Below are 57,671 nucleotides of genomic sequence, written 5' to 3'. Positions count from 1 at the left end.
GGATCTTCAAAAAAAGTAAACCTTTTCCCCGTATATTCGTCTACACGAATTGGTTCTACCACAATATTTTTAGATTGTAAGAATTGTACATTTTCTACTAAATTATAAACCGAAAAAGCTAAATGTCTCAAACCTCTTGCTTCAGGACGTGAAACTCTTTCTGGCGTATTTGGAAAAGAAAATAATTCTATACAATATTTATTCTGCAAAGCTAAATCTAATTTATAAGAATCCCTTGCTTCACGATAAACTTCTTGAATAATCGTAAAACCTAATATTTCAGTATAAAACTCTTTCGATTTATGATAATCTGAACATATAATAGCTATATGATGAATATCGTTTAATGCTAACATTACTTTTTTGGTTTTGATCTTTCGTACTGATTTGGCCATTTTACATCTGCACCAATCTCTTGAGATGCAAACATTGGAAAATAAGGATTTCGTAATAATTCGCGTCCGATAAAGATTAAATCCGCTTTTTCTTCTTGTAAAATATTTTCCGCTTCAGTACCAGTTTCTATCAAACCAACTGCTCCAACCAACATCGTAGTCTTTTCTTTTATTGCCTTTGCGAAAGGAACTTGATATTGTTTCTCTACTTTAATTTGTTGGTGAGCTACAGCAGCTCCTGTTGAAACATCAATTACGTCTACTCCTTTTTCTTGAAGTATTAAAGCTAATTTTTTTGAATCTTCAAGATTCCAACCACCTTCTGCCCAATCTGTCGCTGAAATTCTAATCCATAATGATTCAGTTTTCATTTCAGATTTTATCGCATCAACAATTTCTAAGACTAAACGAATTCTATTTTCAAAAGAACCACCGTATTCATCTGTTCTATTGTTAATTAATGGTGAAAAGAATTGATGAATTAAGTAACCATGTGCAGCATGTATTTCTAAAATTTGGAACCCAGCATTGATTGCTCTTTTAGCTGCTTTCCTAAAATCATTTACGACTTTATCAATTCCATCTTGTGTTAATACACTTGGTGGAACATCATCTTCATAAAATGGAAGTTCAGAAGATGAAACTGTTTGCCAACCATGAACTTCATTTGGTTTAATTTGATGATAATTAATCCAAGGTTTTCCGCAACTTGCTTTACGACCAGCATGCGCTAACTGTATTCCTGGTGCAGTATTATATTTTTTTATTTCCTCTACAATATCACAATAAGCATCCATCTGGTCGTCGTTCCAAATTCCTAAATCTCCATAAGAAATTCTTCCTTCGGGGCTAACCGCTGTTGCTTCTACTATAATTGCACCAACCCCGCCTATCGCACGAGTTACATAATGCGTATAATGCCAACTGTTTGGAAAACCATCTATAGCCGAGTATTGACACATCGGAGACATAATAATTCTATTCTTTAAAATCAAGCTTTCATTGATTTCAATAGGTTCAAAAAGTAATGACATATTTAAATTATTTATGAAACTAAAATAGAAATAATAATTTATCAAAAAAACAGGAAAATAAGGCTTTCTACAACTTATTATCAATCAAAGAGGTAGTAAAAGTGAATTAAAATATTTATAAAAAAACACCTAATTTGTTGCATTATACTTGATAAACTTCGTAATTTTACAAAAAAGTGAATTTTGGAAAAGAAAAAAATTGTCATCGTAGGTGCTGGATTTGCAGGCCTTAGATTAGCGAGAAAATTAAAGAACAACCCAAACTTTTCTATTACACTTATAGACCGTTATAACTTTCATCAATTTCAACCTTTATTTTATCAGGTTGCCACTGCAAGAATTGAACCTAGTAACATTTCTTTCCCATTACGTAAAGTATTTCAAGGAAGTAACAATGTTCAAGTTCGTTTAGCTGATGTAACAGGAATTAATAAAGATAAAAACGAAATTGAAACAACAATCGGAGATTTCTCTTACGATTACCTTGTTTTAGCCAATGGATGTACCACAAATTTCTTTGGTAACAAACAGATCGAGGAATTAGCTTTCCCAATGAAATCTACAGACGAAGCAATTACGCTTAAGAATAGATTAATCACAAACTTTGAGAGTGCTTATTCTGCAACACCAGAAGAATTAGAAGAGATCATGAACATTGTAGTTGTAGGTGGAGGACCAACAGGAGTTGAGCTTTCAGGTGCAATTGCGGAGATGAAAACGAAAATTCTTCCAAAAGACTATCCTGATTTTGATTTTTCAGGATTAAACATCATCTTAATTGAAGGTGGACCAAATTTATTAGGACCAATGTCTTCTGCATCTCACCAAAAATCTCGTCAATATTTAGAGGATTTAGGTGTACAAGTATGGACAGAAGGACGTGTAACTGGTTACGATGGTAAAGTGATTTCTTTAGCTGATGGACGTAACATCAAAACTAAAACTGTAATCTGGGGAGCTGGAGTTACAGGTAACGTTTTAGATGGTATTGAAAAAGAATCTATCCAAAGAGGAAATCGTATTACTGTAAACAGACACAACAAAGTTGTTGGAACTGATAATATTTTTGCTATTGGAGACATCTCTTACATGGAGACTCCTAAGTACCCACACGGGCACCCACAATTAGCAAATGTAGCAATTAACCAAGGTTTAAATTTAGCTAAAAACTTTATTGCCTTAGGACATGGAACTGAAGAAAAGAACTGGGTAGATTTTGAATATGCCGATCCAGGATCTATGGCTACTGTAGGAAAATTCAGAGCTGTAGTAGATTTACCTCAATTCTCATTCCAAGGACGTTTAGCTTGGTTTACTTGGATGTTCTTACACTTAATGTTAATCTTAAGCGTTCGTAACAAGTTATTTATTTTTATGAACTGGATGCAATCATTCTTTACAGACGATACTTCTTTAAGAATTATCACTCGTCCAACGAAGAAAGATTACAAACACAACATTAAGGATTACAGAAAATTCCCTAAGAATCGTAAAAAACAAGAAGAAGCCTAAAGCTTCTTCTTTTTTTGTTTTTACTTATAAGTAATCTATCCAATTTATAAAGAACATAAAAAAAACGTGATCAATAATTTGATCACGTTTTTTTTATATTTTAGATTCAAAAAGAAATATTATCCTTTGATAATTAATTCCATTTTTGCTCTTTCTTCTTCAGCTAATTCTAAGTCAACTAAAATACGTCCTGAATGTTCGTCAGTAATAATTTTTTTACGTTGAGCGATATCCATTTGACGTTGTGGTGGAATAGTAAAGAATGAACCTGCAGATGCTCCACGCTCTACTGGTACAACAGCTAAACCATTTTTAACAGAACCACGGATTCTGTTGTAAGCTTGAATTAAACGAGCTTCAATTTTTTCAGAATACTCAGTAGATAATTTAATTAATAAATTCTCTTCTTTCTCAGTATCCTTAACGATAGTTTCTAATTCAGCCTGTTTGTGAGCTAAATGCTCTCTTTTTTCAGCTAATTTAGTTTCTGATTCACTGATTTGGTGATTCTTTTGTTCAATTTTAATAGTGAACTCACGAATTCTTTTTTCAGATAATTCAATTTCTAATCCTTGGTACTCAACCTCTTTAGCTAAGGCATCGTACTCACGATTGTTACGTACGTTGTCTTGTTGCTTAGTATATTTTTTAATTAAAGCTTCAGCATTTTTGATTGCTTCTTTCTTTAATTTAATTTCTTCTTCCAAACCTTTAGCTTCCTCAACGACTTTTTGAATTCTCGTTTCCATTTGAATCACGTCATCTTTTAAATCTTCAACTTCTAAAGGTAATTCACCTCTTGTGTTTCTGATTTCATCTAAACGTGAGTCAATTAATTGTAAATCAAATAATGCGCGTAGTTTTTCTTCTACACTCATTTCCTTAATATTTTTTGTTTCAGACATAGTTAACTATAATTAACAGGATTGGTAATAATTCCAGAATTAAAGATGACAAAATTACTAAATTTTTCTTTAAGATACGAAGAAATTAAATTAATTGTAAATTGTTCTGACTCATAATGTCCAACATCCATCAAAACTATCTGATCCTCAGCCGAGAAAAATTCATGATATTTTAAATCAGATGTGATATAAGCATCTGCACCTGCCGCTAAAGCATTCTTTATTGCGAAAGCTCCAGACCCACCAAGTACTGCAATTTTCTTGATTGGTTTATCTAATAAACGAGAATGGCGAACTATTGGCGTATTCATTTTATCTTTTAAATATGTAATAAAAGATTTTTCGTCCATTTCTGTTTCTAATTCTCCAATCATACCTAATCCAATGTATTGATTTTTATTCACCAGATTAATTAGACTATACGCAACTTCTTCGTATGGATGATTAGCAAATAATGCATTCAAAATTTTTCCTTCGCAATGTTGCGGAACAATAATTTCAATTCTAGTTTCAGCAACTTCTTCTAAATCTCCAACTTTCCCTATTGTTGGATTAGCACCTTCTAAAGGTCTAAAATTTCCTTTACCTTCTACTAAAAAACCGCAAGAATCATAATTTCCTATTTTTCCTGCTCCAGCTTCGTATAATGCTAATTTTAATTTTTCAGCAGCTTCTGTCGGAACATAAGTTACCAATTGCTTTAAGATATCATTTTTAGGTATTAAGACTTTAGCATTTATTAACCCTAATTGATTAACAATACCTCTATTTACACCATCAAAAGAATTATCTAACGCAGTATGCGTTGCGTATATATTAATTCCGTATTTAATTGCTTTAATAACTGCACGTTCTACGTAAGTTTTTCCGTTCAGTTTCTTTAAACCAGAAAAAACAATCGGATGAAAACTAATAATTAAGTTCGCACCTTCTTTAATTGCTTCATCAACAACTTCTGGAGTTGTATCTAAACAAACTAAAACTTTTGTAACCTCATCATTATAATCACCGACTAACAAACCTACATTATCAAATCCTTCCGCGTAATTAAGCGGAGCTATTTCTTCTAATGCAGATGTAAAATCTTTTACTTTCATAACTACGAAATTATAATTTTAATCTTAATTTTTCGGTAGGAAGATTGTTTTCTTCACCAATAAAAAAACTTTCTAAGCCTGCATTCATAAGGATCTTTTTAGACGCAATATTATCAGGATCAATAATTCCGATAATAAATTTGGCCAATTCATTTTGACGAGCAAATAAAACTAAATCTTGACAAATAGTTGTTCCATAGCCTAAACCCCAAAAATCTTCCATCAAAATATATCCAACTTCTATTGTATCATCTTCTTTCGAATAATTTTCAAGTTTTGCTAAACCAATAATTTGGCTACGATCATAAACTTTAAAATATCCTCCCAATTGATGTGAAACATTCGCTTCCATAATTGATTTAAAACGAGCTTCACTTCGCTCTAAAGTTGAAGCTAAACCCGTAATATATTTCATAACGATATCTGAATTCACAATTTTATGATAGATATCGAAATCCTCTTCTTCAAATTTGATGTAACTTAATTTATACATATATGATTTTGAATCGATTTTAAAAGATTAATTTGATTAATAGTTCGGTCTAAATTCTGATTTTCTCTTTCTGTATGATAATAAATATCGTCATTTATAAAATCTGTCAGAAAACGAATTACCTGAATTAACACAACCACAAAAGCAGTTAAATCTATGGCTTTTAATTCTTCCTCAGTTAAAATATCTTTCAATTCAGACATAAAACCTTCTTTTACTGCTTGATAATTCTCTAATGAAAAATTATTAACTGGATTTGGATCATCTTCTACTTTTAGATTTGAATAAGTACGAATCATATCTCCAAAATCGCACAATATATTTCCTGGAACCATTGTGTCCCAATCTATAAGTGCAGCTACATTGGTTTCGTTTTCAGAATCAAATAAAAAGTTACTAATCTTAGCATCGGCATGAACCACTCTTTTTGGAAAGTCTATTGATAAATACTGATTTATTAAGTGCAAATGTTTATTGATAAAATCAATTTCATCTTTTGCTAGATCAATTCTAACTTTATTCCCTTTACTTAAAACTTTTTCAAAATCTTTTACACGTTTTTTATAATCTAAAAAACCTTCAATACTTTCTGAAATTCGATTGATTGATAAATCATTCAATTCTTTATGAAACTCACTAATTGCACTTGCTGCAGCAAAAGCTTGTTCTTTTGAAAGTACTTTGTCGTAACATACTGAATTTGGTACAAAAGATGTCATTCGCCACGTTTCACCATTCAGAAATGTTAAGTAATTTCTATTTTTATTCGGAATAACTTCAATGATTGCTTTTGAATAATTTTTCGATTTTAAATGATTTGCAACCGACAACATATTTGAAATAATAATTTCTGGTTGTTTAAAAATCGAAGTATTTATCTTTTGTAAAATGTAATTATTAACGCCAATTGTTAGTTTATATGTTGAATTTATATATCCTTGATTAATTGGAGTAACGATAACATCATCTGGTCTTTCGAAATAATTTGCTAAAACATTTTCCATTAGTACCACAAACTTCTAGGATAAAATCCGTGTTGAATTTTAGCGTAAATTTCTTCTTTTACTACATCTTTATCTCCGGGATAAGTCATACCGAACCATTGATCACTTGAAATTGAAGCAGAAACCTCAACTTTATTATCATGAATTAGTTCATTAATCACTTGTGGTAAAAAGAATTCTGATTTTAAATCATTCGAATGCGATTTCATAAATAATTCAAATTTATCTTCAATAAATCTGAAAATTGAAGGATTTAAAATCCAAAAATTCATAGAAACTGGTGCATTATTATCAATTACACCTGAAATCAATTCATCTTCAAAAATGATTTTGTCTTCGTATCTAAAAATATTTGTATGTTCTATAACGTCATGTAAAATCCCTTTTTCTATTTTACAAATCCCTCGTGATACACTACCATTTTCACTCAACGTATTTTCTAATAAATACGCCACTATCCCGTATTGATTTGCAGCAATTTTATCTTCACTATGTAAAGAAACAGCTTTTAAAAAAGAATTCTTACCATAAAAATCATCTGCATTAACCACTATAAAATTATTTAATAAGTGATTTTTTGCCACTAATAATGCATGAGCAGTTCCCCAAGGTTTTTTACGATTTATAATATTATCAAAATAATTTCTTGGTACTGAAGTATACGTCGTTTGCAAAACAAATTCAGAGCTACCTCCTTTTGCTTCAATTATTTTTTGAAAATATTTACGTGTTTCGTTTTCAAATTGTTGATTAATAACAAAAACGAAATGCATAATCCCTACAGCCATTGCGTCGTAAATAGAATATTCCATTAAACTTTCGCCATTAGGACCGATAGGATCAATTTGTTTCTGGCCTTTGTATCGACTTCCCATTCCGCCAGCTAGAATTACTAATGAAAGTTGATTAGATGTTGTTTTCAAATCCAAAAATTGGTTTTCTTGTTTTATATTTTCCTTTTGTAAAATCAGGCATTTCTTGTGAGGAACCATTTTCTGCAATCGATTTTTCGCTTAAAGGTGTTACTGCATACCAAGTAGCTAAATCATATACATCAAACGGAAATTCGCGGTTATTTTTAATACATTCAATAAAATCATTGATTAAGAAATAATCCATTCCTCCGTGCCCTGCTCCTACAGCTTTCTCCTCATTTTTTTGCCAAAGCGGATGATCGTATGTTTTTAAATAATCTTCCGAATTGGTCCATTTATGGTTCTTTTGCATTTCATCTTCAAAGTATAAAAACCCTTGATTGAAACCACCTGAACCTATATCTTGCCAAATTCCGTTTGTTCCTTGTACTCTAAAACCAAGGTTATACGGACGTTGTAAAGATGTATCGTGTGTTAATAGAATTGTTTCTCCATTTTCACATTTTAAAATTGTCTGAACGATATCACCTTGTTTAAAATTTACTTTTGCATTTGGATGATCTTTACCTGCTTGTTTCACAATATAATCCGTTAAACCAGCTTGTTTAGAAGCCATAGACGTAAGATGTGTAATTCTGTTTCCACGATTAACATCCATCATTGTAGCAACAGGTCCTAAGCCATGCGTTGGATACAATTCAGCATTTCGTTTTACATAATGATTCGTACGCCAAGCCGCTTCAGAAAAACCTTTTTCACCAAATTCTACTCCACCACCATAAGGTTGTTTTCCGTCATTAAATAAAACATTACGTAAATCATGCTGATAACCTCCTTGCCCATGAACAATTTCACCAAATTTACCTTTACGAGCCATATTAAAAACAGCCATTATATCACGGCGATAACAAACATTTTCCATCATAAAAATTGGAACTTTTGTTTCCTCATAGGTTTTTACATAATTCCAACATTCATCAACTGTCATCGCACCACAAACTTCTAAACCTACAATTTTACCTGCTTTCATAGCTTCAATTGCTTGTTTTTCGTGCCATTCCCATGGAGTTGAAATAATTACTGCATCAATATTTTTTAACTTTAACAAATTACGATAATCATAATCTCCATTACTATAATATTGAACTGGTTTTTTATTATGTTTTGCAAAAATCTTGTTCGCACGTTCAATCATTCTTTGATCTGGTTCGGCAATTGCGACAACTTCTACATCCTCACGTTTTAGTAATTCGTCTAAATGAACCAATCCTCTCATTCCGACAGCGATTAAACCAACTCTAACTTTTTTTGATGAAGCATCAAAAGCGAATAAAGATTGAGGTAGAATTAATGCACCGAATGTAGCAATAGATGCATTTTGTAAGAAAGATCTTCTATTCATATCGTATAGTGTTTAATTTTTAGTATGTTTTTATAGTATCTTCTGGTAAAACTAGCGTAAAATCAGTTAAAATGAAATTTTCATCTTGAGGTATTTCAAGATTTAACGTAATATTTTTTGATTCTAAAATCTGTATAACCGCAACTTTTAGTTTTGGTTGATGATGTTTTAAATACCAATAAATTCCGCCGAATTGTTTTGAGTGATAGTCTCCATTATAATGCAGAAACAATTGATTAGATTTTAAATTAGATAAAATAGACTCTGCCATCGTAACATCTTTGATTGCTTGCGCTGCTACAAATTGTTTTGCTTTACTTCCTGCGTGATCTCCCATCATTTGTAACATTTCTGGATAACCTGGCGCATTATAATCTATAACATAAGGCAATTTTGCAATCCAAACCTTTTCGTTATTTGGTAAATCATTCAATGCTTCTACACCATTTTTAGAAACTATTGAAGCATATCTACGTGGAACATTTGTAGCAATAAACTGTAGTTGATTGGCTTTCGCAAAGTCTAACAAAGGTTTATAATCAGTCGTGAAATTATTCCACAGTCTTACGTTATCTTTTAAATCCTTATCCTGAATTTTACCAGATAAATAATCATTTAAACCTTGCTGATTATCACGTTCAAACATTTCAGCACCAAGAACTAATTGATTTCCTTTCGCTTTAAACAATGCTTCAGTCAACTTCAATTGTAACCAATGATTTGTAGAATTGTTATGATGTTCTCCAAACAAAACGACATTATAATTTTGTAAATCCTTCACCATTTTATCAAAAGTTACACCTTTTCCTTTTTGATTGTAAAATTGAAAGGCTTTTAAATCTTGAGCGGACACTGAAATAATAGTAAAAAGTAAAATAAATAGGCTATATAATTTATTTGTCATAATTATGTAGGATTAATGGTGTAACAAATTAAAGAAAACATCTACTAAATTGATAAAGAATCTGAATCTATTATGCAAAAAGTACTTGAAATTAACAATCTTACTAAAAAATTCGGTGCGTTTACAGCCGTAAATGATGTAAGTTTTTCGGTAGAAAAAGGAAATGTTTATGGATTATTAGGTCCTAATGGAAGTGGAAAATCTACTACTTTAGGAATGATCTTGAATGTATTAAACCCAACAAACGGAAGTTGGAAGTGGTTTGGACAAGCGCCAGATAACAATTCGTTAAAGAAAATTGGTGCGATTATCGAAAGTCCAAAATTCTATCCGTATTTAACTGCCGAAAAAAATCTTCAAATTGTAGCTGACATCAAAGAAGTACCTTACGCAAAGATTGATGAAAAATTAGAATTAGTTGGATTAATAGCTCGTAAGAATAATAAATTTGAACAATATTCTTTAGGTATGAAACAGCGTTTAGCTATCGCTGGAGCATTGTTAAACGATCCTGAAGTCTTGATTTTAGATGAACCTACAAATGGTTTAGATCCGCAAGGAATTATTCAGATTCGTGAATTGATTCAGAAAATTGCTGAAATGGGAACGACGATTATTTTAGCATCTCACCTATTAGACGAAGTGCAAAAAGTATGTTCGCACGTTGTTGTTTTAAAGCAAGGAAAAATGCTTTATGCAGGAGAAATTGATAATTTGAATAACAGTTTTGGATTATTCGAATTACAAGCTGAAAATCAACAATTATTGATTAATGCATTGAATCAATTACCGTATTTCTCATCTATAACAGAGAAAAACAAACACATCGAAGCTAAATTGAATCAAGAAATTTCTTCAGCAGAATTAAATAAAATCTTATTCGAAAAAGGAGTTATATTATCTCATTTAGTACAAAGAAAAGAAAGTTTAGAAAATCAATTCTTCCAATTAATACAAGAAAACAAATAGTTATGACAAGATTATTACGCATTGAATGGAACAAAATGTTCTATAATAAAGGAACACGAATTTTCTTGATTTTATACTTTATTTTAATCGCCTTAATGGGCGCTGTTTTACCAAACATTAAACCAAATTTAAATGGATTAGAGGTAGATTTCATCAAACTTGGTGCTTTAGATTTCCCTGTGATTTGGCATAACATTGCTTGGTTAGTTGGTTTTGGAAAATTCTTTTTAGCAGTAATCGTTATCAATAATATATCAAACGAATATTCATTCGGAACTTTCAAACAAAATACGATTGATGGTTTAACTAAGTTAGAATTCTTTAATAGTAAATTATTTATGAATTTATTATTTGCAATAACTTCAACTTTATTAGTTGCAGCTATTGTATTAGGATTAGGAAGTAGTTTTGCTGAAAAGTTTGATTTATTGAATGGAATTGAATTTTTAGCGGGATATTTTGTAGAAATTTTCGCGTTTATTGCATTTGCAATGTTTTTAGCTTTCTTATTAAAGAAAAGTACATTCGCTACACTATCAATTTTCGTATTATTTATTATTGAATCAATTTTTAGAGGAATAGAAGCATTTATTAGACTAAAAAGCAATCAGATAAACGAAGAAGAACTTTCTTTCATTACTTCGTACTTACCTTTTACATCTAATGGTAAAATAGTTGGATTCCCTCCAGGAAGTATTACACAATATATGATGTCTGGAAAATTCTTCACAGAATCTCATGTACAATGGGATCACTTCGGTATCAATATCTTTTATATTGTATTATTTTTAGGATTATCATTTTTAATCATAAAGAAAAGAGATTTATAAAAAATTCAACTTCAGAATAATCATAAAAAGCATGCTAAAAATTCGTTCTTAGCATGCTTTTTTATTCAATAAAACAACAGATGTATTTAATTCGTTTTATTATCTTTGCTCAATGCATATGACAAATTTTGACGCGTTAAAAGAATTGTTATCTACTCCAAAGAAGATTGCAATTTTACCACATAAAAATCCAGATGGAGATGCTATTGGTTCAACCTTAGCTATGTACCATTTTTTAAAAAAATTTAATCATACGTGTAACGTTGTAGCTCCTAACGATTTTCCAAAATTTTTAAAATGGATGCCAGCTGCAAAGGAAATTGTAATTGCAGATTATCAAGCCAAACGTGCTGAAGCAATTATTCACCAAGCAGATATTATTTTCATTTTAGATTTTAATACAGTAACTCGTATTGATGATTTAGGAGATTGGGTAAAAAAATCGAAAGCACCTAAAGTATTAATCGATCACCACAGAGAGCCAGATACATTTGATTTTATGTATTCTGATATCGAAATGCCTGCAACTTGCCAAATGGTTTACAATTTTATTGATGCAATGGGCGAAGTTGATAAAATTGATAAAGAAATAGCAGATTGTATTTATACAGGTATGATGACAGATACAGGTGGATTTAGATTTAGAAATACTTCTGCATCTACACACCGTATTGTAGCAGATTTAATTGATCGCGGAGTTGAAGTTGATAAAGTAACTTCGTTCGTGAACGATTCTCAAACAGAGGCTCGATTAAAATTATTATCATTAACCCTTAATAATCTAACTTTTATCCCAGAATCTCGTACAGCATTTATGTTTTTAAAACGTGAAGACTTATTAGAAAATGGATTTCAAAAAGGAGATACAGAAGGTTTTGTGAACTATGGTTTAAGTGTAGAAAATTATATTTTCTCTGTTATTTTTATTGAAGATACAGTTCATAATTTTATTAAAATCTCATTACGTTCTAAAGGTGATTTTGATGTAAATGAATTTTCTCGTAAACACTTTAACGGAGGTGGGCACATGAATGCTGCTGGCGGAAGAAGCGATATGACTATGGAAGAAACTATAGAATATTTTAAATCATTATTACCAGATTATCAAGAAAAACTTAGTAAAGTTACTATCTAATGAAAAAAACCGCACTACTACTATTAGGAAGCATTTGTTTTGTAAGTTGTGATAACCAAATTGTACAATATCCTGTAAGTTATAGTAATGATGATTTTATGCAACGATCTCAAGAGCGTGGTAAAATGTTATTACAAGAAGAAATTGAATGGTTTGATGAATACAAAAAATTTTCTGATTTAACCTTTAATAAAACAGAAAGTGGATTATGGATTTCTAACAATGGCCAAAAATCAGAAAACATGGCTAAAGTTGGAGATTATGTTAATTTCACTTATCAAGTTTACGATGTAAAAGGAAATGTAATTTATACTTACAACGAAATTGGTACTCAAAAAATAATTTTAGGTAAAGCAGATATAGCACGTGGATTACATGCTGCATTACAAATAATTGAACCTGGTCAGGAAGCCCGCGTACTTTTACCTTCATTTTTAGGATATGCTGGTTATGGTGATGATAATAAAATCGATCCAAACCAACCATTAATAATGGATATAAAGGTAAATGAAGTAAAAAAACACTAAACGAATAACATTAAAACACCTGTGAATAATTTAAATGAAAAAATTATTATTAATCTTAACAGTCATCACTACACTTGTTAGTTGTGGCGTTAAAATACCAAAGACGATGAGTAAAGAAGAATTTAAGAATTTAGAAGATGGATTGTACGCAAAAATGACTACTAGTCGTGGTGCAATGACAATCAAATTTTATGAAGAGCAAGCTCCTATGACAGTTGCTAATTTTATTGGTTTAGCTGAAGGGACAATCGAAAATAACGCAAAAGCGAAAGGTGTTCCATTTTATGATGGAATCGTTTTTCACCGTGTAATTAAAGATTTCATGATTCAAGGTGGTGATCCAGACGGAAGAGGTACTGGAGGACCAGGTTACGATTTTGAAGACGAATTTGATGCTGATTTAAAACACGACGGAAAAGGAGTTTTATCTATGGCAAACTCTGGACCAGCTACAAACGGTTCTCAGTTTTTCATTACAGAAGTTCCAACACCTTGGTTAGATGGTAAACACACTATTTTTGGTCAAGTTATCGAAGGTTTAGAAGTTATCGATACTATCGCTAATGTAGAAAAAACAAGAGATGATAAACCAGTTGTTCCTGTAACTATCGAAAAAGTAGAAATCGCTCGTAAAGGTGATAAGTACGCAAAATACGATGGTGCTGAAGCATTTGTTGCTGCTAAAGAAAATCACGCTAAAAGACAAGCTGAAGCTAAAGCAAAAGCTCAAGCAGAATTAGATGCTGAAATTACACGTCAAAAAGATTTAGAAGCTAAAGCAATTGCAACAGAATCTGGATTAAAATATGTAATCTTAGAAGATGGTACAGGTGAAGTTCCTGCACACGGTGAAGCTATTAGAACTCACTACACTCTACGTTTAAACAATGGTGAAAAATTAGATTCTTCTTACGATCGTAATCAACCATTAGACGTTACAGTTGGTGTTACAGGATTAATCCAAGGATGGATGGAAGCTTTAACTTTATTCAAAAAAGGAACTAAAGTATTCTTAATTATCCCAGGAGAATTAGGTTATGGAGCAAGAGGTGCTGCTGGAATTATTCCTCCAAACGCAACTTTATACTTTGATATGGAAGTATTAAACTAAAAATATACTTTTCTAAAAGATTTAAAAGCTACAGTTATACTGTAGCTTTTTTTTAATTTCTATATATCATATATTCTAAACAAAATGTTAATACTGTTAAATGTATAAAAATCATTAAACTATAATTAAGAAATAACATCCTTTATAACACTGATAAACAAAGAGTTTTCTTAAAACATGACGAATATTATAAATTAAATCTATTTGTTAATAAATAAATTTCCTTAACTTTATTCATTTCGGATAAAAATTTTACCCCATCTTTGCAATAGAAAATTAAGATTTTCGACATTTAAAGGGGTAATCAAAATGAAGTTGATTATTGAAATTGAAAAATTATCCCTTTGTCTTCATAGTGTTTTTTTATAGTAGTTTAGGTTGGTTAAAAAGGTTTTGTTTTGCAAAACCTTTTTCTTTTTTTTAGATCCTAGTAACTAATTCCATTAACAATTCTCAAAATACATTTATAATCTCTTATTTAGTTAAATAATGTTAAATCAAACATTATTAATTAAATTTCACATTAACCCAGATATAGGATAAACAGTAGGATTAAACGTTATTTTTAGAATTTTATAAATAATATCTATACCTTAATAAATAAATTTTCTATAATCTATTTAAATCAGCAATATTTTTTCAAGAACTTTGTAAAAGAAAATTAAAGGAAATCAATGAAGTTGATTTTGAGGAATGAAGATATTTCCTTTAGTATTCAAATCATAGTGTTTTTTTATAGTAGTTTAGGTTGGTTAAAAAGGTTTTGTTTCGCAAAACCTTTTTGCATTTTATATAACTACATAAAGCAGAATTTTAATCATTAAAATTTCATTCACTTGATTAACTAATTTCTACACGCTACAACTCCATTTCATCAATATATAGTATTATTTGAATTAATTGAGATTTAAAATCTTAGTAAATCTTTTATTTAGCTTTTTCATTAAAAATTAATAATCGACAAACTTAGACCAACACTAACTTTCTAATAATCATATAAGTCTAATCTATTTCACAATAAATAAAACATTTGATATTTATTTATATAAGCAATAATTTTTAAAGAACTTTGTATAAGAAAATTAAAGGGATATTAATGTAGATTGATATCATGAAGAAATGAAAAATCCCTTTGGTATTCTATTTATAAGTGTTTTTCATAGTAGTTTAGGTTGTTAAAAGGTTTTGTTTCGCAAAACCTTTTTTTATTCAACATAAACAGTCAATACATTTAATATCTGCATATTACAAAATAAATATTTGTTAAAAAATAATAAAATTAAGTTACAATTAACTAATATTTACATTTTGTATAACTCAGCCGGAGAGTTATATTTAACATATTAATTATGAATAACATAAATCCAATCTATTTCTTAATAGAATAATTATTATATATTTTTATCACAACAACACAAAATCCTTTGCATCTTTGCATCAGAAAATTAATTTTTTCATATTCATACAAAACGAAATTCTAAAGAAGATTGAACTTTAGAAAACTAGTTTTATATTCATAGTGTTTTTTTATAGTAGTTTAGGTTAGTAAAAGGTTTTGTTTCACAAGACCTTTTATTTTTTTATAAACTCTACAATATTTTCAACTGGGCGACCTATTACTCCTTCCCCATTTTGCAGGACAATTGGACGCTGAATTAACTTAGGATTTTCAACCATAATTGTGATTAATTCATCATCCGAATAATCTTTACCTTTAAATTGCTCTTTCCAAATTACTTCATTTGTTCTAACAATTTCCATTGGTGAAACATTTAACTGAGCAATCACATCTTTCAACTCATCAAAAGATAATTCATCCTTTAAATACTCTCTCACTTCATATTCTACAGCAGCTTCTTCCATTACTTTAATGGCATCTCTACTTTTTCCACATCTTGAATTATGTAAAACGGTGTACATTTTGCTATTTTTTTTGATAAATTTAATAAAAATACAACCAATGAGAAGATTCATTTTATTAATTATACTATTTACTTCATTTACAGCGTGTACAACAAATCAAGTATCTAACGATAAACCATCTACTGAAAACAAATTAACTTTTGAACCAAACGAAGATGGCGAATACGATATTATTGTTTTTGATCCACAATACGATGTATTTTTAAAATCCATTGCTCGTCCAAAAACTTACAATACTTACGATTATTATAAATCAAGAAACAGATTTTACACAACCATTTGGAACCAAAGACATATGATGCCTTCTGTTTACGATCCAAATTTATATGCAGTTAGTATTGATTTAGACCCAAGTATTGATTACGGCTTAGACTTTGAGTATAAACTATTTAACTTTTTCCAATTTATAGAATGGAAATATAAAGTCCGATTAATGTAAAATTGATTAAAATGCAATACATTTGCCACCTTATTTTAAGAATTTATGAATCCATATTCTACAGAAGTTTACAACGAAATAATTGCTTTATTCCCTCAACTTGAAGGTTTAAATAAACAAGACACAGATTTATTAGAATTTAAGTTTGAGAATGATCACGAAACTCAAATGGGAAGCATCTATGTTCAGACATCAGAAGACGATGCCATCTGGATTCGTGCCGACCATTTCTACACAACTTACGCTGTTGATTCTGTAGAGGAATTAATTTATATTTTGGGTGGACTTATCTCGAACGAAATGTTTTGGGTTGTAGCATATGAAGAAGAAGAATGGGACGATTCTTTCTTTGCTTTAAAAGGTCATGAAATTGAAATGGAACAAGGTATAGATTACAAAATTTTATCTTGGGACGGAAAGGAAGACCAATTCATTAAAGGAGAATAATAAAACTACACTATGTTTAATACAGAGTTACTAAAAAATTTACAACAGCGCACTGCTGATTTACATACTTACTTAGAAATCGAACAAAAAGAAATCGAGATTCAAAACGAAGAAGAAACTGCTGCTTCGCCAGAATTTTGGAACAACCCGAAAGAGGCTGAAGCTTTTATGAGAACTCTTCGTGGAAAGAAAAAATGGGTTGACGAATATACAACTATCGAAACTGCTGTAAACGATTTAGAAGTTTTAACTGAATTTAATCGTGAAGGTGATGTTACTGATGATGAAGTTGAAGAACAATACCAAGTAACTTTAAAATTAATTGAAGATACCGAGTTCAAAAACATGCTTTCTGAAGAAGGTGATAATCTTGGTGCTGTTTTACAAATTACAGCGGGTGCTGGTGGAACTGAATCCTGTGACTGGGCAAGCATGTTAATGCGTATGTATTTAATGTGGGCAGATAAGCACGGCTACAAAGTAAAAGAATTAAACTACCAAGATGGTGATGTAGCTGGTGTAAAAACTGTAACTTTAGAAATCGACGGCGAATTTGCTTTTGGTTATTTAAAAGGTGAAAATGGTGTACACCGTTTGGTTCGTATTTCTCCTTTCGATTCAAACGCAAAACGTCATACATCATTCGTTTCTGTATACGTATCTCCTATCGTTGATGATACAATTGACATCCAAATTAACCCTGCTGATATTGAGTTACAAACTTCTCGTTCTGGTGGTGCTGGTGGTCAAAATGTAAATAAAGTAGAAACCAAAGTACAATTAACTCACAAACCAACAGGTATTGTTGTTGTTTGTCAGGTTGAACGTTCTCAGTTAGCTAACCGCGAACGCGCAATGGAGATGTTAAAATCTGAGTTATATAAAATTGAGTTAGAAAAGAAAATGGCTGCTCGTAACGAAATTGAAGCTAATAAGATGAAAATCGAATGGGGTTCTCAGATTCGTAACTACGTAATGCACCCATATAAATTAGTAAAGGATGTTCGTACAGGTACAGAAACAGGAAATGTTGATGCTGTAATGAACGGTGATATTGATGAATTCTTAAAGTCCTTCTTAATGTTAATGGGACAAAAGGAAACAACAAATTAATAGTGTAATTTTTTCACTGTTGTTATGAAAATTATTATTGGTGGCGCTGGGGAAGTTGGTTTCCATCTGGCTAAATTATTATCCAATGAATTAAACGATATCATTATCGTTGATATGGATAAAGATAAACTTGCTTTTATCGAAAACAACTTAGATGTAATGGCTTTTAGAGGTGATATTACATCATTTAAAGCTTTACGCGAGATAAAAGCTGATGAAGCCGACATGTTTATTACAGTTACTCATCTTCAGAACACAAACTTAACAAGTGCGATGATTGCGAAGAAAATGGGTGCTAAAAAAACTATTGCTCGTATTTCAAATCCTGAATTTTTACATCCAGATAATCAACTTTGGGTAAAAAGTTTAGGAATTGATATCATTATTTCGCCAGAACAATTAGCAGCCAGTGAAATTTATTCATTAATTCAGCAATCTGCATTTAATACAATGCACTCGTTTGCGAATGGACAATTATTCTTAGCAGGTACGGTTTTAGACAAAGACGCTAAAATACTTGATAAGAAGTTTAAAGATATGTATTTAACATCCAAAGGTGGTGTTGAAAATCTTTTTATGCCGATTGCAATTATTCGTAGCAACGATCGTGGTGAATATTATACGATTATTCCTGAAAGTGAAACAGAATTCCAAATCGGAGATCAAATTTATTTCATTGTCAAAAAATCTGGTATAATTGAAATTTATAAAATTCTTGGTAAGAAACAAGAGTACTTCAAAAACATTATTATTCTTGGAGGAGGAAGTATTGGAATTAAAACTTCTAAAATTCTTTCAGAAAATAAACATAATGTAAAATTAATCGAGATTAATCGTCACAAAGCTTTTGATTTAGCTGATGAAATGAGTAGCACACTTATCATTAACGGTGATGGTCGTGATGGTGAACTTTTAGTTGAGGAAGGCATCTCAGATTCAGACGCGTTTATTGCTGTTACCGGAAGTTCAGAAACTAACATTATGTCTTGTCTTTTAGCAAAATCTAAAGGAGTTAAAAAGACAATCGCTTTAGTAGAAAATATTGATTATATTCATTTAGCTCAAGAAGTTGGTATTAATGCTTTTATCAACAAAAAATTATTAACTGCCGATAGTATCTTTAGATACATTCGTCCAGGTGAAGTTATGGATGTTACAGGAATTTCTGATTTAGATGCTGAAGTTTTAGAATTCAAAATTCAAGAAAATTCTACAGCAGCATTCAAAAAAATCAGTAATTTCCCATATCAACATGATGCTATTATTGCAGGTATTGTTCGTAGAAACGAAGGTTGGATACCTACTAAAGATTTTATTTTAGAACCTTTAGACCGTGTGGTAGTTTTTAGCCAAGCGAATTTTATTTCTAAAGTGACGAAATATTTTAAATAATGAAATCCTTAAACTATAAAGTAATATTAAACCTCTCTGGCGTTTTATTACTCTTAAATGCTTTATTCATGTTCGTCAGCATGTTTGTAAGTATTTATTTTGGAGATGCCCTTACCTACGCATTCCTATTTTCAGGTTCTGTTATTGGTTTAATAGGAGGCTTAATGGTTTACTTTACAAATGATAGCAGAAAACATGTATCTAAACGGGAAGGATATCTCGTCGTTTTTATTGGATGGTTATTTCTGATATTAACAGGTTGTATCCCATACTTCTTAGCATTTTTTTACCTCCAAGAGGATGATCTGATCCATAATCAATTCTATGTCATCAATATATTCTACGAAACAGTTTCTGGTTATACCGCAACTGGATCTACTATTTTTAACGATCCACAAAATCTTCCAAAAAGTATCTTATTTTGGAGATCTACAACCAATTGGATTGGCGGTATGGGTATTATCGTACTTACTATTGCTATTTTACCTTTTTTAGGAATTGGTGGACGACAACTTTTTTTAGCAGAAGCTCCTGGTATTTATACCGATAAAATTCACCCAAGAATTACAGATACTGCTAAAAATCTTTGGATTCTATACATAGCTTTAACACTAATTTTTTCCATCTTTTTATATTTCTCTGGAATGAATTTGTTTGATGCTACTAATCACGCAATGAGCGCAATTTCAACTGGTGGATTTTCTACAAAAAATAGTGGAGTCGCCTTTTGGAATGATAATATTCCTGTACAATATTTATTAATGATTTTAATGTTTATTGGCGGAACTAACTTTTCATTGATTTATTTAATGACCAAGGGTCAATTTAAAAAAATCTGGAAAAATGAAGAATTTAGATGGTACCTTGCTTTAATCGGAATTACTACTTTAGTTGTTTTTGCTGGGTTATTTTTTGTTGTTTTTCCAAACATTGGAACCGAATTTAATTCATTAGCTAGTTTCGAACATTCTTTAAGAACAGCTTTATTTCATGTAATATCTATTGTATCAACAACAGCCTTTTTTATCGAAGATTATACCAGTTGGTTAAGTATTATCACTTTAATATTTTTCGCATTATTCTTTATCGGAGGTTCAGCTGGCTCAACATCAGGTGGTGTTACAGTAATTAGACAAGTAATTTTATTAAAAAACTGTTTTGTCGAATTTAAACGAATTTTACACCCAAATGCAATTGTTCCTGTGCGCTACAACAGTAAAGCATTGCCAGAGGCTGTGGTTTTCCACGTCATGGCATTTTTTGTTATGTTTATGTTTACTTGGATTGTTAGTGCAATTCTTTTTGGCTTACTAAATTTCGGCATTACGATGAATCTTGAAGATGTATTATCTTCCTTAACCATTACAGCTTCTACTCTTGGTAATGTTGGACCAGGTATTGGAGATTTTGGACCAGGTAAATCGATGAATAATTTATCTGATTCAGCTAAGTTATTATGCTCTGCATTAATGGTATTAGGCCGATTAGAACTTTTTACAATATTAATTTTATTTACTCCAGCTTTCTGGAAAAATAACTAAATAAAAAAGGCGAAAGTAGTTCTTATATTAATTAAGTCCTTCTTTCGCCTACGGTTGGTTTGGTTGGTTTTTTATTTTTGATTTAGATTGGTTAATAATATATTATCAATGATTATGCCAATTATATCTTAAAATATTAATTTACTTTAACTTATTATTAAATTTTGTTCTGAATTTTTGAATTTTTGGCCCCACAACTGCAGAACAATAAGGCTGTGTAGGATTTTCATTATAATATCCTTGATGATAATCTTCTGCACTATAAAACACATCAAAAGGCTCAATTAAAGTCACAATCGGATTTTCATAATAACCAGAAGCATCTAATCTTGTCTTAGCATTTTCTGCTTTGATTTTTTGCTCTTCATTTAAATAGAAAATTACAGAACGATATTGTGTACCTACATCTTCACCTTGTTTATTTAAACTTGTCGGATCGTGTACCGTCCAAAAAGCTTCTAATAATTCTTCATAAGAAATCACAGTAGGATCAAAATCAATTTTTACTACTTCAGCATGATTAGTTTCACCGGTACAAACTTCTTTATACGTAGGGTTTTCAGTATCACCACCTGAATAACCAGAAGTAGCTAACTCTACTCCTTTTAATAGGTTATAAACTCCTTCAACACACCAAAAACATCCGGCACCGAATATTGCTGTCTCAACCGCCATAAATATTATCTTTAAATATTATATACTAATTTTTATAAAACTAAAATAATTGATAAGATGTATCATCTTTAATATCACCTATCACAAACGTACTATGTGTACTACCTATCGCTTTAATAGTTGTTAATTTTTTTACCATAAAGTCACGGTATTCGTCCATATTTTCAAAAGCCATTTTTACGATATAATCATAATCACCACTAACGTGAAAACAAGATTGCACTTCTTTTAAATTTTTAATTTCAGATTCAAAAGCTGTAATATTTTCCTGAGAGTGTTGACTTAATTTTACATGACTGAAAACTAACAGCTCTTTATTAATGTATCTTCTATTAATTAAAGCTACATACTTATTAATTACACCAGATTTTTCTAGTTTCTTAATTCTTTCATGAATAGCTGTTGAAGATAAATTTAATTTATCTGAAAGTTCTTTATAAGTTATTTTACTATTTTCTTGCAAATGCATTAATAGTTGTTGATCCAAATCGTCTATCTTCATAATGACAGTAGAAATAATTTTTTTCTAAATTACATATAAATTAATTAACACACGGTTAATATAATTACAATTTATTTGAATATTATAGAATTATTTTCTATATCGAAACTCTAAAACCAAAAACTATACGATTTTATTAAAATCACAATTCTAACTGCTAGAAAAATTTTCTAAAATTTTATAATTTTCAAAGAATTCTTTCGTCTACTATATTTATAGATTATTAAAGAAAAAATATTTTCAAAATATCAAAAATCTAACTTTAAAAATTTTTAGATTCATAAACCTATTGTATATTTGCTTCACAAATTAAGGAAGAGGAATGATTTGACTGCTTGCAACCTCATTAAACAAATGCTAAACCAGGATACTTCAGTTATCGCATTTCCTCTCGTCTTTCATATTTAAATTAAGAAAAAATGTCATATTTATTTACATCTGAGTCGGTTTCAGAGGGACATCCAGATAAAATCGCTGATCAAATTTCAGACGCATTATTAGATCACTTTATTGCTTTTGATGCTAAAAGTAAAGTTGCTTGTGAAACTTTAGTTACAACAGGACAAGTAGTTTTAGCAGGTGAAGTAAAATCTAAAGCATATATCGATTTACAGAAAGTAGCACGTGAAACAATTAAAGAAATTGGCTACACGAAGAGCGAATACATGTTCGATGCTAGTTCTTGTGGTATTTTATCTGCTATCCACGAACAATCTCCTGATATCAATCAAGGTGTTGACCGTACTTCTGACGAAGAGCAAGGTGCTGGTGACCAAGGTATGATGTTTGGTTACGCAACTAACGAAACAGATAACTACATGCCATTAGCATTAGACTTATCTCACCGTATCTTAAAAGAGTTAGCTCACATTCGTAAGTATGAAAATGAATTATTACCTTACTTACGTCCTGATGCTAAATCTCAGGTAACTATCGAGTATGATGACAATAACAATCCTGTACGTATTGATACTATTGTAATTTCTACTCAACATGATGATTTTGCTAACGAGCAAGCGATGCGTGATAAAATCCAAAACGATTTAATTAACATCTTAATTCCACGTGTTAAAGCTCAATTACCGGTTCATATCCGCGAATTATTTAATGAAAATATTACATACCACATTAACCCAACTGGGAAATTCGTAATTGGAGGACCTCACGGAGATACAGGTTTAACAGGACGTAAAATTATCGTTGATACTTACGGTGGTAAAGGTGCTCACGGTGGTGGTGCTTTCTCAGGAAAAGATCCATCAAAAGTAGACCGTTCAGCAGCTTATGCTGCACGTCATATCGCTAAAAATTTAGTAGCTGCAGGTGTTGCTAACGAAGTATTAGTACAAGTTTCTTACGCAATTGGTGTTGTTGCTCCTGTTTCTTTATTAGTTGATACTAAGGGAACTGCTAAAGTTAACTTAACTGATGGTGAAATTTCTAAAATCGTTTCTGAAATCTTCGACATGCGTCCTTACGCAATCGAAACAAGATTAAAATTAAGAAACCCAATTTACAAAGAAACTGCATCTTACGGACACTTAGGACGTCAACCAGAAACAATAACAAAACGTTTTGAATCTGCTAATGGTATTGATGTTGTAGAAGTTGAAGTAGAATTATTTACTTGGGAAAAATTAGATTTCGTAGAGCAAGTTAAAGCTGCTTTCAATATCTAATCAAAATATAATCAATAAAAAACTCGGTCAAATGACCGAGTTTTTTTTATTTAAGCTGATATTATCTTGTTGCGTCTGCTCTCCAAGTTTTACCATCTACTACATAAAATATTTTTAATGTATTTGCATTAATTCTGATGTAAGACAAATCTGAACCTCCCACATTTATACTATAATTAGCATCCTCTTTAATAAACTCTACTCCAGTAATATTTGGAATATTATTAGAAAATAAAAAGTTATACTTATTTCCTACTTTCACCACTTTTACATTTCCTGTATTACTTGAAATATTAGTATCACCAGACACATAACTTACAGAACCGTTATAAGTACCTACAAATAAATTATTATCTGAAGGATCATCATCACTTGAACATGCAACAAAAACGAACAGTGCAAAAAATGATACTAAGAATAATTTGAATAGTTTTTTCATAATAAGATTGTTTTTTAAAATTATGAATACACAAATTACAACCATAGTACCAAAAATTATAAACATTTAAAAAATGTTATTATTTTTTTAATTTTTAACATTTTATAGTATCATAAAAAAGTGTATTTTTGATGAAAATAAACATCAATAAAATGAATTTATTACAAGGAAAAACTGCAATTATTACTGGTGCTACACGTGGTATTGGTAAAAGTATTGCTGAAGTTTTTGTAAAAAACGGTGCTAATGTTGTTTTTACATACGCATCATCTGTAGAGAAAGCACAAGCTTTAGAAGCAGAATTATCACAATTCGGAAAAGTAAAAGGATATCAATCTGATGCTTCAGATTATGATGCAGCTCAAAAATTAGTTGAAGATGTTTTAGCTGAGTTTGGTCAAATCGATATCGTTATCAATAATGCTGGAATTACAAAAGACGGATTATTAATGAGAATGTCTTCTGAAGATTTCGAAAAAGTAATTCAAACAAATTTAAATTCAGCATTCAACTTAACAAAAGCTGTAATTAAACCAATGATGAAACAACGTTCAGGTTCTATCGTGAATATGTCTTCTATCGTAGGTATTACAGGAAACGCAGGACAAGCAAATTACGCTGCATCTAAAGCAGGATTAATCGGATTTACTAAATCTGTAGCTTTAGAATTAGGTTCTCGTAACATTCGTTGTAATGCAATCGCTCCAGGTTTCATCGAAACTGAGATGACTGAAGTTTTAGACCAAAAAGTGGTTGAAGAATGGAGAGCTGGTATTCCTTTAAAACGTGGAGGACAACCAGAAGATGTTGCAAATGCATGTTTATATTTAGCTTCAGATTTATCGAGCTATGTAACTGGTCAAGTTTTAAGTGTTGATGGTGGTATGCACACATAATATCTTAAATATATCATATTAATAAAGGGTTTTGTTTAGTACATTTGCTATTCAAAACCTTTTTTATTTAAAGACATTTTACCTTGAGAAAAATATCTAAAAAACTGAATGTACAATTAATTGCCGAGACATTTTTAGCCTTCGGAATTGATCACATTGTACTTTCTCCAGGCTCTCGTAATGGTGCATTAACCATGCAATTTGCAAATGATAATCGTTTTAAAACATATTCTGTCGTTGACGAACGTTCAGCTGGTTTTGTTGCTTTAGGTATTGCGCAACAAATCAAAAAACCTGTGGTCGTTTGTTGTACTTCAGGCTCGGCAACTGCGAACTACTACCCTGCTGTTACGGAAGCATTTTTTCAGAATGTTCCTTTAATTGTTCTTTCGGCAGATCGACCAGAACATTTAGTTGATAATTTTGATGGACAAACTATTCGCCAAAAAAATATTTTTGAAACTCATAGCGTACATAACGTTCAATTATCTGAAAGTGAAGAAACGGATGATTTAACTCGTAATATGTTGTTGACTAAATATGCGTTAACAGATTGTATTCATAAATCTGCTCCAATTCATATCAACATGCCATTTTCAGAACCATTATATGAATTTGTTACTGAACCTGATATTGTAATTGATAACATTACAATTGATGAGAAAGAATATCCAGAAATTGATGTTTTTGATTACATGCGTCGTTGGAATTCTGCTTCTAAAAAGTTAGTTTTAGTCGGATTACATTCTCCAAACGAAGAATTTAATCAATTATTAACGCAATTAGCAAACGATGATTCGGTTGTAGTTTTACACGAGGTAACATCTAATGTACATCATCCTCGATTTTTTAATAAAATTGATCAAGTTATTTTTCCTTATCCTGAAGAAGAATTGGAAGTATTAAAACCTGAAATTTTATTAACTATCGGACAAAATATTGTTTCTAAAAAAGTTAAACGTTTTTTACGCGAACAAAAAGCGCAACAACATTGGCATTTAGATGAATATTGGCAACCAGATACTTTTCAAATCTTGACAGATAAAATTGAAACTAAACCTGAATTCTTTTTAGAACAATTGGTTACTTTTATCAATCCAAAAGAATCTGATTATTACAAAAAATGGAATCAGATTAGAGTAAATAACGAGAAAAAGCATCAAGAATATATCCAGATGATTCCTTTTTCAGATTTAAAAGCTTTTGATTCTATTATCAGAAATTACCCTGAAAATTGGCAAGTTCAATATGGAAATTCGACTGTAATTCGCTACGGATTATTATTCGATCATAATTCTTCCAATCCTATTTTCTGTAACCGTGGAACAAGCGGTATCGATGGCTCTACTTCTACTGCAATCGGTGCTTGTATTGCTTCTGGCGATAATACAGTGATGATAACTGGCGATATTTCTTTCTTCTATGATTCTAATGCATTATGGAACGCAAATATGCCAAATAATTTCAGAATTATCTTGATAAATAATGGCGGTGGAAATATCTTCAAGTTTATTCCTGGACCTTCAGACACAAATGTCGTTGAAGATTATTTTGAGACAAAACATCATTTAACAGCTGAACATTTAGCAAAAATGTACAATTTTGAATATCAAGTTGTTTCTAATTTAAGTGATTTAGAAAATTCTTATAAAGAATTCTATACTGAAAGTGATCGTCCTAAAATCTTAGAAATCGACACAAGAAATTCAGCCAATGATTCAATTTTAAGAACTTATTTTTCAAGTATAAAATAATCAATTTTGAACGTAAATCTATTTGAAATTAATCCGATTGAAACGGAAAGATTAATCTTAATTCCTTTTACGAAAGAAATTGCACAAGATATTTTAGATTCAAATTTTGAATCAATTGAAGCGCTAAATCTTAAACGAGGAACAAATTGGCCAGACCAAGACATGATTGAAACTTTACCGAAAATCATCTTTAATTTATCTAAAGTTATCGCTCCGACAGGTTTTGAATCATGGATGATTGTTAAGAAAGATACGAAGGAAATTATTGGTGATGTTGGTTTTAAAGGCTACAACACCTTATTCAATAAAGCAAATATTGGTTATGGTATTATTGAAGCTGAAAGAAAAAAAGGATTTGCATCTGAAGCTGTAAAAGCTTTGATTAATTGGGCTTATACCAATGAAGCATTAACATTAATTTCTGCTACAACTTTGATTGATAATACAGATTCAATCCGATTATTAGAACGATTACATTTCATTAAAATAGAACAAGAAAATGATTTTTTCTATTGGGAATTAAATAGAGAAGATTATTTAATAAATTATATATAACAAAAAAGACTTGGAACATTAATCCAAGTCTTTTTTTATATCGATTTAATAACTTAATTAATATTTTATTTACCAACCTTTGGTATACGATACAAATAAATAATTGCTAGGAATTGTAAAATTGATTGTATTAAAAATATAATCGCTTCAATAGGATAAAAAACAATAAGTACAGGAAGGAATTTTAATGAAAGTAAAATTCCTAACAGAAAAAATACTAATAATACATGTTTCATAACAGAAATTCCTTTTCTGATAAGAAATCCAATTAAAAAAACTGAACCTAAAGAAATAGCTCCACCTATTACTTCTCCTATATCTCTTGCAAATAATGAGAAAGAAAAACTAATAATTCCTAATCCAGCAGAAATAAAAACAAAATTAGATGCTGTTATGTATTTTGGATGAATAAATTTATTTTGTTCAATTTCATCAGTCTTTTTAATTTTTAATTCAGTGAGATAATTCTGTTCTAACTCTGAGAATTTATAATTTCTTTCTGTTAATATTTGAAAAGCAATGATTTTTGCATCATTTGTAAATTGACTTTCTGGCTGGATGTATTTTAAAAGAGTTTTCTGATCTAATTTTTCGAGAGTAGTTTTCTTAGCAGTCATTCTAATTGTTTTAGCTAAAATAGTGAAATTTAATTGATGAATAATTTTAAGAAAGCTTATCTACAAAATTCTTTGACAACTATGATTAATAAGTTTAAAGAAGTAGACTAATGCAAAAACGCGTTAGGGATTGTAATGGAAATCCTTTTGTTTTTTTTAATTTCTTTATTAAAATGATACCAAATTAAAAACAAAAGATTGCAGTGAAAAGCCCGACCGAAGGGAACGCCCTAAATTTAAATAATTTCAATTTTTTCACCTAAAAATTTCGGTTCAACACCAAAAAAACTATCAAAAAAAACCTTTACACGAGCAAAATATTCACGAATATTTGTTTTTAAACCTACATTTTTATTAACATCCCTTGCATTATAACCAAATGCATTGATACCATTTTGTCTAGCGATATAAACAGCACGTTCGTTATGAAATTGTTGTGAAACGACAATAAACTCTGACTGGCCAAAAATTTCTTTTGCACGAATCATCGAATCTAATGTTCGAAAACCTGCATAATCTAAATAAATAACATTTTCTGGTATACCATTTTTTACCAATGCTTGTTTCATTGCTTCAGGTTCGTTGTAATTTTTTCGACCATGATCTCCACTTAAAATAAAGTGTGAAATCTTATCTGATTTATATAATTCAGTTGCAGCTTGGATTCTATAAGTAAAATAGAAATTTTGGTACCCATTAATTAAATTTGGTGCAGTTCCTAAAACAACAGCTACTTTTGTTTTAGGTAGTTTATTAACATCTGAAAACACAAATTCTTCAGTGCTTTTTTCAATACGATAATTCGCAAATATTGTGAAAATTATACATACACATCCTAGGATAAAGGTATATTTAAAAGTCTTTTTAAGTATATTTTGTATTTTCATTAAGTTGGTTTTCTTACGACTAAATTAGAAATTTAACTAAGAAATACCAATAAAAAAAACCATCAAAAAAATGATGGCTTAGATATATGAATTGAAAATTTTCAATTATTATTTTACACGCTCTACATAAGAACCGTCTTCTGTGTTTATTTTTACTTTATCACCTTCGTTGATAAATAAAGGAACACGGATTTCAGCACCAGTTTCAGTTGTAGCAGGTTTAGTTGCATTAGTTGCAGTATCACCTTTTAATCCTGGCTCTGTGTAAGTAATTTCTAAAATTACAGTGTTTGGTAACTCAGCAGCTAAAGCAACTTCGTCAGAAGCACGGAAGATAATTTTAACCTCATCACCAGCTTTCATAAATTGAGAGTTTTCGATTAAGTCTTTGTTTAAGTAAACTTGTGCGAAATCTTCATTGTTCATGAAGTGGAAACCATTATCATCTTCGTATAAATATTGGTAGTTACGTGTTTCTACACGAACTTCGTCAATTTTGTGACCAGCAGAGAAAGTGTTATCTAATACTTTTCCTGTAGTTAATGATTTTAATTTAGTTCTAACGAAAGCAGGTCCTTTACCTGGTTTAACGTGTAAGAATTCAATAATTTTGTATGTATCGTTGTTAAAAATGATACATAAACCTTTTCTGATATCAGAAGTTGTTGCCATCTATGCTTTATTTTTTATTTTTTATGATCCAAAACCGTATCCTTTCATTACACCACGCTCGCTTGTGTTGATAAAGTCGATGATTTTATCTCTATGAGCTGATGGCTGAAAATTTTCAAGAATTTGTTCTGTCGCTTGTGAAACGTTATTTTTTTGTTGGAATAAGATTCTGTACATACCTTGAATCTCATAAATTTCTTCTGAAGAAAATCCTTTACGGCGTAAACCAACTGCATTTACACCTGCGTAAGAAACAGGACTTTTAGCTGCTTTAACATAAGGTGGAACATCTTTACGAACTTGAGTTGCACCCGCAATAAATGCGTGTTCTCCAATTTTTGTGAATTGGTGTACAGCACTCATTCCTCCAATAAAAGCATTGTCTCCAATTTCGATATGACCTGCTAATCCACATCCGTTAACTACAACTACATTATTACCTAAAACACAGTCGTGTGCAATATGTGCAGTTGCCATAATCAGACAGTTGTCACCAATCTTCGTGTAACCTAAAGCTTTAGTTCCTTTATTTACAGTAACACACTCACGAATTGTAGTGTTATCACCAATATAAGTTAAGGTTTTTTCCCCTTCGTATTTTAAATCTTGTGGTTCACCTGAAATTACAGTTCCTGGATAAATTTTACAATTTTTCCCAATTCTCGATCCCTCCATAATCGTAACGTTTGGACCAATCCAAGTACCGTCGCCGATTTCGACATCATTCATAATTGTCGAGAAAGGGCTTATTGTTACATTTTCACCAATAATAGCTGTTGGATGTACATAAGCCATCGGATAATTCATAACTTCCATTTGTTTATTATTCTTTAGTAATAACAGCCATCATCTCTGCTTCTACAGCAATCTGATTTCCTACATATCCGTAACCTTGCATATGTACAATACCACGTCTAATTGGCTCTAATAATTCTAATTTAAAGACTAAAGTGTCTCCTGGAACAACTTTTCTTTTAAATTTAGCATTCTCAATTTTCATGAAGTAAGTAGAATATTCTTGCGGATTTTCTAACTCACCTAAAATCAATAACCCACCTAATTGAGCCATAGCTTCTATTTGTAAAACACCTGGCATAACTGGTTCTTTAGGAAAATGCCCTACGAAGAAAGGTTCGTTCATTGTTACATTTTTCACTCCAATTAATTCAGTTTCAGTTTTAGAAATAACTTTATCAATTAATAAAAATGGTGGTCTATGAGGTAATAATTTGATGATATCATTAATATCGTATACCGGTTCTGCATTCAAATCAAACTCAGGAATTTTATTTCTTTGAGCTAATTTGATTTGTTTGCTTAATTTCTTTGCAAAGTTTGTATTAATCTGATGACCAGGTTTTGTAGCAATAATTTTTGCTTTTAACTTAGTACCGATTAATGCTAAATCTCCTACAACGTCTAATAATTTATGACGAGCCGCTTCGTTTGGATGATGTAAAGTTAAGTGATCTAAAATTCCGTTTGGACGAATTGCTACATCTTCACGGTTAAATGCTTTACATAATCTTGCTTTAGTTTCTGGTGTAATTTCTTTGTCAACGTAAACAATTGCATTATCTAAATCACCTCCTTTTACTAAACCTGCTGCTAAAAGTTGTTCTAATTCGTGTAAGAAACAGAATGTTCTTGAATCAGAGATATCTCTTTTGAAGTATTTAATTGATGTTAAAGTCGCGTTCTGAGTTCCTAAAACTTTAGTACCAAAATCAACCATAGTAGTTACTTGATACTCGTCAGCTGGGATAGCCGTTATTTCTGAACCAGTTTCTGGATCAACATAAGTAACGATTTCTTTAATTTTATAATATTCACGTTCCTTATCTTGTTCAACAATACCAGCTTGCTCTATTGCTTCAACAAAAAATTTAGAAGAACCATCCATAATCGGCGGTTCTGCATTGTCTATTTCAATAATACAGTTATCAATATCCATACCTACTAAAGCCGCTAAAACGTGCTCAGTTGTATGTACTTTAACTCCTTTCTTTTCTAAAGTAGTTCCACGAGCTGTGCTTACAACATATTGTGCATCTGCTTCTACTTGTGGTGTACCTTCTAAATCTGTTCTAACAAATACAAATCCTGTATCCGGGTTAGCAGGTTTGAAAGTTAATGTTACATTATTACCAGTATGTAACCCAACTCCTGAAAGTACAGCTTCTTTGGCTAAAGTTTTTTGCTTATCAGACATTAACTTTTACTTTTGTTTGTTTTCTTTTTCTAATTGATCTAATTTCTTCACAATTTCTGGAAATTTACGGAAATATACATAAGACTTTTTAAAGTCAATCGCATTAATTGCCGGAGATCCATACATTTGCTGTGCATCTTTTACATCAGAATTCACACCAGACTGAGCTTGAATTTGTACAAAATCACCAATTTTAATGTGACCTACAATTCCTACTTGTCCACCAATCATACAATTGCGACCAACTTTTGTTGATCCTGCAACTCCTGTTTGTGATGCAATTACAGTATTTTCACCAATTTCTACATTGTGTGCAATTTGGATTTGATTATCTAACTTAGCTCCTTTACGAATATAAGTAGATCCCATTGTTGCACGATCTATTGTCGAACCTGATCCAATTTCTACATTATCCTCGATAACAACGTTACCGATTTGAGGAATTTTAGCAAAAGTTCCGTCAGGATTTGGCGCAAAACCAAAACCATCAGATCCTACTACAACATTGGCGTGAATAATACAATCTTTCCCAATTTCACAACCTTCATACACTTGTGTTCCTGAGTAAATAATTGTATTATCTCCAATTACAACATTTTCTCCAATTGTAGTATTAGGATAAATTTTTACATTATTTCCTAACTTTACATTAGAAGCAATATACGAAAAACTTCCTACGTAAACATCATCTCCTAAGGTGGCAGTTTCAGATATACGAGCAAATTCTTCGATTCCTGTTTTGTTATTTTTTATTGTATTGTAGTGATTTAGTAATACTGTGAAAGCTGAATAAGCATCTTCAACAACAATTAAATTTGTATTAATTGGTTGAGATGGCTCAAAGCTTTTATTTACAATTACAACCGTAGATCCAGTTGTATAGATGTATTCTTCGTATTTAGGATTTGCTAAAAATGATATACTCCCTTTCGCACCTTCTTCGATCTTAGACAATGTCCAAATCTCAGCTTCAGGATTACCTTTAACCTCTCCGTTTAATAAGTTTGCAATATCTGCAGCTTTAAATTTCATAGTCTGCAAAATTAAGTATTTTAATTAAATTTCTAAACGATTTCTTTCAAAAATTAACAAATTTGTCAAACATCATTTTACTTTTAGGGTATGATAATGATATTTTACAACGTCTTTTTTCAAAACTTCTCTCAATAAACTTTGTTCAGATTGCGTAATTTCTTTAATAATTCCGTTTTTAAACAATAATTTAATTGGATATTTATCTACCTGATATGCAGTTATTTTTATTTGAGATTGTTGAACAAAATAACTTGAGTCATCAATTTTTAAAGCTTTTTTTATTCGATCTTCTTCCTTTTTAACCTCAACTTCTGATAATGGTTCTAAAAGTAAAATCGATTTTGGTAGTTCACGTTCAACAATTGCCTTTGCTAATTTACTTAGGATAATATCATCATGATTTTGCCATTCTTTAATTGCTGACATTACATCACTATCATCTAAACTTGTAAATAATTCTAAACCTTTTTCTGATAGTTTTCCCTTTTCATGACCTTCTAAAAAATATGTAAAAGCTGATGTTGCAAATAGTTTTTCGCCTGCAGTAACTAATTCTTTTGCTCTCCTTAGTACTTGAATTAAATAATTCTCAGCAGAAAATGATGTTTTATGTAAATACACATTGTTATACATAAATATGCGAGCCATTAAAAATTTTTCTACAGATGCAATTGCTTTCGCATCAATAACTAACTCATCATCACTAACATTTAAACTAGAAAGTATACGTTCAGGATTAATATTACCTTCTACCACTCCAGTAAAAAAACTATCTCGTTTTAAATAATCTAAACGATCTACGTCCAACTGACTTGAAACTAATTGAGATAAAAACTTCCTTGAATGTTGTCCTTTAAAAATCTGTATTGCATCTGTTAATTGACCATCAAATTCTTCATTCAACTTTTCCATCAATTGCAAAGAAACCTCTTCATGATGCGATCCATCAATAATTGAATATTCTAAAGAATGTGAGTATGGCCCATGTCCCAAATCATGTAACAAAATCGCTACATAAGCTGCTTTTTCTTCATTTTCTGAAATGTCTACACCCTTTTCTTTTAATACGTTTATTGCAACTTGCATTAAATGCATACAACCTAACGCGTGATTAAAACGGGAATGTTTGGCTCCTGGATAAACTAATTCTGTTAATCCATTTTGAGAAATACGACGAAGTCTTTGAAAATAACGATGCTGAATAATATCGTAAACTAATGCATTCGGTATTGTAATAATTCCATGTACCGGGTCGTTTATGATTTTGAATTTATTCTTCATTTATAGTGGTGAATTACCAATTAAACAACAAAGATAATGATATTATAAGTAACTATAAATTTGATTTTTTATAAGGAAAATCTTAACAAAGAATTTGGAAAATTTATGCTTACAAAATCTTTATATTTGGAATAACTGTGACAATTTATAACACGTAATAAAACAAAAACAATATGCCAATTAAAATACTATGGGTTGATGATGAAATTGACTTATTAAAACCTCATATATTATTTCTTGAAAAAAAGGGATACGAAACAGCAACTTGTAATAACGCAACAGATGCATTAGAAATATTAGAAAATGAGAATTTTGATGCAATTTTAATTGATGAAAACATGCCTGGCTTAAGTGGACTTGAAGCTTTACCAAAAATTAAAGAAATTCGTCCAAATGTACCTGTAATCATGGTGACTAAATCGGAAGAAGAACATATCATGGAAGATGCAATTGGGAAACATATCGCAGATTATTTAATTAAACCTGTAAATCCCAATCAAGTACTTTTAAGTTTGAAAAAACTTTTAGATAGTTCTAAAATCATTTCAGAGAAAACTGTTATCAACTATCAGCAAGAGTTTAGAAATATTGCTATGGATATGATGAATGCTCGGGATTATGAAGATTGGCAAGAGATTTATAAAAAACTTGTGTATTGGGAATTAGAATTAGAAAATATTGAAGATACTGGTTTGGTTGATATCATCGAAAATCAGAAAAAAGATGCGAATGCTGCCTTCTTCAAGTTTATTGAACGAAATTATCAAGATTGGTTATTTGATGAAGATGATGCACCGATTTTATCATACAATGTTTTCAAGAAATTAGTAAAACCACATATCTCAAAAGAAGAAAAGGTTTTATTAATTGTAGTTGACAACTTACGTTATGATCAATGGAAAACGATAGAACCTATTTTCAATAAATACTATAATCAAGAAAAAGAAAACTTGTATTACAGTATCTTACCTTCTGCAACACAATATGCTCGTAACGCACTTTTCTCGGGAATGATGCCTTTAGATATTGAGAAGAAATATCCAGAAATCTGGTTAAATGATACTGAAGAAGGAAATAAAAACATGCACGAAAAAGAATTTTTAGCTGATCAATTAAAAAGACTTGGTATGGGAGATATTTCTATGAATTATTTCAAAATTTTAAATTCAGATTTCGAGAAAAAAATAGCAGACGAATTTAACAATTACAAAAACAATGATTTAAATGTTATTGTTTACAACTTTATTGATATCCTATCGCACGCAAAAACAGATAACAGAATTATTGGAGAGATTATTCGTGATGATAAAACATATCGTTCAATAACTAAACACTGGTTCGAGAATTCTTATCTAATGGATATTGTAAAAAAATGTGCTCAAGAAGGAATTAAGATTGTTGTAACTACAGACCACGGAACTATTTTCGTAAAAGAACCAACTAAAGTTATTGGTGACAAAGAATCTAGCACAAATCTACGTTACAAACTAGGAAAGCAATTACAATATGACCCGAAAGATGTTTTAGCAATAGATCAACCAGAAAAGTTCCTTTTACCTAAGGTAAATGTGACATCTAAATATATCTTTGCAAAAGAAAACTTATTTTTAACGTATCCTAAAAACTACAATCACTTTGTAAATTATTATAAAGATACGTATCAACACGGTGGAATTTCGTTAGAAGAAATTATCATTCCACTTGTTGTATTAACGCCAAAGAAATAAAATGGAATATAAAATTAATGGTTTAGGGGAAATCCCAGCGGTAGCTCAGCAAATTATCGATCAATTAAAGTATAAATTAATCTGTTTTGAAGGTGAAATGGGAGCTGGTAAAACAACTTTTATCAAAGAATTTGTTCATTTATTAGGAACGGATGACGAAATTTCCAGTCCAACTTTTTCTATTGTGAATGAATATGATACAAACAATGGCAAAGTTTATCATTTTGATTTTTATAGATTAAATGATGAGGAAGAAGCTTTAGATTTTGGTATCGAAGATTATTTTTATTCTAATGCTTATTGTTTGATGGAATGGCCTTCGCGTGTAGAGAATTTAATTCCAGAAGAACATCATGTGATTACAATTGAAAATCGTGATGGAGTTCGTTATTTAACACTAAACTAATTGTAACAATTTTATGGAAGATCAACCTATTTTTACACCATTTTCTCACGAAGACTTAATCCCTCAACCCGAATGTTTAGAAATTCCACGTAAAAGAGAAAGTTTTAGCATTGGAATTCCGAAGGAAACAAATAATCAAGAAAAACGTATTTGCTTAACTCCAGATGCAGTTGAAGTATTAGTCAATAATGGACATAAAATTTCGATAGAAACTGGCGCTGGTGAAGGTGCTAATTTTACAGATCAGGAATATTCTGAGGCTGGAGCTGAAATTATATATAGTTCTCAAGCTATATTCGAAAAACCTGTTATTTTAAAAGTTGGTCCACTAACAACTGAGGAAATTGAATGGATAAAACCTAATACATTTTTAGTATCAAGTGTTCCTTCAAATTCTTTAAACAGAGAATATTTTACAGAATTATCTAAAAAACGTATCACTTCTGTAGGTTTTGAATTTATCAAAGATGAACAAAATCAATTACCTGTTTTAAGACTTTTAAGTGAAATTGCGGGAACAACTGCTATATTAGTCGGATCCGAATTAATGTCTACAGTAAACGGTGGAAATGGAATATTAATGGGTGGTGTTACCGGAGTTAGACCAACAGAAGTAGTGATACTTGGAGCTGGTACAGTTGCAGAAAATGCAACAAGAACAGCAATTGGCTTAGGCGCTTCAGTACGTGTATTTGACAATTCATTATCAAGATTAAGAAGATTACAACAAAATATAGGTTATCGAGTACCAACATCAACGATTGACCCTAAAGAATTAGGCAAAGCATTAATGCGTTGTGATTTAGCCATCGGAGCTTTACGAGGAGATACAAGAACACCTTGTGTTGTAACTGAATCTATGGTTAAAAAAATGAAACCAGGAGCAGTAATTGTTGATATTAGTATAGATCAAGGTGGTTGTTTTGAAACTTCAGAAAACACAACACATGACAATCCAACTTTTACAAAACATGAAATCATTCATTACGCAGTATCTAATATAACATCTCGCGTTTCTAGGACTTCATCTAAAGCTTTAAGTAACTATTTCTTATCTTACTTATTAATGATTGCCAATGAAGGTGGATTTTCTACCGTGGTAAAAACAGATAAAACTGTAAGAAATGGTGTATATTTGTACCACGGAAGGGTTGTAAAAAAGAGTTTAAGTGATTGGTTCGATCTACCCTTTCATGATATAAATTTATTGATAGTATGACGTTTACACAACGATTAATTAAGTATTTGATGGGTGTTTCTATCGGATTAGTTTTTGTCGCAATGGCATTTGGTCCTAGAGCATTTTCTTGTAATTATTTCCCTAATGCACGTGTATTAGAAGAAGCAACAGCGAAGAATTTAAAACTTTCTAATGATGCGGCTACTTTTTTTGAAACTGAAAAATTAGATTCAAATTTCTTACAAAAGAAATTATTCAAGAAAAGTAAAATTGATTTCGATAAATCAAATAAAGATGGTGTTCCATGCCGTACTTATTTAGCAGATTATAATGACGACACTAAGAACTACCAAATGGTTTTTGAAGTTTGTAGAGAAACATCAAAATTAGTATCAATTACAAAAAAATAAATTAAAGCGTTATATCAAATGGTATAACGCTTTTTTTTTTTGAACATTATTTATATTTAAAATCCAACATAAACCAATTCATAATTAATTTCTTACCTTAAAGATATTCAACTATCTTTAATAGATATAAAACACAATAAAATCAATTAATCCACTGATAATAGCAAAAAACAAGTAAATTACTTGTAGTTTTGGACAGATAATTGATAGTTTAAACTATAAATCTATTACGATATGAAATATAAAAATATGGCACTTGCAGGTTTAGCATTAGGCGCTGCAGCTTATTTTGTAAAAAGTCGCACAAATAAAAATTTAGCTTTTGAGGTTGTACCTGATTTTGATGTAGAAAAATACCTTGGTCTTTGGTACGAAATTGCTCGTATGGATTTTTATTGGGAAAAGGATAAAACTAACACTACAGCAAGATATTTATTGAACGAAGATGGAACAATTCAAGTAATCAATCGTGGATACGATGAGAAAAACAAAGAATGGAAAAAATCTAAAGGTGTTGCTACGCAAGTGAAGGAAGGATATGGAAAATTTAAGATTTCTTTTTTTGGACCTTTAAATTCGCCATACAACATTATTGATTTGGACGAAGATTATCAGTATGCGTTAGTTGCTGGGAAAAATACAGATTATCTTTGGATTTTATCTAGAGAGAAACAAATTCCAGATAATATTAAATCTCGTTTTTTAGCAAAAGCTGAGGCTTTAGGTTATGAAACTGATCAATTAGTTTGGCCTACACACGAAAAAATATAAGATTTAAATCACTCATCAATTGAGTGATTTTTTTTTATATAAAATTAAGAAAGTAAAAAAACCACTCGATTGAGTGGTTTTTATTTGGATAAGAATCCTATATTATTTCTTTTCCCAATTGATAGGGAATTGACAAGATTTGTAATCTTCACCAATTTTGATGAAAGAATCTGGCACTTGTTTTTTAACCCAATCAACTAATACATCTTGTTCTTTATAACGAATTGCAAACTGCTTAATTCTATAGTAATCGTCTTCGTAATTTACTTTATGTTCAGGATAAATACGGTTAACACGCATTAAACGAACTACTTTTTTGTTTTGGTAATCATCAACAAAAACAGTAGACAATTCTCCTTCACCTACACCTGTTACTGCAGAAAACTCTCCTAAAGGTAAATTAATTTTCTCAAAACGATCTTCACCAGTTTGAGGGCTCATTAAGTTTCCTTCGTTGTATTTTGTAAATTTATCATCAGAAAAACGAATTGCAGCATCTTTAAAAGTCATTTTACCTTCGTTGATTAAAACACGAATTGAATCTAACTTTTCAGTTGTTTTAGCCATTTCATCTTCAGTAGGTTTTAAAGTTACTAAGATGTGACGTAAATCTAATTCTTGTCCACGACGTTTATCTAATTTAATAATATGGTAACCATATTCAGTTTTAAATGGATCAGAAATTTCACCTTCCTCTAAGTTAAAAGCAACTGCATCAAACTCTTTAACCATTTTCCCACGCTGAACTTTTAAGTACTGACCTCCATTATTAGCAGATCCTGGATCCTCTGAATACAAAATTGCTTTAGTAGCAAAAGATGCTCCTTCTTCAATTTCTTGTTTAATTCCTTTTAATTCGTCAATAATCTTTTGCTCATTTTCTTCAGAAACTTCTGGATATAAAATGATATGACTTAATGTAATTTCTTCTTTTACGTCTGGTAATTCAGTTTTATTTTTCTCGAAAAACGTTCTTACTTCTTCTGGAGTTGCGTCTAAACCTGAAACTAACATTTCTCTTTTACGACGAGAGAAAATATTATCTTCAACGATATATTTCATTTCGTTTTTCATTTCAGCCATTGTACGGAATCCGAAGAATTTCAATACATTTTCTTCACCTCCACCTCTTTGCTTAAAATCTTCAATTTGTGCATTTAAAGAACGAGTAACTTCATCTTGGCTTACAGAAATTAAAGTATCATGTTTCGCACGATCAATTAACATCTTTTCCATTAAGATGTCGTTTAAAAATTCACATTTATCAGCAACTTGTAAACCTTGTTGTTTTGATAAGATGTAATCTCTTTCCACATCTGATTCTAGTACAATTTGATCACCAATAACAGCGGCAATTCCATCCAATTTCGTAGATTTCGCTGATTGTGCGAAAGTATTAACAGTAACAAATGTTGTTAAAAACAACATCATACATGCTCTAAAGTTCATATACTTTGATTTCATTAATTTTTATAACTATGTATACGTTGGTAACGCATAGCAAATTTAACTTTTTTTGTTAAAGTCCAATATATTTATACTTCCTTTAACAAAAGAATAAAGTTTTATTTTAAAATTGACACTAAATCAATCCAAATGTTTTTAAAGAAACATTCCAAGAAGATTCAAAATCAAAAAGATTTAATCCATGTTTTTCTTTGTGTTGATTTGCAAAACTTATCAATTTTTCAGTAGGCATATTTCCAACCATATCACTTTTAGACATCGGACAACCTCCTAATCCTTTAATAGCTCCGTCAAATCTTCTACAACCATATTCATAAGCTGTATCAACTTTTACATTCCAAGTATCGTATTCCGTATGGAAATGCGCACCAAATTCAATTTCAGAGTATTGAGGGATTAAATTTTGATATAAATCTTTAATCACATCTTTTTCGGCCACACCAATTGTATCTGATAAATTAATCATCTTAATACCAATATCAGCAAATCTTTTAGTCCAATCTTTCACAAAATCTGTCGAATATTCTTCACCATATGGATTACCAAATGCCATTGAAAAATAAATTAATAATTCTTTGTTATTCGCATCAGCAATTTCTTTAATATCCTTTGCTAAAGAAAAAGCCTCTTCCCTACTTTTATTTGTATTGTAATTCTGAAATTGTTCAGAAATAGAGAATGGAAAACCTAAAATATCTACTTTTTCGTGTTCTGCACCCTTCTTTGCTCCGCTTAAATTCGCAACAATTACAGATAATTTAGATTTTGTTTCACCTAATTCTATATTATCTAAAACTTCTTTTGTATCTGCTAATTGTGGAATATTTTTAGGAGATACAAAACTTCCACAATCTAATGCTTCAAAACCAACAGTCAATAATCTATTAATGTAGTCTATTTTTTGTGCAGTTGGTATAAATTCTTTACGTCCTTGCATCGCATCACGAGGACATTCTATAATTTTAAAAGTTCGTTCACTCATTTTTATGGTTTATTTGCGCATTAAAGGTATATAATTTACTAATTTTGACAAAAATTAAAACGCAATGCAAACAGAATGGAGAGAAAAGCTTGTAAATCGCTTTTTAAAATACGTTAGTATATACACTGAAAGTGAAGCTTTTTTAGAAAAATTCCCTAGTACAGATCGCCAATGGGATTTAGCTAATTATTTAGTTGAAGAATTAAAATCGATCGGATTAGAAGATGTTTCTATTGACGAAAACGGATATGTTTTTGGTTACGTACCTGCAACAGTAGACCACGAAGTACCAACAATTGGTTTCGTTTCTCATATGGACACATCTCCAGATTTTACTGCTGAAAATGTTAAACCTCAGATTTGGGAAAATTATGACGGTGGAGATATCAAGTTAAATGAAAACATGATTTTATCACCTTCTGAATTCCCTGAAATTTCTCAATACAAAGGTCAAACTATCATCACAACTGATGGTACAACTTTATTAGGAGCTGATGATAAAGCCGGAATTGCTGAAATCGTTACTGCTGCTGAATATTTAGTTGCACATCCAGAAATTAAACGCGGACGTATCGCTGTAGGATTTACTCCAGACGAAGAAGTTGGTCGTGGAGCAGATTTCTTTAATGTTGAGAAATTTGGAGCTGAATGGGGTTACACTATGGATGGTTCTGAAATTGGAGAATTAGAATACGAAAACTTTAATGCTGCTTCTGCTATCGTTACTTTTAAAGGTAAATCTGTTCACCCTGGTTATGCTAAAAATAAAATGATTAACGCTGCAAATTTAGCAATGGAATTCGCTTCTCAGTTACCAAATGATGAAGTTCCTGAATTAACTGATAAGCGTGAAGGTTTCTTTCATTTAGCTAAAATGACTGGATCTGTAACCGAAGCTAAATTAGTTTACATTATCCGTGACCACGATATGGAGCAATACGAAGCTCGTAAAGCTTTATTCTTACAAATCGCTGCGGATATTCAAGAGCGTTTTGATCATGAAGTTGTTGTAGCAACAGTTGAAGATCAATATTTCAATATGATTGAAAAAGTGAAAGAAAAATTTCAATCAGTTGAATTAGCTGAACAAGCTTTAAAAGATTGTGGTGTTACTCCTAATATCAAACCTATTCGTGGTGGTACAGATGGTGCTCGTTTATCATTTATGGGATTACCTTGTCCAAATATTTTCGCTGGAGGACATAACTTCCACGGACCATACGAATATGTTCCTGTTGAATCTATGGAAAAAGCAACAGAAATTATCGTTAGAATTGCAGAATTAACTGCTGAATCTGCGAAATAAACGCTTAATAGACATTAAAAAATATTTAGTTTTCTTATTTTGGTTTGAAATTTGTAATTAATCAAATCAAAATTTGAAAACTATTTTTTTATGAAAAACTTATTCATTACTGCCTTCACATTACTTACTGCACAGATTTCTTTCGCTCAAATCGAGAAAAATGTCGGTGATTATAATTCATTAAAAGTTTATGATCGTATTGCTGTAGAATTAGTAAGCTCTAACACAAATAAAGTTGAAGTTTCTGGCGAACTTGAGAACGAAGTTGAAGTTGTAAATAAAAACGGTGACTTAAAAATTAGAATGAATGCTGTAAATCTATTACAAGGTTCTAAGGTTAAAGTTAAGGTATATTACAAAAACTTATACGATATACAAGCAAGTCAAGGTTCTATGATTTTCTCTGACGATAAATTCAAATCTAGTATTTTAAAATTATCTTCAAACGAAGGTTCATCTATCAAATTAGATGTTAATACGAAGAAAATTGATGCTAAAATCAATTCTGGAGCTGAATTAATCCTAAATGGAAATGCTGATGCTTTAACTGTTAATGCAAATTCTGGAGGGAAATTTTATGGAAAAACGTTAGATACTGAAAACGCAACTTTAACAACAAACGCTGGCGGTATAATTGAAGCTAAAGTAAGCGAATCTGTAGATGCGAAAACAAGAGCTGGTGGTACAATAGATATTTACGGAAATCCACGAGTGAAAAACGATAAAAAAATTGCAGGAGGTTCTATTAATTATAAAAGTTAATAATTCATTCTATATTAAAAAAGTCGCTCAATGGAGCGACTTTTTTATTTATTCTTCAGATTCTTCTTTTTCTGTTATAATTGCTAAAATTTTATCTATTCGATTTCCATCTTTATCCATAATTTCAAGAATCAGATTGTCAATCTTAATTTTATCTCCAACCTTTGGCATTTCTTCTGTTTGGTTAAAAAATAAACCAGAAACTGTTACATAAAGATTTTCTACATCATCATTTACATCTACTCCAAAAAATCGTTCAAATTCATAAATAGAATATTGTCCATCAATTAAAAACGATCCATCTTCACGTTTAATTATCTCATAATCTTCGGCTTCATTTTCTGGAGTTTCACCAATCAATTCATCCATAATATCGTTGATTGTTACAATTCCGGCAGTCGTACCATATTCATCAATCATCACAGCAAAGTGCGAGTGAGAATTTTGTAATCGCTCTAATAATGGATAACAAAACGAATTTTCATTCACAAAAATTGGTTTACGCATGAATTTTTTCAACTGAAACTCTTCTCTGGAAACCCCAAATAAATCTTTTAAATGAATTACCCCTACAACTTCATCAAGATTATCGTTTTTTACAATGGGATAACCTGAATGTTTATCCTTTTTGATTTTAGATCGAACTTCATCGTAAGTATCATTAATCTTTAAAAATACAACTTCTGATCTGTGAGTTGCTAAAGTATTTACACGACGATCTCCTAACTCAAAAACACGTTCTACAATTTCGTGTTCTTTTTCTTGAATTTCACCTCCTTCTGTACTTTCTTTTATTATAGATTTAATTTCTTCTTCAGAAACTACTTCAGTATTTTCTTTTATTCCTAAAATTTTCAATAAAATATTGTTCGTAAAACTTAATAACCAAACAAATGGAGACGAAACTTTAGATAAAATACTCATTGGCTTAGCCAATGTTTTTGCTATTGTTTCAGGAAAAGTCATTCCTAAACGTTTTGGTAACAACTCACCAAAAACAATAGAAAAATAAGTGATTATTATAATCATCAAAACTGATGAAGCTGATTTTGCATATGGTGCTATAACTGGAATTTGAGCTAATAAATCAGCTAAATCCTTCGTTAATGCATCACCAGAGAAAACCCCTAATAATATTCCTATTAACGTAATACCAATCTGAACAGTTGATAAAAAAGTATCTGGTTTTTCTGCTAATTCTAACGCTGTTCGTGCTCCAGAACTTCCTTTCTTTTTCTCATTCTCTAATTTAAATTTTCGAGCAGAGACTAAAGCCATCTCCGACATCGAAAAAACTCCATTTAAAAGAATTAGGACGATTAAAATAATTATTTCCACTTAATATGTATAAATTTGTTTAAAATTAAGTATAATTTTAATATTTATTCATGTTTCAATTACCTAAACAATCGATTTCAAAACTAATTATAGCTTCATTTATATTATTTACAAATCAAATTGATGCGCAATCTGCTATAATTGAACAAGAAAAAGAAGAAGTTTCAACTTTTACAACAGCTGATTTAATCGGAAAATCTAACCTAAAATTAACACAAGGAAAAGAGTACAAAGTTTTGCCAGAAGTTGCAGAGCAATTAGAGAAAATGAAAATTGATGCGAAGAAAGCTGGTTTTGATATTTGTGTAATTTCAAGTTACAGAGGTTATAATTACCAAAACGGAATTTGGGAACGAAAATTTAAAGCGAATAAGGCGAAAGGATTATCAAATATTAAAAACATTGAAAAAATAATCGAATATTCTACAATTCCTGGTACTTCGCGTCATCATTGGGGAACTGATATTGATATAATTGATATGACTAGAGGAATTCCGGCTGATCCCTTACATGAAAAACATTTTAATGAAGGTGGTTCTATGCGAAAATTTAAACTTTGGTTAGATGAAAATGCGCATAAATATGGATTTCATTTAGTCTATACAAAAGATGATAAGCGTAAAGGGTTTAAATATGAGCCTTGGCATTTTACATATAAACCAATTTCGGATAAAATGATGGCTGAATATAAAAAATTAGACATCAAGAAATTACTGCAAGAAAATAAATTGATGGGTAGCGAATCGTTTACTGATGAATTTGTTGAAAAATACCGAAATGAAAATATATTGGATATCAATCCTGAATTAGAGAAATAAAAAAATCGCCAAATGGCGATTTTTCTATTTACACAAGTATCGTTCGAAAAGTTAAATTGATTCTTGGTAATTTAACCTTGGTTGTCGGCGGTAATCGATGCAACCAATTTATTTGAGTCTCATCTTTCATCACCAACAAGCTTCCTGATGCCAATTGCAATGCAATAACCTCTTTTGTTTGTTTATGTTTAAATGCGAATTTTCTTTCAGCTCCAAAACTTAATGAAGCGATTGCTCCATTTGGTTTCAATTGTTTTTCTCCATCACTATGCCAAGCCATTCCTTCGCTTCCATCATGATAAAGATTCAGTAAACAAGAATTATATTTTTCGTTTGTTTTTAATTCTACTAATTCTTTTAATTTCAATAATAAATCAGTCCAAGGCAAAGCTTCTTTTGTGATATTAGAGTATGTATATTTAAATGGAATATCGCCATACCAAGCAACTTTTCGCTTAGTTTCAATGACTTTACCGAAAACAACCGCCTTATCATTTTTCCACTGAATTTCTTTTAATAAAGAATCAAAAACACCAAAAGCTTCCTCATCAGAAAATATTTGTCCATAATAATTTACTGTTCCATCGTATGAAAGTAAATTTTCAGTAGAATCAATTAAATCATTAAATAAATCCATCCTTTATAAATAAAAAAAGAGCAATATTACTATTGCCCCCTCACAAAAAAACTATTTAAAGTCCCCATTTTATTAATGATGCTCCCCAAGAGAAACCTGCTCCAAAAGCAGTTAATAAAATGAAATCTCCTTTCTTAAACTTCGAAACATTTTCCCACATGCACAACGGTATAGTTGCTGCGATTGTGTTTCCATATTCCTCTATATTTACCATTGTTTTATGGTCTTCTATCTTTATTGCATTACCCACAGCGTCGATAATTCTTTTATTTGCTTGGTGCGGAACTAACCATTTAACATCGTCTGTTTTCAAATTATTTTTTTCTAATAATTCTAAACAAGTTTCGCTCATCGCAGTAACAGCTTTCTTAAAAACTATTTTTCCATCTTGCTTAATGTAATGTTTATCTAAAGTATCTAACGAAGCTGGAAATAATGAACCACCTCCTTCAATATTCAAGAATTCACGACCTTCACCATTACTTTTCAGTAAAGAATCCATTACACCAAATTCTTCATTCGGTTCTAATAATACAGCTGCTGCTCCATCTCCAAATAAAATATTTGTAGACCTGTCATGTATATCAACAAAAGCACTGATATTATCGGCACCAACAACTAATACATTTTTATAACGGCCTGATTCAATCAAACCTGAAGCAACATTTAAAGCATATAAAAATCCTGAACAAGCAGCATTTAAATCAAAAGCCCAAACGTTATTAATTTTTAATTTTTCACAAACAATGTTTGCTGTAGCAGGCATTAACATATCAGGTGTAGAAGTTGCAACAATTAAAGCATCAACCTTAGACAAATCTTTATTATAGTTGTCAAAAAGATTTATTATTGCTTCAACCGCCATATCAGATGTTGCTAAACCTTCATCTAAAATACGACGCTCTTTAATCCCCGTCCTTTTCGTTATCCATTCATCAGATGTATCACAAATAGTAGCTAAATCCTCATTCGTTCTTCTTCCTTTTGGTACAAAACCTCCTATAGCTGTAATGTTTGCGTAATTATTTTTTGTGGCAGTAAATTTCATTTTTAAAACTAAAACAGTGAAAAACTTTAATCTTCACCTTCATTATTGATGTTACAAAGTTCTAAAATGTTTAGAATTAAAAATTGTTTATTAAACTCTATTATTTGTCAAAAAGACGCATTAAGTATTTTTAAATTCTGTTGGAGATAAACCTGTTATTTTTTTGAAAAACTTATTAAAAATGGATAAATCAGAAAAATTAAGCAGATTAGCCACTTCAGAAATGGTAAAATTTGGGTTTTTTAATAAAACCTTAGTTTCAAGAATAACAGCATCAGAAATAATTGTTTTCGGAGATTTTTTTAAAACATCAGAAATAACTTTTGTTAAATGTTTACGAGAAACAAATAGCTTGTCAGCATAAAACTGTACTTCTCTACTCTCTTTAAAATGCGTTCCTACCAATAAAATAAATTGTTTTGCCAATTCCTCTTTTCGAGTTGGTTTAGATTCTTGAGTTAACTTTACCATATGATGATAAAAATTACCCAATTCGTACATTAAAATCGAAAGATGATGAATCACCAATTCATTTGAAAATACATTATCATTCTTAAAAATGTATTTATAAATTTTAGCAAAATTATATTTTACATCTCTTGCTGTTTTACGATCTAAAGAGATGATTTTAGGATATTGTGGAGATAAAAATTCAATTAAGTTTTGAGATTTAATATGATAGCCTGCTTCTACAATCATTTCTGAATCTACGAAAACTGCCTTCACCTCAAAATCATCGGAATATTGAATAATTTCAAAGATTTGACCTGGCAAAACAACCATGATATCATCTTGTTTAATCGCTTTTTTTTCTAAATTAACCGTAATATCACATGTTCCTTTATAGATATGAATAATACCTAAAGATGAGAATTTGTAAGCCGTTTCCTTTGATAAATAACGTGAATGCCAACTTGCTTTCAAATCAAACATCGTTACTTTTTTATGACTTAAATTCTTTGGGCCTTGATCGATTAAATCACGAATTGAATATTGTAATATTACTTCTTTCATCTAATAACCTCTTTTCAAATCAACCGAGTGATTTAATTTTTCACCTTGTTTGAATTTAACATAATTATCTATAATTTGATGAATTGCAGAATTCACATTTGTTAAACTTGCTACATGAGGCGTTATAAAAACCTTATTATTTGTCCAAAAAGGATGATTTTCATTCAATGGTTCTTCCGTAAAAACATCCAAATAAGCGGCTTTTATTTGATGCATTTCTAAGGCATTCAACAAATCAATTTCATTTAAATGTCTACCTCTTCCTACATTAATTAAAACTGAATTTGGTTTGCAGCTATTGAAAAATGATGCATTTAATATATTTTCAGTTACAGGTGTTAAGGGTAATAAATTAATAATAAAGTCTGCTGATTCAACTGATTTATAAAATTGATTTTCTCCATAAAAAGAAGAAATATTATCTAAATCTTTTGCCGAATTTGACCAACCGTTGACTATAAATCCTAAATGATATAATTTTTCAGCAACAAATTTTCCAATTTCGCCCAATCCTAAAATTGTAATTACAGTTTTATTGATTGATTTATAACTTTTTGGCTCCCAAATTTTATTTCCTTTATCTATTTGATAAAATGGGAAATTTTTCATTGATGCTAAAATACATGTCAAAACATGTTCAAACATATCATGTTTTAAATTCTCATCAACAATACGAGCTATCTTTATTTTAGAATCTAAAGGCGTATGCAATAAATGATCTATTCCTGCACCAACAGATTGAACAACTTTAAGATTTGGAAATTCATTTACATAATTTTCATGTGGTTTCCATGTGATTAAAAATTCAACATCTTCTGTATTTTCAATATTCGGATAAACTTCAATTTTAGTTTTAGGGAGTAAATCTCTTAATTTAATTTCCCATTCTTTCGTATGCTTTTGATTAAATAATAATGCTATACTCATATTTATAGTAGTTCAGTTTGTAATAATTTTACCTTTAAATCTTCGCCCCAACGAAAACCAGCTAATTTTCCAGTTTTTTGGACCACACGATGACATGGTATTAAATAAGCAATTTCATTGGTTCCTATTGCTGAACCAACAGCACGAGAAGCTCCTTCAATCCCTAAATTCTTTGCTAACTCGCTGTAAGTAGTAATTTGACCTGATTGAATTTTGGTTAAACCTCTCCAAATTTTATATTGAAAATCTGTTCCTTTAACTTGTAAATTCAACATTTCTGGCCAAATATTATGTTCAATAATTTGCAGGGCTATTTTATGCTGACTTGATTCTTGTTTAGAAATATTGCAATCTGAGAAATATAATTTAAAATTTTGTTCAGCCAAAATTTCATCATTTATAAAATGCAAATAACAAATTCCATCGCTTGTACTTCCGATTATAATTTGACCAAAACGCGTCATATAAAATTCATAAGAAATAACATTTTCTGTTCTAAATTTATAATAATCTTTAATTTTCAATGAATTAAAACTAATTTTAAAATTCGTTATCAATTCTTCAGAATCGACGAATTTACTGATTAAAAATTTGGAATTTAACTCTTTCAACATAACCTTTCTTTCAAATTAAAATATTCTGTGACCCTTTGTCAGATTTACTTATCTTGGTATTTAATTTGATAAATTTACAGAAAATACAATTCAGATATCATGAATAATCCATTATTAGAAAAATTTGATACTTTACATGAAAGTGCTCCATTTTCTAAAATCAAAATAGAACATTATCAACCTGCTTTTGAACAAGCAATTAAGGAAGCGAAAGAAGAAGTTGATGCCATTATAAACAATCCTGAAGCTCCAACTTTTGAAAATACGATTGAAGCTATGGAATTATCTGGCCAAAAATTAGGTCGAATTTCATCTATCTTTTTCAATTTAAATTCAGCTGAAACTAATGATGACATTCAGAAAATTGCACAAGAAGTTTCTCCATTATTATCAGAATTTGGAAATGATATTCGTTTAAATTTAGATTTATTTGAACGTATTAAAATTGTTTATAATCAAAAAGATTCTTTAAATCTAAATCCTGAACAAGCCTATTTATTAGAAAAAAAATACAAAGGATTTTCTCGTAATGGTGCTAATTTAAGTGATGAGGATAAATCTAAATTGAGAGAAATTGATAAAGAATTATCAAGTTTAACTTTACAATTTGGACAAAATGTTTTAGCAGAAACTAATAATTACGAATTAATTATTTCTAATGAAGAAGATTTAAAAGGTTTACCTGACTACGCGATTGAACAGGCCAAAACTGAGGCTGAATCTAAAGGTAAAAACGGTTGGATTTTTACGCTACAAGCACCAAGTTATATTCCTTTTTTACAATATGCTGAGAATAGAGCTTTAAGAGAAGAATTATTTAAAGCAAGTGGCCGTAAAGCTTTTCAAGCGAACGAATATAATAACGAAGAAAACATTAAAAAAATTGCAAATTTACGTTACAAACGTGCCAATCTTTTAGGTTATAACACGCATGCAGATTACGTTTTAGAAGAACGTATGGCAAAAACACCAGCAACTGTTATCGATTTCTTGAACGACTTATTAGTTAAAGCTAAGCCTTTTGCTGAAAAAGAAATTGCTGAATTAGCTGATTTTGCTAAAAGACTTGACGGAATTGAAACGTTACAACGTTGGGATCATGCATATTATGCAGAGAAATTAAAACAAGAAAAATTCAATCTTTCTGAAGAAGAATTAAAACCATATTTTCAGTTAGAAAACGTTGAAAAAGGTGCTTTTGATATCGCAACAAAGTTATTCGGAATTACATTTAATGAAATCAATACAATTGATAAATACCATGAAGAAGTAACAACTTACGAAGTCTTAGATAAAGATGGTAATTTTTTAAGTTTATTGTACGCAGATTATTTCCCAAGAGCTGGAAAACGCCCAGGCGCTTGGATGACAAGTTTCCGCGAAGCATCTAATGTGAATGGAAATTCAATTCGTCCACATATTTCTATGGTATGTAATTTTACAAAACCAACTAAGGATAAACCGTCATTATTAACTTTTCAAGAAGTTACAACATTGTTCCATGAATTTGGACATGCATTACATGGCATGTTACCAAATACAATTTATGAAAGTTTAGCTGGTACTAATGTATATTGGGATTTTGTTGAATTACCATCTCAGTTTTACGAGAATTTCTGTTACGAGCCAGAGGCGTTAGAATTATTTGCAAAACATTATGAAACTGGAGAAATTATTCCACAAGAATTAATTGACAAAGTTAAAAATGCATCAAACTATATGGACGGATACCAAACGATGCGTCAATTAAGTTTCGGATTATTAGATATGGCATATCATGCAAATGATCCTTCAACAATTACAGCTGTACAAGAATTTGAAAAAGAAGCATTCGCTCCTACAGAATTATATCCATCAATCGAAAATAATGTAATGAGTCCATCATTTTCACACATTTTCCAAGGTGGTTATTCATCTGGATATTATTCATACAAATGGGCTGAAGTTTTAGATGCAGATGCATTTGCATTCTTCCAAGAAACTGGAATTTTCAACGAAGAAACTGCTCAAAAATATTACAAATTGATTTCATCAGGAGGAACAAAAGACCCTATGGAATTATATGTAGAATTTAGAGGTAAAAAACCTTCTCCAGAAGCATTATTAAAACGCGCTGGTTTAGTAGAAGCATAATTCAGAAAGCTCAACCATTTGGTTGAGCTTTTCTTATTTTACTTATTAATTTTATATTTCTTCGAAAGTCTCTCATATTCATCTGCAGCATTATATGAAGTTCCATATTTTGCTGGAACATCATTATACATTGCAATTTTTAAAGTATTTGTCTTTATGTCATGTTTTTTCACTTTATTAGCTTCAGAAACTTTACTTAAAACGACAAAATTCTTATAACCTTTTTGTTTTGTAATTTCTGCAGCTCTTAACATTGACAAATCAAAAACTTTTTTCTGGTTCATTCCTAACCCTCTGTATGCAACTTCATATTCATTTCCTTTAATATGTTTATCAAAATATCCTGAACCAAATTCACCTGAAACAACTTCTGTTGTTTCTTGATAAACAGATTTATTAGAAGAACAACTAAAACTTAAGAAAGTAATCGATACAAATGATGCTAATAATAGTAGTTTTTTCATAAAATTTAATTTAATATAAATATTTAATTGGTTGAATCCTATAAAACAAATACCATACCCTTAACTATCAATTATTAATCTATTATCTAGAAAAAAACTTAATGTTAATTTAACAATTCTAAATAAAAACTTAATATATAATTGAATCATTAATAAAATTCAAACTTCAAAACACTAAAAAACCTATTGATTATCAATAACAATAATGAATTTAAATATAATTTTCATTAACATTATCTTAACGAGACAATCGTAACAAAAATCATTGAATATTTCGTGTTTTATCTCATTAACTCACCTATTTTTGTAAATCAAATTTTTAGAATGGGTAAAATTGAGAAATATTTATTTTCTACTCGTACAATGTCTGTGTTAATGCTTATTTATGCAATAGCTATGGCAGTGGCAACGTTTGTAGAAAATGATTATGATACAGCGACTGCAAAAGCTGTAATATATGAAGCGACTTGGTTCGAAATTTTAATGGTATGGTTAATCATTTTATTTGTAGCTAACATTAAAAGATATCAACTTTGGAGACGTGAAAAGTGGTCATTATTAGTTTTCCACGTAGCTTTCTTATTTATTTTTATTGGAGGTGGTATAACACGTTACCTTAGTTTTGAAGGAAATATGCCAATTCCTGAAGGTGAAACAACAAATGAAATCGTTTCTTATAAAAACTATTTCAAATTGATTGTTGATGATAAGGATCAAAGGTTAGCTTACGACAATCACAATTACGAAATGACTTATTTTGACCGTAAAGACAGTACAAATTCTTTATTTTACCGTCAGTTCGAAGGTCAATATCAATTCAAAAATAAATTAATCACGTTAAAAACGTTTGATTATATCCCTCATGCCTTAGATACTATTGTTCGTAAACCAACAGGTAAACCAATTTTAGAATTAGTTACTTTAGGGGAAGGTGGTAGAAACTCAGTATTTATTAAATCTGGAGAAATTAAATCTTTAGGAGGTACGTTAGTATCATATAATCGCCCAATGGACGGTACAGTTCAGATTATGGGTGAAGGTGAAAACTTAACAATTAAATCTCCTTTTGAAGGTGAATATGTACAAATGGCTGGTCAGCAAATTGGACAAATTACTGACATGGAGAAATTCAAAGAAGGTGCTGGTAAAGTTGGATTTAACGTTCAAGAACCATTAAAATTACGTTCTTTATATACAATTCTAAACGCACAATTTGTTATTCCAAATCCATCATTTAATGGAGAGGTTGTTTACAGCCAAGGAAACAAGCATAATCCTGAACAAAAAGAATTACCAGGTGCTATTCGTGCTGAAGTAATTGTTGGAGATAAAAGAGATACAGTTACAATTGTTGGTGGACAAGGACAACAAAACTATACTGCTGATGTTGAAATTGATGGAATGAACATTTCATTAGGTTACGGATCACGTGTAGTAAAAACACCTTTCAGTATCCGTTTAGATGATTTCATTTTAGACCGTTACCCTGGTTCTACAAATCCATCATCATTCGAATCAAAAATTACAGTTATCGACGAAGGAAAAGAAACACCTCAACACATTTACATGAACAATGTAATGGATTATAAAGGATACCGTTTCTTCCAGGCAAGTTATTTCCCAACAGAGAACGGAACAGTTTTATCTGTAAACCAAGACTGGTGGGGTACTAATATTACATATTTAGGATATTTCTTATTATTTGGAGGTATGTTTGTCTCATTATTCTGGAAAGGAACTCGTTTCATTCAATTAAATGAATTATTAAAGAATTTACACAAGAAGAAAACATTAATATTAATTCCTTTCTTCTTCTCTATTTTTGCTTTTGGTCAAGAAGTAGATCCTCACGCTGGACACGGTCACGCGCCAGGAGAAGGTCATGAAAATGAAGCTAAACAAGAACAAGTAATTCATTCACCTGAGCATATTGCTAAAATTTCGACAGAAATGTCTGATCCTGCAGAGTTAGTTAAGAATATGAAAATTCCAACTGAACATGCTGATAAATTCGGACGATTATTAATTCAGGATATCGAAGGACGTATCAAACCTGTTAATACACATGCATTAGAGGTTTTACGTAAGATTTACAAAAAAGATAAATACCACGGATTAAGTGCTGACCAATGGTTTATCGGAATCCAAATGGACCCTGCATATTGGGCAAATGCACCGATTATTAAAATTGGAGATAAAGGTGGTGATCAATTAAAAAAATTAGTAAATGCTAATGAAGATGGATATACATCTTTAATGAATTTAGTTGATCCTAAAACAACTCGTTTCAAATTAGATAAATTATATAACGATGCGTTTTCTCGTAAACCAGCTGAGCGTTCTAAATTTGATGAAGAAGTAATTGCGGTTACTGAACGTTTTAATATTTTAGATAATACAGCAAAAGGTTACCAATTAAAAATTATTCCAGTTCAAAATGATCCATCTGAGCGTTGGACTTCTTGGATTTACCAAACGAGTGAAAATCCTGTTGAAATAGACACTTTAGCTTTAGGAATGGTTTCAGTTTACATGAATATGGTTTCTGAAGGTATTAAAACAAATGATTTCACTGCTGCTGATAATGCTGTTGATTACATAGAACAATACCAACAAAAATGGGGTAAAAATGTTGTTCCTTCAGACACAAAAATTGATATTGAAATTTTCTATAATAAAGTAAATGTATTTTTCTACATTATGATTGCCTACTCTATCGTAGCATCATTCTTAGTAATTTTAGCATTTATTCAATTATTTAAAGAGAATAAAACGTTAAAATATTTAACGAATTTCTTCTTAGCGATTACTTTTATAATATTCATTACGCAAGCTGTCGGATTAGGAATTCGTTGGTACATTACAGGTCATGCACCTTGGTCTAATGGTTATGAAGCGATTATTTTCATCTCATGGATTGGAGTTTTAGCAGGATTAGTTTTACACAAAAACCGTAATGCATTTATTCCAGCAACTGGAGCGATGGTTGCTGTTATTATGATGGGATTTGCACATGGAGGTTCTATGTTAGATCCACAAATCACACCATTAGTACCAGTTCTTAAATCATACTGGTTAATTGTACACGTTGCTATTATTGTATCATCGTACGGATTCTTTGGATTAAGCGCTGTATTAGGAATTTTCGCATTACTTATTATGTTATTCAAGCAAAATAAAAAGATGGAAACATCAATCAAGGAAATGTCTTATGTTTCTGAAATGTCTTTAACTATAGGTATTTACTTACTAACGATAGGAACTTTCTTAGGTGGTATGTGGGCAAATGAATCTTGGGGCCGTTACTGGTCTTGGGATCCAAAAGAAACTTGGGCATTTATTTCTGTAATCGTTTATGCTGTTGTTTTACACATGCGTTTAGTTCCAGGATTAAGAGGTTTCTGGGCTTATAATGTTGCTGCAATGTGGGCGATTTGGGCAGTAGTTATGACTTATTTTGGAGTTAATTACTACTTATCAGGTTTACACTCTTATGCAGCAGGAGATCCAGTTCCAATTCCTGATTGGATTTATTACACATTAGGATTTATGGTAGCGTTAACTTTAGCTTCTAAGTTTTTACCAAAAATATTAAACAAAAAATAAAAAATCATACTTAAAAAAAGGTCTAGATATATCTAGACCTTTTTTTTAATTTAATTAAATGATTAAAGTAATTATTTAAATATTTTATATCGGATAAATAAAGATTTTAGAAATAATTTTACATAATAACCTAAACTATTTATTATGCCTAGTACTAGAATCTACCGTGAAAAAAATTATAAAAGGAAGAAATATTATAAAAATAATTCTTCTATAGAAAACAAAGGACTTTTAATAATTCTAACTATTATTACATTAATTATGGTATTATTTATAGTTTATTTGAGTGGCGGTTTTATGCAATTTATTAATAGAATTTTTTACTAAAATTTCTTAATTTCTATTTTAATCATATATCTTATAAATAATTTAAACTGTAAATTTGTATAAAATTAAATAATTATGAAATACATTTTTATAGCATTATTATGTGTTTTCACATCTTGTAATGCACAAGGAAATAAGTCTAATGTTAAATCAAAATCAACAGAAATGACTAAAAAAATGAAAACAATTTATGATTATAATTTTGAGGATATTGATGGTAATCAGTTCTCATTTTCTGATTTAAAAGGTAAAAAAATCATTATCTTAAACACAGCTTCAAAGTGTGGCTACACAAAACAATATGATGCTTTAGAAAAAGTTTATCAATCTTATAAACAAGATGGATTAGTTGTAATTGGTTTTCCTTCTGATAATTTTGGCGGACAAGAATTTGATAACAACGATGAAATTGCTAGTTATTGTAAACTAAATTATGGCGTTTCATTTCCTTTGATGACAAAAAGTAATGTTAAAGGAACAAATCAAAACGAAATATTCAAATTTTTAACGCAGAAAACTATAAATGGTAAAAGTGACTTTGAAGTTAAATGGAACTTTACCAAATTCTTAATTAACGAAGATGGAACTTTAGAAACTTCGTATCCTTCAAATATTACTCCTGATGATCCAAAAATTATCGATTGGATCGAAAATAAATAAAAAATGAAATTAGATATTTTAGCTATTGGCGCACATCCTGACGATGTAGAGTTAGGTTGTGGAGGAACATTAGCAAAAGAAATTAGCCTAGGTAAAACAGTTGGTATTATCGACTTAACTAAAGGCGAATTAGGTACTCGCGGAACAGATATTACTCGTAAAACTGAAGCTACAGAAGCAGCAAACATATTAGGAATCTCTATTCGTGAAAATTTAGATCTTGGTGATGGATTTTTTGAGAATAACAAAGAGAATCAATTGAAAATTATTAATGTAATTCGAAAATATCAACCAAATATAATTTTAAGTAATGCGCCATCAGATCGTCATCCTGATCATGGGAAAGGATCAGATTTAGTTAATACTGCTATCTTTTTATCTGGTTTGCCTAAAATTGAAAATGGATTACCAGCTTGGCGCCCTAAAAAACACTTCCACTACATTCAATGGTTACCATTAGAACCAAATTTTGTAGTTGATATCACAGGTTTTTTAGACCAAAAAGTAGAATCATGCATGGCATATAAAACACAATTTTTTGATCCTGAATCAGAAGAACCTTTAACTCCTATTGCGACTAAAAACTTTACAGATTCTATCCGCTATAGAGCAATGGATTTAGGAAGATTAATAGGAACAGAAGCCGGTGAAGGATTTATTTCAAGAAGTTACATTGCTGTAAATAATTTAGATTCTTTACTTTAGAAAAAACACTGAAATTTTCAGTGTTTTTTTTATAAAAATTGTTTGGAAATACCGAATTCAACACTATATTTGCAATCCAATTGAAACACTAATAAACAGTGTAAAATTCAATTAAAA

The 57,671-nt window shown here is 30.4% G+C and carries 56 protein-coding genes (1 of these 56 running past the window's edge); 27 read left to right on the top strand and 29 right to left on the bottom strand.

Annotated features, from left to right (window positions below):
* Nucleotides 1–356, bottom strand: the 5' portion of a protein-coding gene (gene gloA2 / locus EAH69_RS07410) for an SMU1112c/YaeR family gloxylase I-like metalloprotein (protein ID WP_121934619.1). It extends 34 nt beyond the left edge of the window; only the first 356 of its 390 coding nucleotides appear in the window; its start codon is at nt 354–356; its stop codon lies beyond the left edge, outside the window.
* Nucleotides 356–1,429, bottom strand: coding sequence for an NADH:flavin oxidoreductase/NADH oxidase (locus EAH69_RS07405; protein WP_121934554.1), 1,074 nt, complete (start codon nt 1,427–1,429; stop codon nt 356–358). The genes gloA2 and EAH69_RS07405 overlap by 1 nt, the downstream gene beginning before the upstream one ends.
* Nucleotides 1,430–1,612: 183 nt before the next feature.
* Between EAH69_RS07405 and EAH69_RS07400 the strand changes: the two genes are divergently transcribed.
* Nucleotides 1,613–2,941, top strand: coding sequence for an NAD(P)/FAD-dependent oxidoreductase (locus EAH69_RS07400; RefSeq protein ID WP_230466741.1), 1,329 nt, complete (start codon nt 1,613–1,615; stop codon nt 2,939–2,941).
* Nucleotides 2,942–3,060: 119 nt separating this feature from the next.
* Here EAH69_RS07400 and EAH69_RS07395 read toward each other — a convergent pair whose 3' ends face one another.
* From EAH69_RS07395 to EAH69_RS07365, 7 genes are read right to left on the bottom strand one after another with little or no spacing between them, the layout of a single operon-like run.
* Complete coding sequence (locus EAH69_RS07395; protein ID WP_121934552.1) at nt 3,061–3,846, bottom strand: zinc ribbon domain-containing protein; 786 nt, start codon at nt 3,844–3,846, stop codon at nt 3,061–3,063.
* Between the two features lie 2 nt (nt 3,847–3,848).
* Complete coding sequence (locus tag EAH69_RS07390; protein ID WP_121934551.1) at nt 3,849–4,943, bottom strand: Nif3-like dinuclear metal center hexameric protein; 1,095 nt, start codon at nt 4,941–4,943, stop codon at nt 3,849–3,851.
* Between the two features lie 10 nt (nt 4,944–4,953).
* Entirely contained in the window at nt 4,954–5,436 is a 483-nt protein-coding gene (locus EAH69_RS07385) for a GNAT family N-acetyltransferase (protein ID WP_121934550.1), read from the bottom strand.
* Nucleotides 5,424–6,440, bottom strand: coding sequence for a phosphotransferase enzyme family protein (locus EAH69_RS07380; protein WP_121934549.1), 1,017 nt, complete (start codon nt 6,438–6,440; stop codon nt 5,424–5,426). The genes EAH69_RS07385 and EAH69_RS07380 overlap by 13 nt, the downstream gene beginning before the upstream one ends.
* Complete coding sequence (locus tag EAH69_RS07375) at nt 6,440–7,363, bottom strand: nucleotidyltransferase family protein (protein ID WP_230466740.1); 924 nt, start codon at nt 7,361–7,363, stop codon at nt 6,440–6,442. The genes EAH69_RS07380 and EAH69_RS07375 overlap by 1 nt, the downstream gene beginning before the upstream one ends.
* The gene (locus EAH69_RS07370; protein WP_121934547.1) at nt 7,347–8,717 is read right to left on the bottom strand and encodes a Gfo/Idh/MocA family protein; all 1,371 of its coding nucleotides are present in this window, start codon (nt 8,715–8,717) and stop codon (nt 7,347–7,349) included. The genes EAH69_RS07375 and EAH69_RS07370 overlap by 17 nt, the downstream gene beginning before the upstream one ends.
* Before the next feature lie 19 nt (nt 8,718–8,736).
* Complete coding sequence (locus tag EAH69_RS07365) at nt 8,737–9,621, bottom strand: ChaN family lipoprotein (protein WP_121934546.1); 885 nt, start codon at nt 9,619–9,621, stop codon at nt 8,737–8,739.
* A 72-nt stretch (nt 9,622–9,693) separates the two neighbouring features.
* On the opposite strand from EAH69_RS07365, the gene EAH69_RS07360 reads away from it, so the two are divergent.
* The 5 genes from EAH69_RS07360 to EAH69_RS07340 all read left to right on the top strand — a co-directional run bounded on the left by EAH69_RS07360 (nt 9,694) and on the right by EAH69_RS07340 (nt 14,193).
* The gene (locus tag EAH69_RS07360; protein WP_121934545.1) at nt 9,694–10,590 is read left to right on the top strand and encodes an ABC transporter ATP-binding protein; all 897 of its coding nucleotides are present in this window, start codon (nt 9,694–9,696) and stop codon (nt 10,588–10,590) included.
* Between the two features lie 2 nt (nt 10,591–10,592).
* On the top strand, nt 10,593–11,420 hold the full coding sequence (locus tag EAH69_RS07355; RefSeq protein WP_121934544.1) for an ABC transporter permease: 828 nt from the start codon (nt 10,593–10,595) through the stop codon (nt 11,418–11,420).
* A gap of 112 nt (nt 11,421–11,532) precedes the next feature.
* A complete protein-coding gene (locus EAH69_RS07350; RefSeq protein WP_121934543.1) occupies nt 11,533–12,555 on the top strand; it encodes a DHH family phosphoesterase in 1,023 nt (340 codons plus the stop codon).
* Nucleotides 12,555–13,082 (top strand): FKBP-type peptidyl-prolyl cis-trans isomerase, encoded by a 528-nt coding sequence (locus EAH69_RS07345; RefSeq protein WP_121934542.1) that lies wholly within the window; start codon nt 12,555–12,557, stop codon nt 13,080–13,082. Before EAH69_RS07350 ends, EAH69_RS07345 begins: the two co-directional genes overlap by 1 nt.
* 34 nt (nt 13,083–13,116) lie before the next feature.
* Nucleotides 13,117–14,193: a peptidylprolyl isomerase gene (locus tag EAH69_RS07340; protein WP_121934541.1), complete on the top strand. Its 1,077-nt coding sequence runs from the start codon at nt 13,117–13,119 to the stop codon at nt 14,191–14,193.
* A gap of 1,572 nt (nt 14,194–15,765) precedes the next feature.
* Here the strand turns inward: EAH69_RS07340 and arsC are convergent.
* The gene (arsC, locus tag EAH69_RS07335; protein WP_121934540.1) at nt 15,766–16,113 is read right to left on the bottom strand and encodes an arsenate reductase (glutaredoxin); all 348 of its coding nucleotides are present in this window, start codon (nt 16,111–16,113) and stop codon (nt 15,766–15,768) included.
* Between the two features lie 40 nt (nt 16,114–16,153).
* Here arsC and EAH69_RS07330 point away from each other — a divergent pair, with 40 nt between their 5' ends.
* The 5 genes from EAH69_RS07330 to EAH69_RS07310 are packed head-to-tail and all read left to right on the top strand — an operon-like array spanning nt 16,154 to nt 21,048.
* Complete coding sequence (locus tag EAH69_RS07330; protein WP_121934539.1) at nt 16,154–16,555, top strand: DUF6146 family protein; 402 nt, start codon at nt 16,154–16,156, stop codon at nt 16,553–16,555.
* A 45-nt stretch (nt 16,556–16,600) separates the two neighbouring features.
* Entirely contained in the window at nt 16,601–17,002 is a 402-nt protein-coding gene (locus EAH69_RS07325; RefSeq protein ID WP_121934538.1) for a hypothetical protein, read from the top strand.
* Nucleotides 17,003–17,014: 12 nt separating this feature from the next.
* On the top strand, nt 17,015–18,115 hold the full coding sequence (prfB, locus tag EAH69_RS07320) for a peptide chain release factor 2 (RefSeq protein WP_121934537.1): 1,101 nt from the start codon (nt 17,015–17,017) through the stop codon (nt 18,113–18,115).
* Nucleotides 18,116–18,139: 24 nt separating this feature from the next.
* Nucleotides 18,140–19,507, top strand: a complete 1,368-nt coding sequence (trkA, locus tag EAH69_RS07315; protein WP_121934536.1) for a Trk system potassium transporter TrkA — start codon at nt 18,140–18,142, stop codon at nt 19,505–19,507.
* Nucleotides 19,507–21,048, top strand: coding sequence for a TrkH family potassium uptake protein (locus EAH69_RS07310; RefSeq protein ID WP_121934535.1), 1,542 nt, complete (start codon nt 19,507–19,509; stop codon nt 21,046–21,048). The genes trkA and EAH69_RS07310 overlap by 1 nt, the downstream gene beginning before the upstream one ends.
* A gap of 141 nt (nt 21,049–21,189) precedes the next feature.
* Here EAH69_RS07310 and msrA read toward each other — a convergent pair whose 3' ends face one another.
* Both msrA and EAH69_RS07300 read right to left on the bottom strand, forming a co-directional pair.
* Nucleotides 21,190–21,723, bottom strand: a complete 534-nt coding sequence (gene msrA, locus EAH69_RS07305; RefSeq protein WP_121934534.1) for a peptide-methionine (S)-S-oxide reductase MsrA — start codon at nt 21,721–21,723, stop codon at nt 21,190–21,192.
* Nucleotides 21,724–21,763: 40 nt separating this feature from the next.
* Nucleotides 21,764–22,225 (bottom strand): Lrp/AsnC family transcriptional regulator, encoded by a 462-nt coding sequence (locus tag EAH69_RS07300; RefSeq protein ID WP_121934533.1) that lies wholly within the window; start codon nt 22,223–22,225, stop codon nt 21,764–21,766.
* A gap of 419 nt (nt 22,226–22,644) precedes the next feature.
* On the opposite strand from EAH69_RS07300, the gene metK reads away from it, so the two are divergent.
* Nucleotides 22,645–23,904, top strand: a complete 1,260-nt coding sequence (gene metK, locus EAH69_RS07295) for a methionine adenosyltransferase (RefSeq protein ID WP_121934532.1) — start codon at nt 22,645–22,647, stop codon at nt 23,902–23,904.
* A 61-nt stretch (nt 23,905–23,965) separates the two neighbouring features.
* On the opposite strand, the gene EAH69_RS07290 is transcribed toward metK, so the two are convergent.
* On the bottom strand, nt 23,966–24,343 hold the full coding sequence (locus EAH69_RS07290) for a hypothetical protein (protein WP_121934531.1): 378 nt from the start codon (nt 24,341–24,343) through the stop codon (nt 23,966–23,968).
* Nucleotides 24,344–24,495: 152 nt separating this feature from the next.
* On the opposite strand from EAH69_RS07290, the gene fabG reads away from it, so the two are divergent.
* From fabG to EAH69_RS07275, 3 genes are all read left to right on the top strand, one after another.
* Nucleotides 24,496–25,239 carry a 3-oxoacyl-[acyl-carrier-protein] reductase gene (gene fabG / locus EAH69_RS07285; protein WP_121934618.1) on the top strand — a complete coding sequence of 248 codons (744 nt, stop codon included), beginning with the start codon at nt 24,496–24,498 and terminating at the stop codon, nt 25,237–25,239.
* 83 nt (nt 25,240–25,322) lie between these two features.
* Nucleotides 25,323–26,993, top strand: a complete 1,671-nt coding sequence (menD, locus tag EAH69_RS07280) for a 2-succinyl-5-enolpyruvyl-6-hydroxy-3-cyclohexene-1-carboxylic-acid synthase (protein WP_121934530.1) — start codon at nt 25,323–25,325, stop codon at nt 26,991–26,993.
* A gap of 6 nt (nt 26,994–26,999) precedes the next feature.
* Entirely contained in the window at nt 27,000–27,548 is a 549-nt protein-coding gene (locus EAH69_RS07275; protein ID WP_121934529.1) for a GNAT family N-acetyltransferase, read from the top strand.
* A 65-nt stretch (nt 27,549–27,613) separates the two neighbouring features.
* Here EAH69_RS07275 and EAH69_RS07270 read toward each other — a convergent pair whose 3' ends face one another.
* From EAH69_RS07270 to EAH69_RS07240, 7 genes are all read right to left on the bottom strand, one after another.
* Entirely contained in the window at nt 27,614–28,165 is a 552-nt protein-coding gene (locus tag EAH69_RS07270) for a hypothetical protein (RefSeq protein WP_121934528.1), read from the bottom strand.
* A 236-nt stretch (nt 28,166–28,401) separates the two neighbouring features.
* A complete protein-coding gene (locus tag EAH69_RS07265) occupies nt 28,402–29,052 on the bottom strand; it encodes a SanA/YdcF family protein (protein ID WP_121934527.1) in 651 nt (216 codons plus the stop codon).
* Between the two features lie 108 nt (nt 29,053–29,160).
* Nucleotides 29,161–29,724 (bottom strand): elongation factor P, encoded by a 564-nt coding sequence (gene efp, locus EAH69_RS07260; protein ID WP_121934526.1) that lies wholly within the window; start codon nt 29,722–29,724, stop codon nt 29,161–29,163.
* A 21-nt stretch (nt 29,725–29,745) separates the two neighbouring features.
* Complete coding sequence (gene lpxA, locus EAH69_RS07255; RefSeq protein WP_121934617.1) at nt 29,746–30,531, bottom strand: acyl-ACP--UDP-N-acetylglucosamine O-acyltransferase; 786 nt, start codon at nt 30,529–30,531, stop codon at nt 29,746–29,748.
* A gap of 16 nt (nt 30,532–30,547) precedes the next feature.
* The gene (locus EAH69_RS07250; protein ID WP_121934525.1) at nt 30,548–31,936 is read right to left on the bottom strand and encodes a bifunctional UDP-3-O-[3-hydroxymyristoyl] N-acetylglucosamine deacetylase/3-hydroxyacyl-ACP dehydratase; all 1,389 of its coding nucleotides are present in this window, start codon (nt 31,934–31,936) and stop codon (nt 30,548–30,550) included.
* A 6-nt stretch (nt 31,937–31,942) separates the two neighbouring features.
* Nucleotides 31,943–32,968, bottom strand: coding sequence for a UDP-3-O-(3-hydroxymyristoyl)glucosamine N-acyltransferase (gene lpxD / locus EAH69_RS07245; protein WP_121934524.1), 1,026 nt, complete (start codon nt 32,966–32,968; stop codon nt 31,943–31,945).
* 72 nt (nt 32,969–33,040) lie between these two features.
* On the bottom strand, nt 33,041–34,252 hold the full coding sequence (locus EAH69_RS07240) for an HD domain-containing protein (protein WP_121934523.1): 1,212 nt from the start codon (nt 34,250–34,252) through the stop codon (nt 33,041–33,043).
* 173 nt (nt 34,253–34,425) lie between these two features.
* Here EAH69_RS07240 and porX point away from each other — a divergent pair, with 173 nt between their 5' ends.
* The 5 genes from porX to EAH69_RS07215 all read left to right on the top strand — a co-directional run bounded on the left by porX (nt 34,426) and on the right by EAH69_RS07215 (nt 38,746).
* Complete coding sequence (porX, locus tag EAH69_RS07235; protein ID WP_121934522.1) at nt 34,426–35,979, top strand: T9SS response regulator signal transducer PorX; 1,554 nt, start codon at nt 34,426–34,428, stop codon at nt 35,977–35,979.
* 1 nt (nt 35,980) lies between these two features.
* Nucleotides 35,981–36,385: a tRNA (adenosine(37)-N6)-threonylcarbamoyltransferase complex ATPase subunit type 1 TsaE gene (tsaE, locus tag EAH69_RS07230; protein WP_121934521.1), complete on the top strand. Its 405-nt coding sequence runs from the start codon at nt 35,981–35,983 to the stop codon at nt 36,383–36,385.
* Nucleotides 36,386–36,398: 13 nt separating this feature from the next.
* On the top strand, nt 36,399–37,604 hold the full coding sequence (locus EAH69_RS07225; RefSeq protein WP_121934520.1) for an alanine dehydrogenase: 1,206 nt from the start codon (nt 36,399–36,401) through the stop codon (nt 37,602–37,604).
* A complete protein-coding gene (locus tag EAH69_RS07220) occupies nt 37,601–37,975 on the top strand; it encodes a hypothetical protein (RefSeq protein WP_147439107.1) in 375 nt (124 codons plus the stop codon). The genes EAH69_RS07225 and EAH69_RS07220 overlap by 4 nt, the downstream gene beginning before the upstream one ends.
* Before the next feature lie 234 nt (nt 37,976–38,209).
* Nucleotides 38,210–38,746 carry a lipocalin family protein gene (locus EAH69_RS07215; RefSeq protein ID WP_230466739.1) on the top strand — a complete coding sequence of 179 codons (537 nt, stop codon included), beginning with the start codon at nt 38,210–38,212 and terminating at the stop codon, nt 38,744–38,746.
* A 102-nt stretch (nt 38,747–38,848) separates the two neighbouring features.
* On the opposite strand, the gene EAH69_RS07210 is transcribed toward EAH69_RS07215, so the two are convergent.
* Together EAH69_RS07210 and EAH69_RS07205 are read right to left on the bottom strand one after the other, a co-directional pair.
* Entirely contained in the window at nt 38,849–40,210 is a 1,362-nt protein-coding gene (locus EAH69_RS07210; RefSeq protein WP_121934518.1) for a peptidylprolyl isomerase, read from the bottom strand.
* A gap of 118 nt (nt 40,211–40,328) precedes the next feature.
* Nucleotides 40,329–41,195 carry a beta/alpha barrel domain-containing protein gene (locus EAH69_RS07205; protein WP_230466738.1) on the bottom strand — a complete coding sequence of 289 codons (867 nt, stop codon included), beginning with the start codon at nt 41,193–41,195 and terminating at the stop codon, nt 40,329–40,331.
* Nucleotides 41,196–41,259: 64 nt separating this feature from the next.
* On the opposite strand from EAH69_RS07205, the gene pepT reads away from it, so the two are divergent.
* Both pepT and EAH69_RS07195 read left to right on the top strand, forming a co-directional pair.
* On the top strand, nt 41,260–42,501 hold the full coding sequence (pepT, locus tag EAH69_RS07200; protein ID WP_121934517.1) for a peptidase T: 1,242 nt from the start codon (nt 41,260–41,262) through the stop codon (nt 42,499–42,501).
* Between the two features lie 90 nt (nt 42,502–42,591).
* Nucleotides 42,592–43,263 (top strand): head GIN domain-containing protein, encoded by a 672-nt coding sequence (locus EAH69_RS07195; RefSeq protein WP_121934516.1) that lies wholly within the window; start codon nt 42,592–42,594, stop codon nt 43,261–43,263.
* Between the two features lie 48 nt (nt 43,264–43,311).
* Here the strand turns inward: EAH69_RS07195 and EAH69_RS07190 are convergent, their stop codons facing one another.
* Entirely contained in the window at nt 43,312–44,601 is a 1,290-nt protein-coding gene (locus EAH69_RS07190) for a hemolysin family protein (protein ID WP_121934515.1), read from the bottom strand.
* A gap of 50 nt (nt 44,602–44,651) precedes the next feature.
* On the opposite strand from EAH69_RS07190, the gene EAH69_RS07185 reads away from it, so the two are divergent.
* On the top strand, nt 44,652–45,419 hold the full coding sequence (locus tag EAH69_RS07185) for a M15 family metallopeptidase (protein WP_121934514.1): 768 nt from the start codon (nt 44,652–44,654) through the stop codon (nt 45,417–45,419).
* A 28-nt stretch (nt 45,420–45,447) separates the two neighbouring features.
* Here the strand turns inward: EAH69_RS07185 and EAH69_RS07180 are convergent, their stop codons facing one another.
* The 5 genes from EAH69_RS07180 to EAH69_RS07160 all read right to left on the bottom strand — a co-directional run bounded on the left by EAH69_RS07180 (nt 45,448) and on the right by EAH69_RS07160 (nt 49,569).
* Nucleotides 45,448–46,056, bottom strand: a complete 609-nt coding sequence (locus tag EAH69_RS07180) for an alpha-ketoglutarate-dependent dioxygenase AlkB family protein (RefSeq protein ID WP_121934513.1) — start codon at nt 46,054–46,056, stop codon at nt 45,448–45,450.
* Nucleotides 46,057–46,111: 55 nt separating this feature from the next.
* Complete coding sequence (locus tag EAH69_RS07175) at nt 46,112–47,104, bottom strand: beta-ketoacyl-ACP synthase III (RefSeq protein WP_121934512.1); 993 nt, start codon at nt 47,102–47,104, stop codon at nt 46,112–46,114.
* 120 nt (nt 47,105–47,224) lie between these two features.
* Nucleotides 47,225–48,118 carry a helix-turn-helix domain-containing protein gene (locus EAH69_RS07170; protein WP_121934511.1) on the bottom strand — a complete coding sequence of 298 codons (894 nt, stop codon included), beginning with the start codon at nt 48,116–48,118 and terminating at the stop codon, nt 47,225–47,227.
* Nucleotides 48,119–49,045 (bottom strand): 2-hydroxyacid dehydrogenase, encoded by a 927-nt coding sequence (locus EAH69_RS07165; RefSeq protein WP_121934510.1) that lies wholly within the window; start codon nt 49,043–49,045, stop codon nt 48,119–48,121.
* Nucleotides 49,046–49,047: 2 nt separating this feature from the next.
* The gene (locus EAH69_RS07160; RefSeq protein WP_230466737.1) at nt 49,048–49,569 is read right to left on the bottom strand and encodes a methylated-DNA--[protein]-cysteine S-methyltransferase; all 522 of its coding nucleotides are present in this window, start codon (nt 49,567–49,569) and stop codon (nt 49,048–49,050) included.
* Nucleotides 49,570–49,758: 189 nt separating this feature from the next.
* Here EAH69_RS07160 and EAH69_RS07155 point away from each other — a divergent pair, with 189 nt between their 5' ends.
* Nucleotides 49,759–51,792: a M3 family metallopeptidase gene (locus EAH69_RS07155; protein WP_121934508.1), complete on the top strand. Its 2,034-nt coding sequence runs from the start codon at nt 49,759–49,761 to the stop codon at nt 51,790–51,792.
* Nucleotides 51,793–51,830: 38 nt separating this feature from the next.
* On the opposite strand, the gene EAH69_RS07150 is transcribed toward EAH69_RS07155, so the two are convergent.
* Entirely contained in the window at nt 51,831–52,256 is a 426-nt protein-coding gene (locus EAH69_RS07150; protein WP_121934507.1) for a CC0125/CC1285 family lipoprotein, read from the bottom strand.
* A gap of 324 nt (nt 52,257–52,580) precedes the next feature.
* Here EAH69_RS07150 and ccsA point away from each other — a divergent pair, with 324 nt between their 5' ends.
* The 3 genes from ccsA to bshB1 all read left to right on the top strand — a co-directional run bounded on the left by ccsA (nt 52,581) and on the right by bshB1 (nt 57,554).
* Nucleotides 52,581–55,862, top strand: a complete 3,282-nt coding sequence (gene ccsA / locus EAH69_RS07145) for a cytochrome c biogenesis protein (RefSeq protein WP_121934506.1) — start codon at nt 52,581–52,583, stop codon at nt 55,860–55,862.
* Nucleotides 55,863–56,264: 402 nt separating this feature from the next.
* Complete coding sequence (locus EAH69_RS07140; protein WP_121934505.1) at nt 56,265–56,849, top strand: glutathione peroxidase; 585 nt, start codon at nt 56,265–56,267, stop codon at nt 56,847–56,849.
* Between the two features lie 3 nt (nt 56,850–56,852).
* The gene (bshB1, locus tag EAH69_RS07135) at nt 56,853–57,554 is read left to right on the top strand and encodes a bacillithiol biosynthesis deacetylase BshB1 (protein WP_121934504.1); all 702 of its coding nucleotides are present in this window, start codon (nt 56,853–56,855) and stop codon (nt 57,552–57,554) included.
* The last annotated feature ends 117 nt before the right edge of the window (nt 57,555–57,671 follow it).

It is taken from the genome of Faecalibacter macacae (assembly GCF_003687725.1).
GTDB classification, from domain to species: Bacteria; Bacteroidota; Bacteroidia; order Flavobacteriales; family Weeksellaceae; genus Empedobacter; species Empedobacter macacae.
Note: the sequence above shows the minus strand (reverse complement) of the source record. Positions and strands in the feature narration are given on the sequence as shown.

Coding starts and splice junctions, on each gene's coding strand:
- EAH69_RS07405 (WP_121934554.1), bottom strand. CDS start 1,429: ATGTCATTACTTTTTGAACCTATTGAAATCAATGAAAGCTTGATTTTA.
- EAH69_RS07395 (WP_121934552.1), bottom strand. CDS start 3,846: ATGTCTGAAACAAAAAATATTAAGGAAATGAGTGTAGAAGAAAAACTA.
- EAH69_RS07390 (WP_121934551.1), bottom strand. CDS start 4,943: ATGAAAGTAAAAGATTTTACATCTGCATTAGAAGAAATAGCTCCGCTT.
- EAH69_RS07385 (WP_121934550.1), bottom strand. CDS start 5,436: ATGTATAAATTAAGTTACATCAAATTTGAAGAAGAGGATTTCGATATC.
- EAH69_RS07380 (WP_121934549.1), bottom strand. CDS start 6,440: ATGGAAAATGTTTTAGCAAATTATTTCGAAAGACCAGATGATGTTATC.
- EAH69_RS07370 (WP_121934547.1), bottom strand. CDS start 8,717: ATGAATAGAAGATCTTTCTTACAAAATGCATCTATTGCTACATTCGGT.
- EAH69_RS07365 (WP_121934546.1), bottom strand. CDS start 9,621: ATGACAAATAAATTATATAGCCTATTTATTTTACTTTTTACTATTATT.
- EAH69_RS07360 (WP_121934545.1), top strand. CDS start 9,694: ATGCAAAAAGTACTTGAAATTAACAATCTTACTAAAAAATTCGGTGCG.
- EAH69_RS07355 (WP_121934544.1), top strand. CDS start 10,593: ATGACAAGATTATTACGCATTGAATGGAACAAAATGTTCTATAATAAA.
- EAH69_RS07350 (WP_121934543.1), top strand. CDS start 11,533: ATGCATATGACAAATTTTGACGCGTTAAAAGAATTGTTATCTACTCCA.
- EAH69_RS07345 (WP_121934542.1), top strand. CDS start 12,555: ATGAAAAAAACCGCACTACTACTATTAGGAAGCATTTGTTTTGTAAGT.
- EAH69_RS07340 (WP_121934541.1), top strand. CDS start 13,117: ATGAAAAAATTATTATTAATCTTAACAGTCATCACTACACTTGTTAGT.
- arsC (WP_121934540.1), bottom strand. CDS start 16,113: ATGTACACCGTTTTACATAATTCAAGATGTGGAAAAAGTAGAGATGCC.
- EAH69_RS07330 (WP_121934539.1), top strand. CDS start 16,154: ATGAGAAGATTCATTTTATTAATTATACTATTTACTTCATTTACAGCG.
- EAH69_RS07325 (WP_121934538.1), top strand. CDS start 16,601: ATGAATCCATATTCTACAGAAGTTTACAACGAAATAATTGCTTTATTC.
- prfB (WP_121934537.1), top strand. CDS start 17,015: ATGTTTAATACAGAGTTACTAAAAAATTTACAACAGCGCACTGCTGAT.
- trkA (WP_121934536.1), top strand. CDS start 18,140: ATGAAAATTATTATTGGTGGCGCTGGGGAAGTTGGTTTCCATCTGGCT.
- EAH69_RS07310 (WP_121934535.1), top strand. CDS start 19,507: ATGAAATCCTTAAACTATAAAGTAATATTAAACCTCTCTGGCGTTTTA.
- msrA (WP_121934534.1), bottom strand. CDS start 21,723: ATGGCGGTTGAGACAGCAATATTCGGTGCCGGATGTTTTTGGTGTGTT.
- EAH69_RS07300 (WP_121934533.1), bottom strand. CDS start 22,225: ATGAAGATAGACGATTTGGATCAACAACTATTAATGCATTTGCAAGAA.
- metK (WP_121934532.1), top strand. CDS start 22,645: ATGTCATATTTATTTACATCTGAGTCGGTTTCAGAGGGACATCCAGAT.
- EAH69_RS07290 (WP_121934531.1), bottom strand. CDS start 24,343: ATGAAAAAACTATTCAAATTATTCTTAGTATCATTTTTTGCACTGTTC.
- fabG (WP_121934618.1), top strand. CDS start 24,496: ATGAATTTATTACAAGGAAAAACTGCAATTATTACTGGTGCTACACGT.
- EAH69_RS07270 (WP_121934528.1), bottom strand. CDS start 28,165: ATGACTGCTAAGAAAACTACTCTCGAAAAATTAGATCAGAAAACTCTT.
- EAH69_RS07265 (WP_121934527.1), bottom strand. CDS start 29,052: ATGAAAATACAAAATATACTTAAAAAGACTTTTAAATATACCTTTATC.
- efp (WP_121934526.1), bottom strand. CDS start 29,724: ATGGCAACAACTTCTGATATCAGAAAAGGTTTATGTATCATTTTTAAC.
- lpxA (WP_121934617.1), bottom strand. CDS start 30,531: ATGAATTATCCGATGGCTTATGTACATCCAACAGCTATTATTGGTGAA.
- EAH69_RS07250 (WP_121934525.1), bottom strand. CDS start 31,936: ATGTCTGATAAGCAAAAAACTTTAGCCAAAGAAGCTGTACTTTCAGGA.
- lpxD (WP_121934524.1), bottom strand. CDS start 32,968: ATGAAATTTAAAGCTGCAGATATTGCAAACTTATTAAACGGAGAGGTT.
- EAH69_RS07240 (WP_121934523.1), bottom strand. CDS start 34,252: ATGAAGAATAAATTCAAAATCATAAACGACCCGGTACATGGAATTATT.
- porX (WP_121934522.1), top strand. CDS start 34,426: ATGCCAATTAAAATACTATGGGTTGATGATGAAATTGACTTATTAAAA.
- tsaE (WP_121934521.1), top strand. CDS start 35,981: ATGGAATATAAAATTAATGGTTTAGGGGAAATCCCAGCGGTAGCTCAG.
- EAH69_RS07225 (WP_121934520.1), top strand. CDS start 36,399: ATGGAAGATCAACCTATTTTTACACCATTTTCTCACGAAGACTTAATC.
- EAH69_RS07220 (WP_147439107.1), top strand. CDS start 37,601: ATGACGTTTACACAACGATTAATTAAGTATTTGATGGGTGTTTCTATC.
- EAH69_RS07215 (WP_230466739.1), top strand. CDS start 38,210: ATGAAATATAAAAATATGGCACTTGCAGGTTTAGCATTAGGCGCTGCA.
- EAH69_RS07210 (WP_121934518.1), bottom strand. CDS start 40,210: ATGAAATCAAAGTATATGAACTTTAGAGCATGTATGATGTTGTTTTTA.
- EAH69_RS07205 (WP_230466738.1), bottom strand. CDS start 41,195: ATGAGTGAACGAACTTTTAAAATTATAGAATGTCCTCGTGATGCGATG.
- pepT (WP_121934517.1), top strand. CDS start 41,260: ATGCAAACAGAATGGAGAGAAAAGCTTGTAAATCGCTTTTTAAAATAC.
- EAH69_RS07195 (WP_121934516.1), top strand. CDS start 42,592: ATGAAAAACTTATTCATTACTGCCTTCACATTACTTACTGCACAGATT.
- EAH69_RS07185 (WP_121934514.1), top strand. CDS start 44,652: ATGTTTCAATTACCTAAACAATCGATTTCAAAACTAATTATAGCTTCA.
- EAH69_RS07180 (WP_121934513.1), bottom strand. CDS start 46,056: ATGGATTTATTTAATGATTTAATTGATTCTACTGAAAATTTACTTTCA.
- EAH69_RS07175 (WP_121934512.1), bottom strand. CDS start 47,104: ATGAAATTTACTGCCACAAAAAATAATTACGCAAACATTACAGCTATA.
- EAH69_RS07170 (WP_121934511.1), bottom strand. CDS start 48,118: ATGAAAGAAGTAATATTACAATATTCAATTCGTGATTTAATCGATCAA.
- EAH69_RS07165 (WP_121934510.1), bottom strand. CDS start 49,045: ATGAGTATAGCATTATTATTTAATCAAAAGCATACGAAAGAATGGGAA.
- EAH69_RS07155 (WP_121934508.1), top strand. CDS start 49,759: ATGAATAATCCATTATTAGAAAAATTTGATACTTTACATGAAAGTGCT.
- EAH69_RS07150 (WP_121934507.1), bottom strand. CDS start 52,256: ATGAAAAAACTACTATTATTAGCATCATTTGTATCGATTACTTTCTTA.
- ccsA (WP_121934506.1), top strand. CDS start 52,581: ATGGGTAAAATTGAGAAATATTTATTTTCTACTCGTACAATGTCTGTG.
- EAH69_RS07140 (WP_121934505.1), top strand. CDS start 56,265: ATGAAATACATTTTTATAGCATTATTATGTGTTTTCACATCTTGTAAT.
- bshB1 (WP_121934504.1), top strand. CDS start 56,853: ATGAAATTAGATATTTTAGCTATTGGCGCACATCCTGACGATGTAGAG.